This is a genomic window from Acidiphilium sp. 20-67-58 (genome assembly GCF_002255515.1).
Classification (GTDB): domain Bacteria; phylum Pseudomonadota; class Alphaproteobacteria; order Acetobacterales; family Acetobacteraceae; genus Acidiphilium.
Genome location: NZ_NCAS01000008.1, coordinates 1 through 56,201 on the forward strand (window position 1 = coordinate 1; position 56,201 = coordinate 56,201).

The following is a 56,201-nucleotide window of genomic DNA, read 5'->3' on the forward strand; positions in this document are numbered from 1 at the left end:
TGCGTGTCGTTCAGCCAGAAAAGTTCCGCCATGTTCCAAGTCCTCCGAACAGACTTGAATCAGACGCCCCGTAGTCATGGCAATAGGTACAGAACCTAGCCCTCCCGGCTCCGCCCGCCTTGAGCCGGATCAAACCGGACGTGCGGGGCGAGAGGCCAGCTGCGGGAGACGTGAATTGACAAGCTTCCGGCCCGGTTGGACAGTTCGCCGACACGGCGGACGAAGGGAAGCGCGTCATGCTCGAGCCAGCGACCAGTGTCGGAGAGGCGGCGGCGATGTCCGGCGCAAGGCGAATTCCGTGCGTCATTCCGGCCCCCTCTCGGGATCGTGCGCGGGATCGCGCTCGTGATTGCGGCGAGGGTCGGTCATGAGCCCCGCGGACGGCGTGTCGGGCGGCAAGGACGGTCTCGTGGGCGCGCGGCAGGGGCCTGGGCGCGAGGCGCTTCTCGGTGGCGTCGCCGCTGCCATCCGGCGCGGCCTGCACGGGCCGCAGGCGGAGGCGGCCTGCATCTTCCTCGATCATTACGCGGCGGGGATCGCGACGGCGGATCTCGCGGCGCGGCCGGCGGAGGAGGTTGCGGCGGCAGCGCTGTCGCTCTGGTCCTTTGCCCGGGAACGCCGGCCGGGCGAAAGCCGGCTGCGGGTCTTCAACCCGCGCGGCGGCGGCGAGGGCTGGGGCCATGCGAACGCCGTGCTGGAGCTGATCAACGACGACCGGCCGTTTCTCGTCGAATCCGCCCTTGCGGTGCTGCAACGTTTCGATCTGCCCGTGCATGCGCTGGTGCATCCGGTGCTCGCGGTCGAGCGCGACGAGGCCGGGGCGCTGCGGCGCATCGGTGCCGGCGCTGCGGAATCGATGATCCAGGTCGCGTTCGGCCCCGAGACCGATCCGGCCCGGCTCGAGACGATCGGCAGCGAGATCGGCCGCGCGATGGAGGATGCCGAAGCCGCCGTGGCCGATGCTGCCGTGATGAGCCAACAGCTCGCCGCGCAACTCGCCGAACTGGCCGAAGGGCCGGAGCGCGACCTGCTGGGCTGGATCGCCGATGACAATTTCATCCTGCTCGGCGTGCGGCAGATCGGCTTCGGGCCGGACCTCGCCCTCATCCCCGCCGCCGGGGGGCTTGGCGTGCTGCGCGGGCAAGAGGTCGCGCTGTTCGACATCCTGCGCGATGATGGGTCGTGGCAGGCGGTGGCGGAGGAGGCGCTCGACCGGTTTGGCCGCGTCGCCGTCGCCAAGGCCGACATCCGCAGCCGCGTGCAGAGGTCCCAGCTCTATGATGTCGTCGTGGTGAAGCGCTGCGACGCGCAGGGTCGGCCGGTCGGTCTCACCCTGTTCGCCGGCCTGTTCGCGCCCGATTCCTACAACCGCAACCCTCGCAGCATTCCGATGCTGCGCGAGAAGGTGGAGCGGATCATGCAGGATTCGGGCGTCGGCCTCTCCGGGCATGACGGCCGGACGCTGCGGCACATTCTCGACACCTGGCCGCGCGACGATCTCTTTCAGGGACCGCCGGAAGACATCCTCGCCGCGGCGATGCGGGTGATGGAGCTGCAGGTGCGGCCGGAACTCGCGCTGTTCCTCCGGCGCGATCCATTCGGGCGCCATGTCTCGGCCATCGTGTTCGTCCCGCGTGACCGGTTCGACACGGCGCTGCGCCTCGCCCTCGCGGAGATGATCAACCGCGCCGTGGGCGGCGAGCTCGCCGGCTATGCGACCGCGATGGGTGATGGGCCGCTGGCACGGGTGAACTTCATCATCGCCGCTGACCCGCAGCGGGCGCGGGCGCTGGATGTGGCCGCACTGGAGGCGGCGATGAAGGAGGCAGCCCGCAGCTTCCGCGAAAGGCTGGCCGATGCGCTGGCCGGCGAGCAGGGCGACATGACGGCGGCGGCGACGCTGGCCGGCTGGGGCGATGCCTTCCCGCCGGAATATGCCGCCTCGACCCCCGCCCATGTCGCCGTGCGGGATATCGAGGCCGCCGCCGCGGCGCGTGCGTCCGGCCGCTTTCGCCTCGCCCTCGCCAGGCCCTTCGGCATGGCGGAGGACCGCGTGGTGCTCAAGCTCTTCCGCGCCGGCGAGGCGGTGGCGCTGTCCGACATCGTGCCGCTGATCGAAAGCCTCGGCCTGCGGGTGATCGAGGAGGTGCCGTATCGCCTCGCGGCGCGTGACGGCGCGGTGATGCTCCAGCGCCTCACGCTGGAGACGGCGGATGGCGCCGTCTTCGACCTTGCCGGACGGGCTGGCGCGGTGCTGGACGCGATCGAGGCGGAAGCCGACCAGCGCGCCGAGGTCGACGGCTTCAACCGCCTGGTCCTCCGCGCCGGGCTCGACTGGCGCGAGGTCTGGCTGTTGCGCGCGATGTTCAAATGGTGCCGCCAGGTGCGGGCACCGTTCAGCCAGAACGCGGTGGAGGCGGCGCTCGCCGCCAACCCTGCGGCGACGCGGCTGCTGGTCGAGCTGTTCCATCTCCGCTTCGACCCCGAACGGGCCCGCGCGCAGGAGGCCGAGGCGGCGCTGGAGTCGCGCTGGAGCGACCTGCTCGATGCGGTCGCGAATCCCGAGGAGGACCGCATTCTCCGCCGCTACCGCCGGCTGCTGGACGCGGTGCTGCGGACCAATTTCCACGATGAAGCGACCCCCGTGATCGCCCTCAAGATCGACAGCGCGCGCGCCGGCGACATGCCGCTGCCACGGCCGATGTTCGAGATCTTCGTGCATGGCGCGCGGATGGAGGGGTGCCATCTCCGTGGCGGCATGATCGCGCGTGGCGGCATTCGCTGGTCCGACCGGCGGGACGATTTCCGCACCGAGATCCTGAGCCTGATGAAAGCGCAGATGGTCAAGAACGTCGTCATCGTGCCGGTCGGCGCCAAGGGCGGCTTCGTGCTCAAGCGCCCGCCGGCGCCGAGCGGCGATGCCAATGCCGATCGCGAGGCGTTCATGGCCGAGGGCATCGCCTGCTACCGGCTGCTGATCAACGCGATGCTCGACGTGACGGACAATCTCGAAGGCGGCGCCGTGACCACACCGCCGCGGATCGTCCGGCGCGATGGCGACGATCCCTATCTCGTCGTCGCCGCCGACAAGGGCACCGCGACCTTCAGCGACATTGCCAACGAGATCGCGGTCGCCCGCGGCTTCTGGCTGGGCGACGCCTTCGCCTCCGGCGGCTCGGTCGGCTACGACCACAAGGCGATGGGCATCACCGCGCGCGGCGCCTGGGTGAATATCGCCCGGCATTTTGACGAGCTCGGCCACGATATCCAGAGCGAGGATTTCACCTGCGCCGGCGTCGGCGACATGTCGGGCGACGTGTTCGGCAACGGGCTGCTGGTCAGCCCCCATACCAGGCTGCTGGCCGCTTTCGACCATCGCCACATCTTCCTCGACCCCGATCCCGACCCGGCGAAAAGTCACGCGGAACGGAGGCGGCTGTTCGGGCTGAAGCGTTCATCCTGGGCCGATTACGACGCGGCACTGATCAGCGCCGGCGGCGGGGTGTTTCCGCGCCACGCCAAGACCGTCGAGCTGAGCGCGCAGGCGGCGGCGATGCTCGGCCTCGATGCCGGCGCGCACGAGCCCGAGCGGGTCATGCGCGCGATCCTGACCATGCGGGTCGACCTGCTCTATTTCGGCGGGATCGGCACCTATGTGAAGGCGGGGACCGAAAGCCAGGCCGATGCCGGCGATCGTGCGAACGATGCGATCCGCGTCGATGGCCGGCAGATCCGCGCGCGGGTGATCGGCGAGGGGGCCAATCTCGGCGTCACCCAGGCGGGACGGATCGAGGCGGCGCAGGCCGGCGTGCGGCTGAACACCGACGCGCTCGACAATTCCGCCGGCGTCTCGACCTCCGACCATGAGGTCAACATCAAGATCCTGCTGGCGAGCGCGATGGAGGCGGGCCGGCTCACGGCGCATCAGAGGGTCGATCTGCTCGGCTCGATGACCGACGAGGTGGCCGCGCTCGTGTTGCGCGACAATCACCAGCAATCGCAGGCGATCTCGCTCGATGCACTCGGCGGTGCGGCCGATCTGCCGGCACAGAACGCGCTGATGAGCCAGTTGGAGGCGGCCGGGGTGCTCGACCGCGCGGTGGCCGGCCTGCCGGATGCGGTGGCGATGGCGGCGCGCGCGGCCGCCGGCCAGCCGCTGACCCGTCCCGAACTCTGCACGCTGATGGCGCATGCCAAGCTGCATGTCGGCGCCGCGATCGACGCCTCGACGCTGGTCGACGATCCAGCCCTCGGCCACCTGCTCGCCGGTTATTTTCCGCACACGCTGCGCGAGCGGTTTCGCACCGAGATCGACGGGCACCGGCTGCGCCGCGCGCTGATCGGCACGGCGGTGACCAACGAGCTGATCAACCGGATGGGGGCCGCGTCCTTCGGGCGAATCACCCTCGAATCCGGGCATGAGCCGCCTGCGATTGCGGAGGCAGCGCTGGTCGCCGCCGCCGCGTTCGACCTGCCGGACCGTTTCCGCGAGGTCGAGGCGCTGGGCATGGCGGTGCCGGCGGCGCAGCGCCTGGCGTTGCTCCTTGCGTTGCGTCGCCTGCAGGAAGCGGCAGCGCGCACCCTGCTGGCCGGGCCAAAGCTGCGCGCGATCGGCGAGGAGGTCGAGGCGCTGCGGTCCGGCCTTGCCGAACTCGCCGCCGCGTCCTGTGCGCGGCTCGCGGATTCGGACGACGTGCGCGCCCTTGTGGCACATGGCGTGCCGCAACCGCTCGCCGCCTTCGCCGTTGCCCTGCCGGAGCTGATGGTGGCGCCGATCGTGGTTCGCCTCGCGGCCCGGCACGGTCGCGCACCGCAGATGGTGCACATGATCTGGTCCGACGCGGGCGAGGTTTTCATGCTCAACCCGTTGCGCGCGGCGCTTGCCGGCGTTCCGGCCGGCAGCGGCTGGACGACACGGGCGGTCGGCGCGCTGGCGGACGAGCTGAACGAGATCCAGGGCGCGCTGGTCGAGGCCGCGCTGGAGGGCGGCGGCGATCCGGCGGCCCTGCGCTTCGCCCTCGGCAATGCCGCCGAAGGCGCCATCACGCTCGCGCACGAGGCCGCCCTGATGCCCGATCTCGCAGCGCTGCTGGTCGCCGCGCGCGGGCTGCGCCGGTTGTGCGGCTGAGGGTGGCGCCGCATGAAGTCCTGTCCGATCCTGATGGATGGGACAGGGCTCCATCACATCTGATCGGATGATGCTCTAACCCTTCGGGCTGTCCGCCTTGCCGATCAGGTAATTGGCGTAGCGCGCGCGCAGCTCCGTCTTGAGCAGCTTGCCGGTCGCGCCATGCGGCAGCTCGTCGACGAAGATCACGTCGTCAGGCACCGCCCAGCGGGCGACCTTGCCCTCATAGACTGCGAGCAGCTCCTCGCGGCTGGCCTGCGCCCCCGGCTTGAGCGAGACGATCACCACCGGCCGTTCATCCCATTTCGGGTGTTTCGCCGCGATCGCCGCCGCCTCGGCGACCGCCGGATGGCTGACCGCGATGTTCTCGATATCGATCGAGCTGATCCACTCGCCGCCGGACTTGATCAGATCCTTGCTGCGATCGGTCAGAATCACGAACCCGTCGGGATCGACCATGCCGACATCGCCGGTTGGAAACCAGCCATCCTCGGTCGTGCCCTTCGGCATCCGGTAATAGCCGGTGGTCACCCAGTGGCCGCGCAGCTCGATATCGCCGGCGGTCTCGCCGTCCCAGGGCACTTCCTCCGCACCGCGCCGCGCCCGCAGGTCGATCCCGAACAGCACCCGCCCCTGGCTCAGCCGCTGCCGCCGCGCGGTCGCGGCGTCAACGCCGGGCACCGGGGTCGCCACCGTGGCGATCGGGCTGCTCTCGGTCATCCCCCAGGCATGGACGATGGTCACGCCCAGCGCGTCATAAGCATCGAACAGCGCCTCCGGGCAGGCCGAGCCGCCGACGGCCATGCGTTCGAGTGTGGTGAAGCGCGCGCCGGTCTTCTGCGCATGGGCGAGCACGCCGAGCCAGACCGTCGGCACGCCGGAGGCATAGGTCACGCGTTCGGCCTCGATCAGCTCATAGAGGCTCTGCCCGTCCAGAAAGCGGCCGGGCATCACGAGAGTGGTGCCGGCGGCAGCGGCGGCGTAGGGCAGGGACCAGGCATTGACATGAAACATCGGCACCACCGGCATCAACCGGTCGCTCGCCTTGAGGCCGATCGCATCCGCCGCGTTTACCGCCATCGCCTTCAGCACGGTGGAGCGATGGGTATAGAGAACGCCCTTCGGCCGCCCCGTTGTGCCCGAGGTGTAGCACAGACCGCTGGCGGTCCGCTCGTCAAACCGGGGCCAGTCGTAGTCGTCGGTCTCGGCGCCGATCAGGCTTTCGTAATCGGTGATCGCAATCCCGGCGGGCAGGGCGATGCCGGGCAACTCCGCCGCGTCGCAGAGAAACACCACCTGGCGGAGCAGGCCCTGCGGCAGTTTGCCGGCGACCTGCTCGACGAGGGATGCGAAATCGGCCTCGGCAAACAGCACGCCATCCTCGGCGTGTTCGAGGATATAGGCGATATCGTCGGGTGCGAGGCGCGGATTGACGGTGTTGACCACGGCGCCCGAGCCGGAAATCGCGAAATAGAGCTCGACATGGCGGTGGTTGTTCCAGGCGAGGGTGGCGACGCGATCCCCCGGCCGCACACCGAGCCGGCCGAGCGCGCGGGCGAGCTGGCGGGCCCGCCGCGCCGTATCCACCCAGGTCTGGCGATGAATGCCGCCGGCGAGGCGGGAGACGATTTCTGCCCGCGGATGATGCCGTGCGGCGTGGACCAGAAAGTCCGAGATCATCAGTTCATGGTGCTGCATCAGACCCAGCATGGACGGCTCCCATTCTTTGGATTCTTTGTGCGCGAACCATGCGTCAAACCACCTTCGCGCGCAATCGCCGGGCGCGGCTGCCGGTCAGAACCGCTCGACCCACGGCCTGAGTTCGATCTCCCAGGTCCAGGCGCTGCGGGCCTGGTGCAGGACATGGAGATAGGTCTCGGCGATGGCCTCCGGGTCAAGCAGGCTGTCCGGCGCGTCCGCCGGCACCGGGCGGCTGGCGGAGCGGATGCCGCCATCGATGACGAAATGCGCGATATGGATGCCCTTCGGCGCGAGTTCCCGCGCCATGCTCTGGGCAAGGCCACGCAGGGCGAACTTGCCCATCGCGAAGGCCGAGGATTCGGCATAGCCCTTCACGCTGGCCGAGGCGCCGGTGAACAGGATGGCGCCGTGTCCAGTCCCAAGCATTCTCCGCGCCGCTTGCTGGCCGACGAGAAATCCCCCGAAAGCCGAAACCGCGAGGGCGCGCGCAACCGCCTCGGGATCGAGCGAGGCGACCGGGCCGCGCACCCGTCCCGAGGCGTTGTAGACCACCACATCCGGCGCGCCGCTGCTGGCATTTACCCGCTCGAACAACGCTGCGACCGAAGCCGCGTCGGCGGCATCGCAGGCGAAGGATTGCGCGCCGATGTCGGTGCAGAGTCCTGCTAGCTTGTCGGGATTGCGCGCGGCGAGTGCTACGCTCATCCCCTGGGCGGTGAAACGGCGGGCGAGGGCGGCGCTCAGCCCGCTGCCTGCGCCAACGATCAAGGCGCGGCGATAACGCGGCCCGGCCTGGTCTGTCATGTCATCCATCCTTTCGTGGTCAAACGACGCAGGCGGTGCCCGCACCGTCCATCGTGATGTTGACGCCCGTCACGTAGCTCGCGCGGGGCGAGGCGAGAAACAGCACCGTATTGGCGATCTCCTCCGGCGTTGCCATCCGGCCGAGCGGGATGCGGGCAATGCCGCGGGCCCGCGCCTCGTCGATGCTGATGCCGGCGAGCCGCGCATCCGAGGCAAGCCCCTCGGCGACGCGCCCGGTCTCGGTCAGGCCCGGATTGAGGCCGACGACCCGCACCCCCTGTTTCGCATAGGCGGTGGCGAGGCCTGCAGTCGCCAACATCAGCGCCGCGTTCGCCGCCCCGCCGGCCAGATGCACCGGCGAGGCGATCTTGCCGCCATTGCCGATCACATTGACGATCACCCCGCGCCCGCGCGCAGCCATCAGCTTGACCAGCGGATCTATCACGTTGATATAGCTGAAATATTTGGCATCCATCGCAGCCCGCCAATGGGCAGGCGTCAGCTCGTCGGGCGGGGTGCGCCGCGCCGCGCCGGCGCTGTTGACGAGAATGTCGATCGGGCCGAGTTCGGCCTCGGCCGCCGCCACCATGTCGCCCGCCTGGCCAGGATCGCTCAGATCGGTGGCGAAGGCCGCGCCCACCCGCAACGTCGCCTTCGCCGCATCGAGATTGGCTTGCTGGCGCGAGCAGATCGCGACCTCCGCCCCCTCGGCGATGAACGCCGCGGCGCAGGCGAAGCCGATTCCCTTCGAGCCGCCGGTCACCAGCACGCGTTTTCCGCTCAGGGCGAGGTCCATCGGTTTCTCCTTCGACAAATTGTTTCGTGACGGCACGGATATGACGGCGGATGTGGGGTTCCGGGGGCGGGATGCAATTGCGCGGGGCGCCCGAAGGCCGCATCATCCGGCCTGAGACACGACGGCACACGCGCCCGCCGGGCCATGCGGTCGCGCGGTGATGGAGGGGAATGATGGCGAAGGCGACGAACTGGATTGCAAGCTCGATCGTGGCACGGCGCGGCGTCGGCTGGGCCCGCAAGCCGCGGGTCCACAAGCTCACCGAGGAGATGCAGGGCCAGTATCACTACACGATCGGCCCCTATTCCGAACCGGTGCTGACAATCGAGCCGGGCGACCGCATCGTGGTCGAGACCCGCGACGCCTTCGAGGGCGCGATTCGCACCGAGCGCGACAAGCCGAGCCGTCGCCTGCGCATGCCCTTCGTCAATCCGCAGAACGGGCCGATCATGATCGAGGGCGCGGAACCCGGCGATGCGATCGCGGTCCATATCGAGCGGATGCGCCCGCGCGGCGAGGATCCGCACGGCACCTGCTGCATGATCCCGCAATTCGGCGCGCTCACCGGCACCGCGCTGACCGCGACGCTCAACCCGCCGCTGCCGGAAATCACCCGCAAGGTGCCGGTCAACGAGAAGGAAGTGCGCTGGAGCGCGCGCGTCGTGCTGCCTTATGCCCCGCATATCGGCACCCTCTCCACCTCGCCGGAGATCGACAGCATCAACTCGCTGACGCCCGGTGCGCATGGCGGCAACATGGACCTGCCGGACATGGGGCCGGGCAGCATCACCTACCTGCCGGTGCGCTCACCGGGCGCGCGGCTGTTCATCGGCGACGCCCATGCCTGCCAGGGCGATGGCGAAGTGTGCGGCACGGCGGTCGAATACGCTTCGGAAACCACCATCCGGGTCGACCTGATCAAGAACTGGGCGCTCGAATGGCCGCGGCTGGAGCGGGAAGATTTCATCATGGCGATCGGCTCGGCCCGGCCGCTGGAGGACGCGACGCGCATCGCCTATCGCGATCTCGTCCTCTGGCTCGAGGCGGAATACGGGTTCGACCGGTGGGACGCCTACATGATGCTGAGCCAGTGCGGCCGGGTGCGGCTCGGCAATTTCGTCGACCCGAACTACACGGTCGGCGCCGGTATCCTGAAGAAATACATCGATGGGGAGACAGGCTGACATGGATCTGGGACTTAAAGGCAAACGCGCCGTCATCACCGGCGGCACCAAGGGGATTGGTCGCTCGGTGGCCGAGCTGCTGGCGCAGGAAGGCACCGATGTCGCAATCTGCGCGCGCAACGCGCAGGAAGTCGAGAGCGCGGTGGCGGAGCTGCGCCGGGCGGGCGTGCGCGTCACCGGCCGCGCCGTGGACGTTTCGGACCATGCGGCGCTGGCGACCTGGATTGCCGATGTCGGCGCCGAGTTTGGCGGGATCGACATCGTCGTCGCCAATGTCTCGGCGCTGTCGATCGGGCAGGACGAGGCCTCCTGGCGGGCGGAATTCGAGACCGACATGATGGGCACGGTCACCGCGGTGAACGCGGCGATGCCGTTCCTTGAAAAATCCGGCGCGGCATCGATCGTCGTGATTTCCTCGGTGTCGGGCCGCGAGGTGGATTTCGCCGCCGGCCCCTATGGCGTGTTCAAGGCGGCACTGATCCACTACGCCAAGGGTCTGTCGTTCCAGCTGGCCGGCAAGGGCATCCGCGTCAACGCGCTCTCGCCGGGCAATACCTACTTTCCCGGCGGCGTATGGGAAAAGATCGAGCACGGCAATCCCGCGCTCTACAAGGAGGCGCTCGCCCTCAACCCGACCGGGCGCATGGGCCGGCCGGACGAGGTGGCGCGCGGCGTGGTGTTCCTTGCCAGCCCCGCGGCGAGCTTCGTCACCGGCACCAACCTCGTGGTCGACGGCGCGCTGACCCGCGGCGTGCAGTTCTGATCGCACGTTATCGATAACCAAGAAAAAACCCGCCCGGATCGTCTCCGGGCGGGTTTATCGTTTCAGCAACGGGCCAGAGTCAGTCGTAATATCCAGGCGCGTGCTTGAAGCTCGGCCAGGCGATCGGGTCGTGACCGGTCACCACCGTCGCACCGGTCTTCTCCGCGAGCGTGCGCAGCTTCTGCACCGAGCGCACGGTATCCACCGTGCTGGCAAGGAAGCCCGGCAGCGCCTTCTCATCCCAGTGATCGGTCGTATAGGCGGCATCCACCGTCAGCAGCATCGGTCCCGCCTTCGGCAGGGTGACGAGGAACGATTGATGCCCCGGCGCGTGGCCGGGGGTGAAGACGGTGCGGATCACCCCATCGCCATAGAGATCGTAGAAATCATCGGCGGTACCATTGAGGAACTGCCATTTCAGGCCGGGCTTGTCGAAATCCTTGCGGATATAGCCGCCGGCGGCGAACCAATCCGGCGTGTAGGCATATTCGTATTCCGTCCGCTGCACGAGATGGGTCGCGTTCGGAAACCGGCCGATCGCCCCGGTATGGTCGAGATGCAGGTGCGATTGCAGCACGTAGCGCACGCTGGCCGGATCGATGCCGAGCTTCTGCAACTGCGGCAGGCACGCCTCCTCGCGCGACATCACCGGCAGGTAGACATCGCAGACCGCCCCCCAATGCGCCCGCATGTCCTCGGCGACCTCGGCGGCATTGCCGCCATCGATCACGATATTGCCCTTTGGATGGGTGATCAGGAACCACGGCACCGGGATTTCGTAGGGATCGTTGCCCTGGTTCATCTTGATCGAGGCGGTCACGGTCTTCAGCGTGCCGCAGCTGAACATGTAGAGCCTGATGTCTGACATTTTCCTTGCCCTTTCGTTATTGACGTTTACCAGTTGCGCATCGACTGGCGGAGTATCGTCTCCAGAATGACGGCATCCACCGGCTTGGGTGACCCGGCGAGCAGGCGCTGCTGCTTCAGTGCGCCGTCGATGATCGCGGGAATATCGGCCTCGGTGTAGCCGAGTTCGGCGATGCCCGAGGGCGCGCCCACTTCCTTCATCAGCTCGATCAGTGCCGCGGGCAGCGAGTCCGGGCCGGGGTTTTCGATAGCGTGGCCGCGCAGCAGGCTGGCGGCGCGGATGTGCTTCTCGGGCGCCGCATCATAGGTGTAGCGGAAAGCAGCCGGCGAGGTGACGATCACCGAAAACCCGTGCGGCACGAAGGCGTGGTTCCGCGAATAGCCTGGCGCGTGATAGACGTGCTTGAGCCCCGCGATCGGATAGGCGCAGGCATGGGGGATATGCACGCCGGCGGTGCCGAAGCCGATGCCGGCCATGGTGGCGCCGAGCATCATCGTCCCGCGCGCCTCGTAATCCTCGCCATCGGCCACGGCGCGGGCGAGATATTTCCCGCCGAACTCGATTGCCTGCAGCGACCAGATATCGGCCACCGGGTTGGAGCCCTGATAGGGCGGGCGATCATCCGGCGAAGCTGGTTTCGGCCGCTGGTTGAACGGTTTCGAGATATAGCTCTCGACCGCGTGGCAGATGACATCGAGCCCGGCCGAGGCGGTGACGCCGGCGGGTGTCGTCCGCGCGAGGGAGGGGTCGACCATCGCGAGCGTCGGCCGCATGTAGCGGTGCGAGATGCCGCTCTTGACCTTGAGTTCGGGGATGTCGAGCACGGCGACTGTGGTCGCCTCCGACCCGGAGCCGGAGGTGGTGGGCAGCGCGATCAGCGGCCGCAGCGGTCCGGGCGGCTTCCGGCCGCCGCCGATCGGCGGGTTCACATAGTCGATCACCGCCCCGCCATGGGTGCTGATCAGATTGGCGACTTTCGCGGTATCGATCGTCGAGCCGCCGCCAAGGGCGATGAACCCGTCGCAGGGATGCGCCTCCGCGAAGGCGGCGGCGCGGGCGAAACTGTCGATCGTCGGCTCGACATGGATGTCCTCGAACCGGTCGAAGGTGATGCCGGCGGCAGCGAGGATTCCCTCGATCCGCTCGATCAGGCCGAACTGGTGCAGCATCGGGTCGGTGACGAGGATGACATGGCGAAGGCCAAGGCGCTTCGCCTCCCAGCCGAGCTCGTCAGCCGCGCCGATACCGTATTTCAACTGGGTGGCTTCGAGCGTGAAGACGCTTTCGAAGCCTTGCTCTGCCGTTTGGCTCATGAGTTCCTCCATTTCCGGCCGGGAGCAGGCCGGTGCGGGAGGGACTATGCCCTTTCCAGAGCGGCGCGCAATCGTCCGCCCGCCTTGCCGAGCCTCAGCCGTGCCTCGGTCGTGCCGATTCGCAACACCAGCATGACGATGGCTGTTTTTACTTCGTAACCGCTTGTTTCGAGTGCATCTTTCGCATCGGCCTCGGGCGCGCCGGCAATCGCGGCGACGATGCGGATGGCGCGGGCGCGCAGCTTCGCGTTGGTGGCGCGGAGATCGACCATATAGGGGCCGAACGTCTTGCCGAGACGCATCATCACCGTGGTAGAGAGCGCGTTGAGCGCGAGTTTCTGGCTGGTGCCGGCCGAAAGCCGGGTCGAGCCGGCGAGCACTTCGGCACCCGTCGCGATCACCACCGCGATGTCGGCCGAAGCGGCGAGCGGACCATCGGCATTGACGATCGCCCCGGTCAGCAGGCCGCGCGCGGCGGCGGCGCGCAGCGCGCCGAGGGTGAACGGCGTCCGCCCGGAGGCGGCGATGCCGACGAGACCATCCGCCGGGCCCGCCTTGTGCTCATCGAGCAAGGCGGCGGCGGCATCCTCATCGTCTTCGGCGCCCTCGACCGCGCCGGTTACCGCCGCGCCGCCGCCGGCGATCAGGGGAATGATCACCCCGTCCGGCAGCGAGAAGGTCGGCCCGCATTCCACCGCATCGAGCACCGCGAGGCGGCCGGAGGTTCCGGCACCGGCATAGAACAGCCGCCCACCGGCTTCGAGCCGCGCCGTCACGCCCTCCGCCAGGCGGGCGAGGGCGGGGATCGCGCGTTTCACCGCCGCCGCCGCTCCCTGTTCCTGATCCAGCAACGCGCCCATGATCGTGGCGCTGTCCGCGCGGTCGAGCTCGTCGATATCGCGGCGGATCGTCTCCGTCGCCGGCATGGCGGGGGCGTGGCGCGCCGGGACGGGCAGGGGATGCAGCGCCGTGCCGCCGATCCAGGCATTGCGGATCTCGAATCGATCGTCGAACCAGACGAGATCGGCCAGGCACCCGGCGGCGAGCCGTCCCCGATCGGTCAGGCCGAGGGCTGCGGCGGGGGCTTCGGTCACCGCGGACAGCGCGGAAGCAGGCGCGATGCCGGCGCCGATCAGGCGGCGCAGCCCTTCATCGAGCGTGATCGTCGCACCGGTGAGCGATCCGTCCGGCCGCCGTGCGGCGCCGTCCCGCGCCTGCGCGGAATCGCCGCCGAAGCGTGTCATGCTGCCCTCGGGCAGGCCGGCGAGGCTGACCGAATCGGTCACCGCCACTGCCCGCGCCCCTGCGGCGGCGAAGCCGAAGCGCAGCGCCAGCGCATCCGCATGCACGCCATCGGCAATGAAACACGCATGCACCCGCGGATCGGCGAGGGCGACGCCGATCAGCCCCGGATCGCGATGATGAAACGGCCGCATCGCGGTGAACACATGCGTCACCAGCCGGGCGCCGGCCTCGATCGCGGCCTGCGCGTCTGCCGCGTCGGCGTCGCTATGGCCCAGCGCGACCGCCACGCCGGCGCCCGTCAGCCGCCGCACTGCCGCAAGCCCGCCCGGCCGCTCCGGCGCGAGGGTGACGAGCTTCAGCGTGGCGGCGAGATCGGGGTCGGCCAGAAGCTCGTCCAGCGCTGCGCCGGTCGGATCGCGCAGCCACTCCGCGCGATGGGCGCCGCGCCGGTCTGGTGCGAGGAACGGGCCTTCGAGATGCAGGCCCGGCATCCGCGCGACCGTCTCGCCCGCCATCGCCGCCATCGCCGCGCGCAGGCGCCGCGCAGCACCGTGCAGGGCGGCGAACGGCGCAGTGATGACGGTTGGCGCAAAACTGGTGACGCCGCGGGCGGCGAGGGCCCGGCAGAGATGGCGGAACCCGTCGGTGTCCGCCTCGGCACAATCGATGCCGAAGGCGCCGTTATTGTGCAGGTCGATCAGGCCGGGGGCGAGGATGCCGCCTTCGAGCCGCAGATCCGGGTTCGCCGGATCGTAATCGAGCACTGCCGTGATCCGCCCGTTCTCGATCACGAGTGCGCCGGGGCCGGTGATCGCCCCGTCGCGGAACAGGCGGTCCGCCGCGATCAGCATCGGCTCAGCGGACGAGCATCGGCCCCAGAGGACGGCCGGCAAAGACATGCACGTGCAGATGCGGCACTTCCTGATGGCTGTCCGGCCCCATATTGGCGAGCAGCCGGTAGCCGGTCTCTTCCGCGCCGATCTGCCGCGCAACCTCGCCCACCGCGCGCACGAAGCCGGCGATCTCGGCATCGCTGGCGGCGGCCGAGAAATCGGCGAAGGAGACGTATTTCCCCTTCGGGATCACCAGCACATGCTGCGGCGCCTGGGGGTTGATGTCGTGAAAGGCGAGGGCGAATTCGGTCTCGAACACCTTGCGGCAGGGGATCTCGCCGCGCAGGATCCTGGCGAAGACGTTCTGCTCGTCATAGGGCGGTTTGCCGCTCACACCTGGTTTCATGGAATTTTCCTTGTTTCCGCGATCGACAGCAGCATCGGGCGGGACGCTTTTTCAGCGATCCCGGAAATGCCTTCCCGGCGCTGGAGTTCCAGCCAGACATCCTCCGGCCGCAGCCCCGCCGCCACCCACATCACCAGCAGGTGATACAGCACGTCCGCGCTCTCGGCGATCAGCGCCGCACGGTTGCCGGAGACGGCCTCGATCAGGCACTCGACCGATTCCTCGCCGAATTTCTGCGCCACCTTGTTGATCCCGCGCGACAGCAGCCGGGCCGAATGGCTGACCAGCGGATCGGCCGATTTGCGGGCGATAATCGTGGACCACAACCGGTCGAGAACCTGCGCGTTGGGGGCGGCTGGGTTCAGCGGCGGCACCGGCGGATGGGTCGCGACCGCGCGTGCCCCGGGCTTGGCCTTCGGCTTGGCCTTTGGCTTGGCCTTTGGCTTGGCGGCGGTCTTGCCGTCGGCCTTCTTCGCCTTGGTGTCGGGCAGGGTGGATTTCACGGGTTTCTTGGGCATGGGAACCTCTAGCGCGGGTCGACCGGGCGAACCGGCAGGCCGGCGGCGGCAAGAGCGGCCTTCACCTCGGCGATGGTGAACTGGCCGAAATGGAACACGCTGGCGGCGAGCAGGCCGGTCGCACCCGCCGCCGCACCCTCGACGAAATGCGCGAGCGTGCCGACGCCGCCCGAGGCGATCACGGGGATATTGACCCGCGTGGTCACGGCGCGCAGCAGGTCGAGATCGAAGCCGAGACCCGTGCCGTCGCGGTCCATCGAGGTCAGCAGGATCTCGCCCGCCCCGCGCGCGGCCATCTCGGCGCACCAGCCCACCGCGTCGATCCCGGTGCCGCGCCGCCCGCCATGGGTGAACACCTCCCAGCCCTCGCCGCCGCGCCGTGCATCGACCGCGACGACAACGCACTGGCTGCCGAATTTCCGCGCCGCCTCGTTGATGAAATCGGGGCGGGAAATGGCGGCCGAATTGATGCTGCACTTGTCCGCACCGGCCAGCAGCAGGCGGCGCATGTCATCCGTGCTGCGGATGCCGCCGCCGACGGTCAGCGGCAGGAACACTCTGGCTGCGGTGCGGCCGACCACGTCGATGATCGTGTCGCGGTTCTCGTGGCTCGCAGTGATGTCGAGAAAGGTGAGTTCGTCGGCGCCCGCGCGATCATAGACCACGGCCTGCTCCACCGGGTCGCCGGCATCGCGCAGCGAGACGAAGTTCACCCCCTTGACCACGCGCCCGTCCTTGACGTCGAGGCAGGGAATGACTCGCAGCTTCAGCATGCGGCGGCCTCCGCCAGCGCTTCCCGCGGGTCGATCCGGCCATCGTAGAGGGCGCGGCCGATGATCGTGCCGGCAAGGTTCGGCGTGCGTGCGGCGGCGGCGCGCAGGTTGCGGATATCCTCGATGCCGGCCACACCGCCCGAGGCGATCACCGGAATGGCGATGGCGGCGGCGAGGGCCTCGGTGGCGTCGAGATTGAGGCCCTGGAGCATCCCATCGCGCGCGATATCGGTGTGGATGATGGCGGCGATGCCGGCATCCTGCAGCCGCATCGCCATTTCGGTCGCCGGCAGTGCCGAGGTTTCGGCCCAGCCTTCGGTTGCGACCATGCCATCCCGTGCGTCGATGCCGACGACGATCCGCCCCGGAAAGGCGGCGGCCGCCTCGCGCACCAGGGCAGGGTTCTTTACCGCGGCACTGCCGAGAATGACGCGCGAGATGCCAAGCTCGATCCAGGCGGCGATGCCCGCCATGTCGCGAATGCCGCCGCCGAGTTGGACCGGCATCGACACCGCGGCGAGTATCGCGCGCACCGCCTCGCCATTCACCGGCCGGCCGGCGAAGGCACCGTTCAGGTCGACCACGTGCAGTGCCACGAATCCGGCAACCTCGAAGGCGCGGGCCTGAGCGGAAGGGGCCTCGGCATAGACCGTCGCCTGATCCATCTCGCCGCGGCGCAGCCGCACGCAGGCGCCATCCTTGAGGTCGATCGCCGGGTAGAGGGTCAAAGCCATGTCAGGACGCCTGCAACATCTTGTAGTAGAAATGCCCGCCGATCGTCTGCCCGTCAGTGCGGGCATAGGCTGGGTGGGTGCCCCAGCGGATGAAGCCGACCGCCTCGTAGAGCGCGATGGCGGCGGTCTGGGTCTCGCGGACATCGAGGTTGAGCACCTGATAGCCGAGGGCGCGTGCGCGGTCCTCGACCCGCTGGACGATCAGCCGGGCGAGGCCGTGGCCGCGCGCGTAGGGGGCGACGAAATTATGCGCGAGCGTCGCGCCGAAAGCCTGCGCCTCGTTGTTGCGCGGCGGGCGGACGAGCTGGGCGGCGCCATAGATCACGCCATCCATCCGGCCGACGAACAGCTCCCGCTCCGGCACCATCACCACCCCGCGGAAATATTGTTCGAGTGCCGCGCGACCCGGCGGGCGCAGCCAGCCGAACCCGCCGCCATCGATGATTGCCGCATCGGCCGCCTCGCACAAGGTCTGCATGTCGTCATCGGCGAGCGCGGTCAGGCGGTCCACCTGCATGCTTGAAGGTGGCGGCAGGTCGCAGAGGTCGGATCGGGTCATCATGGTGTCCAGCGCAGGAAATTCCCCAGGATCGTCAGGCCGACCTCCTGGCTTTTCTCAACGTGGAATTGTGTACCCGCCCGGTTCCCGGTTGCAACCATTGCCACGATTTCTTCACCGTACGAGGTGGTGGCGATCACCGCGCTGCGGTCGTCCGTGTGCAGGGCGTAGGAATGCACGAAATAGGCATGATCGCCCGGCACCAGCCCCTCCAGCAACGGATGCGCGCCTAGGGTGAAGGCCAGCTCGTTCCAGCCCATGTGGGGCAGCCTCAGGCCATCGGCGCGAATCTGTGCGATATCGCCGCTGATCCAGCCGAAGCCGGGCGTGATTTCGTGTTCGAGCCCGCGTTCGGCCATCAGCTGCATGCCGACACAGATGCCAAGGAACGGCGCCCCGGCCTCGACCCGGCGATGCATCGCGGCGGCGAGCCCGGGGCGGGCGGCGAGCCCGTGCGCGCAATCGGCGAAGGCGCCCTGTCCGGGCAATACGATGCGGTCGGCACCGGCGACGAATTCGGCATCGTCGGTGATCGAGACGGTCGCGTCGAGCCCGAGCCGGGAGGCGGCGAGCTCAAGCCCGCGCGCCGCCGAGGCGAGATTGCCGCTGCCGTAATCGATGACCGCAATCCTCACAGCACCCCCTTGGTCGAGGGAATTGCGCCGGCCGCGCGCGGATCAGGCTCGACCGCCATGCGCAGCGCCCGCGCCGCGGCCTTGAACGCGGCCTCGGCCACGTGATGCGCGTTGTGCCCGGCGCGGCGGGTCAGATGCAGCGCGAAGCCGGCATTGGCGGTCAGCGCCTGGAAGAATTCCTGCACGAGCTGGGTGTCCATGTCGCCGATCGTCTGCCGCTCGAACGGCACGTCGAACACCAGGAACCCGCGCCCGGAAAGATCGATCGCGGCCTCGCACAGCGCCTCGTCCATCGGAGTCGCGGCAAAGCCGAAGCGGGTGATGCCGCGCTTGTCGCCCAGCGCCTCGCGGAGCGCCTGGCCGAGCACGATGCCGACATCCTCGATCGTATGATGGGCATCGATATGCAGGTCGCCCTCGGCGCGGACGATCAGGTCGAGCATGGCGTGCCGGCCGAGCGCGGTCAGCATGTGATCGAAGAACCCGATTCCGGTGGCGATGTCGGTATTGCCGGCGCCATCGAGGTCGAGCATCAGCTCGATCGAGGTTTCGGATGTGGTGCGCGTGATGCTTGCGGTTCGGCTCATGGGGGCTGGCCTAGCCCAATTTCGCCGGCCCGCCAATCAGCCGGCCGGCGAAACTTCGCTCAGTGGTTGATCTGTTCGAGCGCGAGCCCCCTGGTCGAGGGGCCGAGCCCGATCATCGCGATGCCCACCAGCATGGCGATGCCGATGAATACCGCCACGCCCGGTACGCCATACCGGGCGAGCAGCACGCCGATCGCGAGGCCGGCGAAGGCTGCCGCCAGCCGGCTCCACGAATACACGAAACCGACCGCGCGGGCGCGGATCCGGGTGGGGTACAGCTCCGGCTGGTAGCCGTGATAGGCGAAGGACATCACGTTCGAGGCCAGCGTGAACAGCACGCCGAGGGCGATCAGCACCGGCGGCGCCGAGCTCTGCGCGAACAGGCCGATCACCACCGCCATGATGACGAGCGCGCCGATGATCTGCGTCTTGCGCTCGATCCGGTCGGCAAAGACGGTGCCGAGCAGCGGGCCGAACGGATTGGCGATGGCGATGATGAAGGCATATTCGAGGCTGTGGGTGACGGTGATGCCGCGATGGATCAGCAGCGTCGGCACCCAGGCGGCGAAGCCGTAGAAGCCGATCACCTGCGCCATGTTGAAGACCGACAGGATGATGGTCCGCCGCAGATATTCGGCACCGAAAATCTCCATGATCGACCCCGCGCCGCTCTCTTCCGGTGCGGCGGGCTGCGGCGGCGGCAGGGGCTGGCCGGTTTCGGCGGCCACCCGCCGCTCGAGATCGGCGACGATCGCCTCCGCCTCCGCCATCCGCCCGTGGCGGGCGAGCCAGCGCGGGCTCTCGGGAATGCCCCGCTGCAAGGCAAACACCACTACCGCGCCGACCGAGCCGATCAGGATCAACACCCGCCAGTAGTCCAGCCCGAACGGTTTGCTGCCCTTCATCGCATAGGCCAGGAACGCGATCAGCGGCACCACGAGGAAGGTGATGAACTGGTTGACCGCGAAAGCCTTGCCGCGCTCGCGGCGGGGAATGATCTCGGAGATGAAGGTATCGATGGTGACGAGCTCGACGCCGATGCCGATGCCGGCGATGAAGCGCCAGGCATCGAGCGCGAGGCCACTGGTCTGGAACGCCATGATCGCTGTGCAGACCATGTACCACAGCAGCGCGCCGGTGAAGACCGCGCGGCGGCCGAACCGGTCGGCGACCTGGCCGAACAGCAGCGCGCCGACCCAGAGTCCGGCGAAGGTGGCGAACACGAAGGTGCCGAAGCCGGCGACCTTCAGCACGCTGAGCCCGGAGAGGAAGCCGAGCGATTCGGGCTTGAACAGCCCCTCGCCGACCATGCCGGGCGCGACATAGCCGGTGAAGAACAGGTCATAGAACTCGAAAATGCCGCCCAGCGAGATCAGGACGATGATGGTCCAGACCGCGCGCGACGGCGGCAGGCGGTCGAGGCGGGCGGCGATCGTCGCCGCAGTCCGGCCCTGCATGTGATCCTCCCTGACATGTTTTTTATCGGTAAATGTGGATGTCTCACACTAAGCCGGGGTCCGGAAGCCTGGCAAGCCGGGTCCGATCAGCGCCGCTCAGTCCCGCTGTTCCCGTCGGTCCTGGTCGCGCACCAGCCAGTAGACGATGCCGAGCGACAGGAACGCGACCGAGAGTGCGAGGAGTTGCAGCGCGTTCTCATGCGCGAGATCCATGATGATCAGCTTGCGGACGATCGCGAGCATCCCGATCAGGATGACCACCCGCACGCGCACCGGCCCCTCGTCGCGCTCGCTGGTCACCAGGATCGAGCGCTTGAATTCCAGCGCGATGACGACGGTGAAGATCCCCCCGAACACCGACTGGAACACCGCCGCGTTGGTGGGATCGAAGGTGGTGGCGAGGATGTCGTGCGCGATGTTGACGATGAGATGCACGAGCGCTGCCGTCACCACGATCGCCATCAGCAGCGTCACCGCCTGGACGACGATGAACTCGAAATACTGGTAGGCCCTGCTGCCGAACCGGCGGTCCATCCCGTGGTCTCCCCGAAGCGCGGCGGCAGCATAGCGGCTTTCACCACCGCTTGCAGCATGAAACGAGGACCGGGGCGCGCGGCCTGCTACCTTCGGCGCCTTGCCCGGCCGTTCGCGCGGTGCCATCTGGAGAGGATGATGAACTCGCATGATCCGGTCGGCTGGCACGGCACGACCATTCTCTGTGTGCAGCGGGACGGGCAGGTGGCCATGGCCGGCGATGGTCAGGTCTCGCTCGGCAACACCGTGGTGAAGGGCAATGCGCGCAAGGTGCGGCGTATCGGCAACGGCAATGTCGTGGCCGGGTTCGCCGGCGCCACGGCCGACGCCTTCACCCTGCTCGAACGGCTGGAGGCGAAGCTGGAGCGCTTCCCCAACCAGCTCGAGCGCGCCTGCGTCGAACTCGCCAAGGACTGGCGGACCGATCGGTATCTCCGGCGGCTGGAGGCGATGATGGCGGTGGCTGACCGCACCCACGCCTTCACCCTGACCGGCAATGGCGACGTGCTGGAACCCGAGGACGGCATCATCGCCATCGGCTCCGGCGGCAATTACGCCCTCGCCGCGGCGCGCGCGCTGATCTCGGTGGACGGCATGACCGCCGAGGAGATCGCCCGGCGGGCGATGAAGATCGCCGGCGACATCTGCGTCTACACCAACCATCACGTAACGGTGGAAATCCTGTGATCGACAGCCCGACCTACACGCCGCGCGAAATCGTCTCCGAGCTCGACCGGTTCATCATCGGCCAGCAGGACGCGAAGCGCGCCGTCGCCATCGCCCTGCGCAACCGCTGGCGCCGCCAGCAGCTCCCCGAGGGGCTGCGCGAGGAGGTGGTGCCGAAGAACATCCTGATGATCGGCCCGACCGGCTGCGGCAAGACCGAGATCGCCCGCCGCCTCGCGAAGCTCGCCCAGGCGCCCTTCATCAAGGTCGAGGCGACGAAATTCACCGAGGTGGGCTATGTCGGCCGCGATGTCGAGGGCATCGTGCGCGACCTCGTCGAGGTGTCCCTCACCATGTTGCGCGAGATGAGCCGCAAGGGCGTGCAGGCCCGCGCCGAACTCGCCGCCGAGGACCGGCTGCTCACCGCGCTGGTGGGCGAAGGCGCCTCGTCGGAGACGCGCAATCGCTTCCGCCGCATGCTGCGCGACGGCGAGCTGGAGGACAAGGAAATCGACGTCGATGTCAGCGAGACGCCGCCCAACGTGATCGGCCAGATGGACATGCCGGGCATGCCGCCGGGCGGGGCGATCAACCTTGGCGACATGATGAAGTCGATGTTCGGCCGCCAGCACGGCCGCAAGCGCATGACCGTCGCCGCCGCCCGCGCCGCGCTGGAGCGCGAGGAGGCCGACCGCCTGCTCGACAACGAACAGCTCAACGCCGATGCCCGCCTGCATGCCGAGACCCACGGAATCGTGTTCCTCGACGAGATCGACAAGATCTGCGCGCGTACCGAGAGCGGCTTTCGCGGCGGCGACGTCTCGCGCGAGGGTGTGCAGCGCGACCTGCTGCCGCTGATCGAGGGCACCACGGTTTCGACCAAATACGGCCCTGTGAAGACCGATCACATTCTCTTTATCGCCTCCGGCGCCTTCCACGTCGCCAAGCCGTCGGACCTGCTGCCGGAACTGCAGGGGCGGCTGCCGATCCGCGTCGAGCTCGCCTCGCTCTCGCGCGAGGATTTCCGCCGCATCCTGACCGAGCCGGAACATTCCCTGCTCAAGCAGTATGTCGCCCTGCTCAAGACCGAGAATGTCGACCTGCACTTCACCGACGATGCGATCGAGGCGGTGGCAGCGCTCGCCGCCGACATCAACGACCGGGTTGAGAATATCGGCGCGCGGCGCCTGGCCACGGTGCTGGAGCGGCTGCTCGAGGAGATCAGCTTCGCCGCGACCGACCGCGCCGGCGAGACGGTGACGGTCGATGCAGCACTCGTCGAGGACAAGGTTGCCCCGCTCGCCGCCCGCGGCGATCTCGGCCGCTTCATCCTGTAACGGCGCGGCCCTCCGGCGGCGCCGGGGGCCATAGCATCATCCAATCAGATGGGGTCATCTGGTTGGATGTAGCGCCCTACTCGCTCAGCAGCCGGCGCCGCGATTCGAATTCGGCGGCGTCCATCTCGCCGCGGGCGAACCGCTCCTTTAGGATGTCGAGCGCCGTGCGCTGCGGCGGATGCGCTGTCCCGTGGCTGAACGTTCCGGCCGAGCGCAGCACCGCCACCGCGACCATGACGATCACGGCGAGCGCGAGGATCATGAAAAAAGGTCCGAGAAACATCGTCGTCCACCCGTCATCCCACCACATCATGCCTGGCCCGTAGCCGAACCCTCTCGGCCCCGGCCCGGCCTGCGCGAAGGCGAGGCCCGGCAGGGCGGCGAGCCCGGCGAGTGCCGCAATCCATTTCAGCCTGTTCATGATCGAGTCTCCTTCGTCCACAGGATCACTAGAGCACGTTCCGATCCATCAGGATCGGATGTCGTGCTCTATCTTGTTGATAACTAGAGCATCTTTATCCGATCAGATGAGTCCATCTGATCGGATGATGCTCTAGCGCAAGACTGCTCGATGGTGCCTGTCTGCGCCTTGATCCATGTGGATATCGCCCGGCGTTTCGCGCAACGCTGGCCGGTGCTGGCCGGGTCGGCCCGGAGGGTCAGCCCGCGCTGCGCGGATCGATGGGCATGACCGGCGCATCGTCCCGTGCGATCGCGGTGCCGGCGGCGAGCAGCACGTCCTCGCGGAAGGGGGCTGCGACGAGTTGCACGCCCAGCGGCGCGCGGCCGGCAAACCCGGTCGCGACATTCAGCCCCGGCAGGCCGACCAGGGGCAGCGCGATCTGCGTCGCCTGCGCGTCCCATACACGGCGGAACGAGTCCGGCCCGGCAAGGTCGAGCCCCTCGCGGAAGGGCAGTTCGCCGGAGGTGGGCATCATCAGCACGGGGAAGCGGGCGAGCAGCTGGCGCCAGGCGCGGGCGATGGTGGCGCGACGCTTCAGCGCCTGCGCGACCACGTCGCCCGGCCAGGATTTCGCCTGCGCGCGGAAGGACTCGATCACCGTCATCGCGCCCGGATCGCCCTCCTGCGCGACGGTCGCGGCCAGCGTGTCGAAACCATCGCCGAGCCAGAGCTGGATCTGCACCTCGACCGCCTCGCGCATGTGCGGCAGGTCGTCGATCGTCTCGACCGTCCAGCCCGCACTCTCCAGCGCGCGGCCCGCCGCGATCAGCGCCGCCTCGACCTCGGGGACCACCTTCATCCCGCCTGGGCGCAGGCAGAGTGCCGCCCGCCGCGGCAGATCCGGCCCGTCGAGCGGTGCGGGGCACCACCATGGGTCGCGCGGCCCGTCCGGATCGGCGTCGGGCTGCGCCATCGCCGCGAGGGCCAGCCGCAGATCCGCCATGCTGCGCCCGATCGGGCCCGAGACGGCGGTGATCTGCGCCCCGATGCCGCGCTCGGGCCCCGAGGCGTTGAACGCCGGGACACGGCCAATGCTCGGCCGCAATCCATGCAGGCCGCAGGCATAGGCGGGATAGCGGATCGAGCCGGCAATGTCGGTGCCGTGGGCGAAGGCGCCGATCCCGCTCGCGACCGCCGCCGCCGCCCCGCCGGACGAGCCGCCGGGCGTCAGCGCCGGGTCGTGCGGATTGCGCGTATCGCCGTGCAGCAGGTTGGTCGTGAACCAGCGCATCGAGAAGGCGGGGGTATTGGTGCGGCCGATGATGACCGCCCCCGCGCGTTCGAGATTGTCGACGACCGGGCTGCTGCGCTGCGCGACCAGGTCTTTCTGCAGACGGATTCCGTTGGTGGTGGCGAAGCCTTTCTGGTCGATATTCACCTTCACCGTGACGGGAACGCCGGCAAGCGGGCCGGGATCGTCGCCACGGGCGAGCGCCGCGTCGATCCCGGCCGCGGCGGCCAGCACCTGCTCCGGGCGATGGTCGATCACGGCGTTGATCGCCGGGTTCGCCGCGTCAAGCCGGGCGAGCGCGGCGGCGGCTGCCTCGCGCGCGGAAATCTCGCGCCTTCGGATGCGCGCGGCGAGGTCGGATGCGGTAAGGCGCCAGAGTTCGGTCATTTTTGCTCCTGTTGTCTCCGCCGGTTCAGCCCGGCTCCAATCCGCACCAGGCGGCGACGAACAGCGCGATCGCCTTCGTCACCCGCCGCACCGAGGCGAGGTCCACCGCCTCGTCGATCCCGTGTATCCCGCGCGAGACCGGGCCGTAGCACAGTGCCGGAATCCGATCGTAGAGCGCATGCACCCGCGCATCGAGATAGGCGCCGGTTATCATCGTGCCGAGCGGCGCGCCGGTCGCCATCGCGTGGGCGCCGGCCAGCGCCGCCTCCGCCGCCGATCCCGGCTCCAGCACGTAGCCCTCGGCGAAGAAGCCGTTGAAGCTGACGCGCGGCGGATTGGCGGCGAGCATCGGGTCGGTCGCGGCGAAGGCTGTGATCCGCGCCTCGATTTCGCGCGCGGCATCGCCCGCCCGCGTGCCCGGGTAGAGCGAGATCCGGCAGGAAAGCCGGCATCGGCTCGGCACCGAGGAGGCCCAGTCCCCACCTTCGATCCGGCCGAGATTGAGGTTGATCGGGTGCGGCTCGGCGGCGAAATGCGGATGCGCGTCCTTGCGCGCGTTCCACTCCGCCTCCAGCCCGCGCAGATCGGCGATGATGCGATACGCGGCATCGATCGCGTTCGCCCCCTCCGCCATGGCGCGGACATGCGCCGGCGCGCCGCGCACCTCGATCTCGAACCAGAGCACGCCGACATTCGCGCGTACCAGCCGCTCGTCCTGCGGTTCGGGAATCAGCGCGGCGTCGGCGCGATAGCCGCGCAGATGCGTCATCACCGCCCCATTGCCGGTCGATTCCTCCTCCACCACCGATTCGACATGCACGCTTCCGGCCGGCTGGACTCCAGCGCGGCGCAGCGCGTCGAGCGCGAAGATGTTGGCGGCGTGGCCGGCCTTCATGTCGGCAGCGCCCCGCCCGTGCATCCACCCCTCCGCGATCACCGGCTCGAAGGGCGGATGGCGCCACATATCCGCCGGCCCCGTCGGCACGACATCGACATGCGCCTGCAGGATCAGCGAGCGGCCGGTGTCGTGCCGCGGCCGGTGGGTGCCGATCACGATCGGCGCGTCGGAATGTTCGGCCGAAATCCGGCCCGCGCCTTCGTGTCGTGCCAGCGCGTCGCGGTCCATCGTGAAGCGGTCCATCGCATAACCGCGATCCCGCAGCGCGCGATGGACGAAATCCTGGATCGGCGCCTCGGCGCCGCGGGTGGAGGGAAAGCGCACCAGCGCCTGGGTGAAGGCGAGTTGCTCCTCGAACCCGGCATCCACGGCGTCCATCACCCTTGCCGCCAGATCCGGATCCAGTGTCATCGCGCCCCCCGTTCTTCTGGGCCCGATTTGAGGAGCCGGGGCTTCCCCTGTCAAGGAAGGGCGGGCAGGATCAGAACAGCCCGGCCCCGGACAGCCCGCCATAGACGCCAAGCCCCGCGGTCAGAACCGACATCGCGATCGCAAGTCCGGCATACCAGCCCCGCAGCCGCACCTGCGGCGGCAGCGCCTTGATGCCGAGCATCACCAGGAAGCCGAGCACCAGCGGCAGCAGCAGCGCGTTCATCACCTCGACGGCGATGTTCAGGATCACGAGATTCGGCACCACGCCAACCAGTACCGCGCCGAGGATCAGGCAGGCGGCATAGACCCCGTAGAACCACCTCGCGCGCAGCGGATGATCCTCCAGCGAGCGGCGATACCCGGCCACCTCGCCAAGCCCCCAGGCCAGCGCGAGCGAGGCGACGATGGCCGCGACCAGCCCGGCGCCAAGCACGCCGGCGCCGAACACGAGCTTGCCCATCGCCACGCCGAGATAGGGGGTGAGGGCGGCGGTGATGTCGCCCACGGTGTTCAGGCTCGCATTGGGGTTGTGTCGGCCGATCGTCGCGGCGGTCGAGATCAGTACTGCTGCCATGACGAGCTGGGTAACAATTGAGCCGATTGCGGTATCCCAGCGCGCATATTTGAAATCCGCCGGCGTCAGCCGCTTATCCGCCACCGCCGATTGCTGGTAGAAGATCATCCACGGCATGATCACGGCGCCGATATTGGCGGCGACGAGGTAGAGATAGCCCGGATTGCCGAGCGCCGGCTGGAAGGTCTGCGCCGCGATCTGCCCCGCATCCGGCCGCGAGACGAAGGCGATCACGAAAAACACCAGCTCGAACAGGCCGAGCCCGATCGCCACCCGCTCGACCCGGCGATAGGAGCCGGTGAACGCGACCACGAGCAGGAACACCACCGAGAGTGTCAGCGTCATCGCGCGGGGGATGCCATAAAGCTCGCCCACTCCCGCCACACCGGAGAATTCCGACAACAGCGCCCCGATCGTGGCGACCGCGAGGCCCGCGGCCGAAAGCCACGCCCAACCCTTGCCGAACGTGTCGCGGATCAGCTCGCCATGGCCCTTGCCGGTGAAGATGCCGAGCCGGACGGTAAGCTCCTGCACGACATACAGGATGGGGATCAGGATGAACTGCAGCAGCAGCAGCCGATATCCCCAAGCGACGCCGGATTGCGACGCCGTGATGATGCTGCCCACCTCGGTATCCGCGAGCATGACCACGATGCCGGGGCCGAGCACGGCGAGAAAGGGCAGGCGCGAACGGCGGGAACGCGGTGACACGGCGGTCTGCGACAAGAGCGGTCTCCGGGATAAATTGAGAATGAGAATTATTCTCAATTACTGGTCACGATGGATACAGGACCTCTCAGGTCCTGTCAACGAGCGGGCCGTTTCAGCGCTGCCGCCGACGCGCCGGTTGACTTCCGCTTGCCCGGAGAGGAAATCCGCGGCCATGATCCAGATCAAGCTGCACAACACGAAAACACGCCGGCGCGAGCCCTTCGCCCCCGCCGATCCCGCGCATGTGAAGCTCTATGTCTGTGGTCCCACGGTCTATGACCGCGCGCATCTCGGCAATGCGCGCACCGTGGTGGTGTTCGACACGCTGGTCCGGCTGCTGCGCCATCTGTTTCCGCGCGTGACCTATGTGCGGAACATCACCGACATCGACGACAAGATCAACGCCCGCGCCGCCGAGACCGGCGAGTCGATCGGCGAGATCACCGCGCGGACCACGCGCTGGTTCCACGAGGACATTGCCGCGCTCTATTGCGTCCCGCCCGACATCGAGCCGCGCGCCACCGGACATATCGGCGACATCATTGCCCTCATCGAGCGGCTGATCGCCCGCGGCCATGCCTATGCCGCCGAGGGCCATGTCCTGTTCGCCGTCGCGACCGATGCGCAATACGGCAAGTTCTCCGGCCGCTCGCCCGAGGAACTGCTCGCCGGCGCGCGGGTGGATGTCGCCACCTACAAGCGCGATCCGGGCGATTTCGTGCTCTGGAAACCCTCGCCGCCCGACCTGCCGGGCTGGGACAGCCCCTGGGGTCGCGGCCGGCCGGGCTGGCATATCGAATGCTCGGCGATGATCCACGCCACTCTCGGCGAGACCATCGATATCCATGGCGGCGGCGCCGACCTGATCTTTCCGCATCATGAGAACGAGATTGCCCAGTCCTGCTGCGCCTTTCCCGGCTCCGAACTCGCCCGTGTCTGGGTGCATGCCGGCATGTTGCAGGTGAACGGGCAGAAAATGTCGAAATCCCTCGGCAATTTCCGCACCGTGCAGGACGTGCTGGGCGAGGCCCCGGGCGAGGCCGTGCGCTTCCTGCTGCTCAAGACGCAGTATCGCGGCGTGCTCGACTTCTCCGCCGCCGCGCTGGCCGAGGCGAAGCGGGAGCTCGACCGGTTCTACCGCGCGCTGGAAAAACACGCCGACCCCGCGCCCGCCGCCACCCCGCCCGCCGCCTTCATCGAGGCGCTGGCGGATGACCTGAACACGCCCGGCGCCATCGCCGAACTCCACGCTCTGGCCGACGCGGCGATGCAGGGCGATGCCGCCAGCGCCGCCGGCCTGCGCGCCGCCGGCCAAATGATCGGGATTTTCAATCACGCCTCCGGCCATTGGTTCCGCGGCGATGCGACCGACGATGCGCGGATCGACGGGCTGATCGCCGAGCGTCTCGCTGCGCGCAGGAACAAGGATTTCGCTCGCGCCGATGCGATCCGCGCCGAACTCGCCGCCGCCGGCATCCTGCTCGAGGACGGTCCCGGCGGCACCACCTGGCGGCGCGCATGACCGGTCGCGACGAAGGTGCTGATCTCGCACCGATCGACCCGTCCCCGGTCATTATTCTGGTCCGCCCGCAGCTTGCCGAGAATATCGGCTCGGTCGCGCGGGCGATGGGCAATGGCGGGCTGTTCCATCTCCGCCTCGTCGCCCCGCGGGACGGCTGGCCGCAGGACCGGGCGATGCGCACCGCCTCCGGCGCCTACCGCATCCTCGAAGCCGCGACGGTGCATGACACGGTGGCCGATGCGGTGGCCGACCTTCACCGCGTCTTTGCCACCTGTCCGCGCCCGCGCCATATCGTCAAGCCGCTGCTTACCGCCCGTGGTGCCGCCGCCGAACTGCGCGAGATCGGCGCCCGCGACCTCAAATGCGGCATCCTGTTCGGCCCCGAGCGCGCCGGCCTCGACAATGACGACATCGCCTGCGCCGACAGCCTGATCCGCTACCCGCTCAACCCGCGCTTCATGTCCCTCAACCTGGCCCAGGCGGTGATGGTGATGGCCTATGAATGGTGGATTGCCGGCGAGGCCGCCCCGGTCCGCACGCTGCAGACCCACAAGACCCATGTCGCGACCAAGGGCGAGCTGGAAAATTTCCTCACCCACCTGATCGCCGAATGCGACGAGGCCGGCTTCCTGCGCAACGAGCAGAAGCGCCCCGGCATGGTGCGCAACATCCGCCATTTCTTCCAGCGCGGCGAGGTGACGGAACAGGAATTGCGCACGCTGCATGGCATCGTCACCGAACTCGCGCGCGGCCGTCGCGCGCGTTGAGTCGGCGTCGCGATTCTGTCATCATGAGATTGCCGCAGCGAGGCGGCGATCAGCGGAGTGGACAGCGTGATGGACCAGGTCGAACATGCAGCGCCGAACGCTTTTCTCAACGATGTGCGCGCCGTCTCGGCACGGATGCAGGGCGCGTTTCACGAGGAACAGGCGGTGGGTGCCGACCCCGCGCTGATCCTGCTGCAAAGCGCGCTTACGGCCGAAATTCTCTGCATCTGGCGCTACACCATGATGTCGGTCTCGCTTGCCGGGCTGAAACAGCCGCGCATCGGCGTCGAGTTCCAGGAACAGGCAAATGACGAGCGCCGCCACATGCTCGCCATCGCCCAGCGCATCCGCGAACTCGGCGGCACGCCTGATTTCTCCCCGCACGGACTCGAAACCCGTTTCGGCGAATTCGGCACCAGGGCGGATCTCGCCGGCCTCGTCGAACAGAACCTCGCCGCCGAGCGCGAGGTGATCGGCCTCTACCGCCGGATGATCGACCATTTCGAGCCGCACGACCCGGTCACTGCGCTGATGCTCACCAACATCCTCGAAGAGGAAAGCGAGCACGCGACCGACATGCAGGACCTGCTCTCGATCGAGATCGGCGGCCACGGCTGAAGCGCCGGCCGCGCCGCCGGTCCTTTGGCTGCCGGTCCTTTAGAGCATCATCCGATCAGATGGAATCATCTGATCGGATAAAGATGCTCGACTTATCAATATGCTAGAGCACTACATCCGATCCAATCGGATCGGAAAGGCCGATCAGCCCGCGCAGCAGGGCCGCCGGCGCAGGCGGACAGCCGGGAATCGTGAGCGTGACAGGCAGGACCGCTGCCGTGCCGCCCAGGCAATGCGGGCTTGCCGCGAACACCCCGCCATCGCGCCCGCAATCGCCCACGGCGACCACGAATTTCGGCGCCGGCATCGCCTCGTAGGCGAGCCGGGTCGCGGCACTCATGTTCCGCGTCATCGGGCCGGTCACCAGCAGCACATCCGCATGGCGCGGCGAGGCGACCAGTTTCAACCCGAACCGCTCCAGATCGTACAGCACATTGCCGAGGGCGATGATTTCCAGCTCGCAACCGTTGCACGATCCCGCATCCACCGCGCGGATCGCCAGCGACCGGCCGAGCCGCCGCAGCGCCGCCCGGTCGAGTTCCGCGACCAGCGCGGCGGTTTCGGCATCGCGCGGCGGGGCCGGTTCGGTCAGGGTACCGCGATGGAGGCTTTCGAAAAGCGTTCTGCGCATTACAGGTCGCACCCCGAATAGGCGGCGTTGAAGCTCTTGTTGCAGAGCGGGAAGTCGGCGACGATATTGCCCTCGATTACCGCCTCCAGCGCCGGCCATAGAAACCATGACGGATCGCGCAGGAACGCATCCGCCACCACCGCGCCGCGCAGCCGCACCGCGGCGAAGACATCGCCCCTGAACCCCTCCACCAGTGCGCAGCCGAACGCCTCAGCCTCGCTCTCCGGCAATGGCGCGCGAATGTCGCCGGCCGCCAGATCGCCCATCAGATCGCCGAGCAGATCGCCGATCAGGGCGACGCTGGCGCGGATCTCGGCACTCCGGATCCGCGCCCGCGCATCGACATCGCCAGACGCAAGCACGGGTATGTCAGGCATGCGGCGGTCATAGGGCGGGTAGGGCGCATTGCGCCGGGCGTCGAAATCCTGCCCCGCGGCGCGGCCGACATAGCCGCCGCAGCCGAGGCGGCGGGCAAGATCGGGGGCAAGCCGCCCGGCGCCGACCACCCGGTCCTGCAACGAGGCGGTCTTGCCATAGAGATCGACCAGTCGCTCGAACCGCGCGAGCCAGGACGGCAATTCGGCACGCAGGGAAGCGGCGGAAGCCGGCGCGAGATCGGCGGCAACCCCGCCGGGGACGATCCGGTCCATCATCAGCCGGTGGCCGAAACAGGCCTCGGCCTGGCGCAGGATCGTCTCGCGCAGCGCGCCGGCATGGGCGTTGATCAGCGGGAAACCGGCATCGTTGCAGATCGCCCCGAAATCGCCGGCATGATTGGCGAGGCGTTCGAGCTCCGCCATCACTCCGCGCAATGCCGACGCCCGCCTCGGCACGGCAAGCTCGCGCGCCGCTTCCACCGCGCGGGCAAACGCCCACGCATAGGCGACGGTCGAATCGCCCGAAACCCGCCCGGCGAGACGCGACGCCGCATCCGGTGTCGTCCCCCGCATCAGCCCGAGCGTGCCCTTGTGCGTGTAGCCGAGCCGCGCCTCCAGCCGCACGATCGTCTCGCCGTTCACCGTGAAGCGGAAATGGCCCGGCTCGATCGTCCCGGCATGGATCGGCCCTACCGGTATCCGGTGCAGCCCCTCGCCCTCGGCGGGCAGGAAGGCGAAATCCCGCTCATGGTCGAGCCAGGGGCGCGGATCGGGCAATCCCTCGGCGCGGAGCCCGCTCGCATCCTGCAAGGCCCGCTCCATCAGGATTGCTCCCGGATGATGCCGCCCGATCGACGGATAGGAGCCGTCCTCCGCACGCAGGGCGATCACCGCGAGATCGCCCCCGTCTGCCCGCCGCGTCGCCAGATGAACGCGCGTCCCGGCATCGTCCGGTGCTGCCCAGACCGCGACCAGCACGCGCTGCCCTGCGGCGAGAGCCGCATCCGCTCCCGCGGCGAGAGCCGCACCCGCCGCGCGCCATCCGGCGGCGTCGACCATCACCGGCGCGTCAGCCGAGCAGGGCGGCGGCATGGGCGAACCAATCATAGAGAAATCCCGGCAGCGCGATGCCGACGGCCAGCACGAGGCCGAGATGCAGCAGCAGCGGCATCGCCGCGGCGGAACTCTGTGCATTGCCCGGGCTCGGCGGGCCGAAGCACAGGCCTGTCATCCGCAGCAGCAGCGCGCCGAAGGCAAGCAGGATGCCGAGGCCGAGCAGCACCGCAAGCAGCGGGGCGCGGGCGAAGGTCGAGGTGATCAGCAGGAATTCCGAGGTGAAGATGCCGAAGGGCGGCAGGCCCGCAATCGCCGCGATGCCCGCCACGAGCGTCCAGCCGAGAAAGGGATGGCTCGCCGTCAGCCCGCTGACCTCGGCGATCTTCTGCGTCCCCTTGGCCTGCGCCACATGCCCGACCGCGAAGAAGATCGCCGACTTGGTCAGGCTGTGCATCGCCATCTGCAACAGCCCTGCGAGATTGCCGATCGGCCCGCCAATGCCGAAGGCGAAGGTGATGATGCCCATGTGCTCGATCGAGGAATAGGCGAACAGGCGTTTGATGTCCCGCCGCCGGTAGAGCATGATGGCCGCGAAGAACAGCGTGGCAAGGCCGAACCCCTCCATCAGGGCCCCGGCGGCGACGCTGGCATGGCTCGCCGCAAGCAGGATCTTGAAGCGCAGCAGCGCATAGAGCGCCACGTTCAGCAACAGCCCGGACAGCACGGCCGAAATCGGCGTTGGCCCCTCGGCATGGGCGTCCGGCAGCCAGGCGTGCATCGGCACCAGCCCGGATTTGGTGCCATAGCCGATCAGCAGGAACACGAACCCGACATCGAGCAGCGAGGGGTCGAGTGAGGCGGCATGCCGGAGCAGGCCGGTCCACTGCATTGCCCTCATCCCGCCGCCCAGCGTTGGCTGAGCGGCCAGATAGACCAGGATCGTGCCGAACAGCGCGAGTGCGATGCCGACACTGCCGAGGATGAGATATTTCCATGACGCCTCGATCGCCGCAGGGCTGCGGTAGAGTCCCACCATCATCACCGTCGACAGCGTGGCGAGTTCGACGCCAAACCACATCAGGCCGAGATTGTTGCTGACCAGCGCGAGATTCATCCCGAGCATCATCGCCTGGTACATTGCGTGATAGAGCCGCAGGTGATGCGGCGCGAGGCGGCCGGTGCCGATCTCGTGGCCGATATAGCTCGCGCTGAACAGGCTGGTGGTGAAGCCGACCAGCCCGTTCAGCAGCAGGAAGGCGATGTTCAGCCCATCCACCAGGAACAGCCCGTCCGGTGCCGGCCGGTGGACCAGCAGCACGGCGGCAGCGGCCACCGTCGCGCAACTCGCCATCGCGTTCAGCCGCGCCGCCAGCCGCCAGGAGGATACGGTGGCGAGCAGCAGCATGGCACCCGCCGGAATGGCGAGGGTGGCGATCACCGCGGCAAAGGCAGCGCCCGTCATTGCAACTCTCCCCGGAACGCGTCCAGCGCCGCGCTGTCCACCGTGTCGAACCGCTCGCGGATGCGGAAGAGAAACACGCCGATCACGATGAAGGCGATCAGGATCGAGAAGGCGACGCTGATCTCCACCACCAGCGGCATGCCTTGCGCCCCCGCGGCGGCGAGGATCAGCCCGTTCTCCAGCATCATGAACCCGGCGATCTGGCTCACCGCGTTGCGCCGCGTTACCATCATCAGCATCCCGATCAGGATGACCGACAGCGCAAGTGCGAGATCCTCCCGCGCCAGCGCATCCGCCGCGGCGGCGGTGCGCAGCATCACCAGCAGCGACAGCGCGACCAGCCCGATCCCCGCCAGCATCGTCAGACTGATCCCACCCACCGTCTCGACCTCGCGATGGATGTCGAGCCGCTCGATGATCCGGTGCAGCGCCAGCGGAATCGCCACCGCCTTGAACCCGATCGCGATCGCCGCGGTGATGTAGAGTTCAGGCGCCCCTTGCAGCCAGGCCTGCCAGCCGACCGCGACACCTAGCAGGGCCGCGTGCAGCGCCAGCACGTTGATCAGCGCCGGCAGGCGGTCCTGATACAGCATCATCAGGCTGACCAGCACCAGCCCGCCGGCGAGCACATGGGCAAGGCCGAAGGCGGTGGCGCCAGGGGTGAAGGGGGCCAGCATCAGCGTCACAGCGAGGCCGACATGAACAGCAGCAGCGTGCCGAGCAGGCCGAGCATCAGTGCGGCACCGACGAAATTCGGAATCCGGAAGACGCGCATCTTGGCGATCGTCGTCTCGAACCCGGCCAGCGCCACCGCGCCCGCGCCGAGCTTGCCGGCATAGCTCAGAAGCCCGAGCGCGAGGGAGGCGGGCCCCGCACCCGGCGGCGCGATGCCGAACGGCGCGAAGATGCAGGCGATCAGCGACATGTAGAGCAGCAGCCGCATCGCCCCGGCGAGTTCGATCAGCGCGAGGTGTCGGCCGGAATATTCCAGCACCATCGCCTCATGCACCATGGTCAGCTCGAGATGCGTCGCCGGATTGTCGACCGGGAAGCGCCCGGTCTCGGTCAGCCCCACCATCACCAGCGCGACCAGGCCGAGCGCGAGCGACAGCCTGAGCCCCTCGGCGCCGGAATGCATGTAGGTGGCGATCGTCGAAAGCTGGCTGGTGCCGGCGACGAGGGCGACGGTAAAAACGATCATCAGCATCGCCGGCTCGGCGAGCGAGGCGAGCATCGCCTCCCGGCTCGCACCGATGCCGCCGAAGGCGGTGCCGGAATCGAGTGCTGCCAGCATCTGGAAGAAGCGTGCGCTGCCGAGCAGGGCGACGATCACGATCAGGTCGCCCGACCAGGAGAATTGCAGATTGGTCGCGAATTCCGGCACCAGCGCCGCGGCGACCCAGGTGGCGGCGAAGATCGCGTAAGGGGAGGCGCGGAACAGCCACGAGGAGTCCTCCGGCACCACCGCCTCCTTCGCCACCAGCCGCGCGAGATCGCGATAGACCTGCAGCACCGGCGGCCCGGCGCGGCGCTGCAATCGCGCCTTGACCTTGCGCACGAAGCCGGTGAGCAGCGGCGCCGCCGCCAGCGCGATCGCCATTTCCAGCGCCTGCAGGGCGAGATGCACGATCAGGCCCATAGCGCCACCGTCGCGAGCAGGATCAGCAACGTGACGAACACCATCGCGAGATAGCGCCTTATGGTCAGGAATTGCAGCCGGTTGGCACGGTCGGCGGCGCGGCCGACCAGCGCGGCCAGACCCAGCGCGCCGCCATCCCATGCCGGATCGGTGATGCGGCTGGCGAAACGGGCCGGCGCGGTCGTCCCCGGCGGCGGCATCGTCACCTCGTCGCGGGCGCGGAACAGCGTCGTGGCAAACACGCGGCGGATCGGCTGGCTGAATCCCGCCGGCGAATATTGCGCCCCCGCGGGCAGCGCAGCACTACCCTCCGTCAGGAAGCCGCACCCCCAGGGCACCGCCCGGCGCAGGGCGCGCGAGCCGAAGCGGTGCAGCCCCAGCGCCGCAAGACCGCCGGTCACCGCGATGAACAGCGCGATCAGCAGCGGATCGTACGAACTCTGCCGCGCCGGCACCGGCAGCAGCGTCAGCGCGCTCCAGCCGGGCCGTGCGGGCAGCGATATCCCGGTCAGTTCCCGCGCCACCGGTGCCAGATGGCTGAGCACCAGCGTCGGCATCAGACCGAACAGCACGCAGAGCGACGCGAGCCCGATCATCGCGGCGCGCGACATCCCGTCGGCCTCATGCGCCGTGGCGGCGGCCGTGCTGCGCGGCCGGCCGAGATAGGCCATGCCGTAGAGTCGGACCAGGCAGGCGCTGGCGAAGGACGCTGCCAGCGCCAGCAGTGCGCCCGCCGCCGGCACCGCGAGCTTGAGCCCGAATTGCGGCAGCGACGGGCTGAGCAGCACCGCCTGCAACAGCAGCCATTCCGATGCGAACCCGTTCAGCGGCGGCAGGGCGGCGATCGCCATCGCCGCGACCAGCATCGGCACCGCGCTGACCTTCATCCGGTGGATCAGCCCGCCAAGTTCCGAGAGCCGCCGCGTGCCGGCGCCGTGCTGGATCGCGCCGGCGCCGAAGAACAGCGTGCTCTTGAACAGCATGTGGTTGAAGGCGTGGAACAGTGCGGCGGTGAGTGCGAGGCTCGCGGCCAGCGCCAGGCCATCGGCGCGGAAGGCGAGGGCGAGGCCCAGCCCCGCGAAGATCAGTCCGATATTCTCGATCGTGCTGTAGGCGAGCACGGTCTTCACATCGTCCTCCAGCAGCGCCTGCAAGACGCCCAGCACGGCGGAAACCGCCCCCGCGGCCAGCACCACCAGCCCCCACCACCAGGCGGCCGGCCCGGCGAGATCGAAGGCGATGCGGATGAAGGCATAGACCGCCACCTTCGTCATCACCCCGCTCATCAGCGCCGAGACATGGCTCGGTGCCGCGGGATGCGCGCGCGGCAGCCAGACATGCAGCGGCACCAGCCCCGCCTTGGAGCCCGCGCCAAGCAGCGCCAGCAGCATCACCGCCGCCCCCGCCCATCGCACCCTGTGCGCCGCGGCGATGGAGGCAAATCCGTACTCTCCGTGCGGTCCCGCGAGCAGGCCGAAGGCGAGCAGCAGCAGCAACGTCCCCGCGCTTGCCATCAGCAGATAGACAAACCCGGCCTGCCTCGTCTCCGCCCTTGTATGATCCGCCATCACCAGCGCCCAGGACGCGAGCGACATCAACTCCCAGAACAGCAGGAACCCGTAGGCGTCGGCGGCGATCACCACGAGGTTCATCGCCGCCAGAAACACCGGGTAGAAGGGCAGCACCCGCCAGGGTTCGGCCTCGTGCCGCCCGTAGCCGAGCGCATACAGGCTGGCGGCGGCGGCGCCGAGATCGACCAGCACGAGGAACGCGGCCGATAATGGATCGACGGCGAAGCGCATGCCGATCCCCGGCAGGCCGAGCGGCAGGGTGATGCCCCGCGCCTCGCCGCCAAGTGACGCGAGAGCCACCCCAAGCGCGATCAGGGACACGCCGAGCGACCCACCATAGACCACGATGCGCCCGGCATCGCGGCGGGAAAGTGCTGCGCCGGCCGCGCCGAGCGCGAGCCAGGCCAGGGCGCAGAGCAGCAGCGCCGCCGTCACGTCCCGCTCTTGAGGCGCACGCCGCGCCCGCCGGTGGCATCCGATACATCGCCCGGCCGGATCACCACGATCCCCGCCCGGTCCAGCGCGTCCAGCAGCTTCATCAGCGAATCGACATTGCCGCGGATTACCCCCTCGCTCGCCTCCATCCGCTGGATGGTCGGCAGCGACAGGCCGGACAATTCCGCCAGATCCCGCTGGTCGATGCCGAGCAGGGCGCGCGCCGCCTTCAGTTGACCGGAAGAAATCATGTATGAAACATCATCTCATGCGTTTGAGCCATCATAAATAATTGGCGGCTCATACCGGCATGCATTTTGGTCGCGGCAGGAATGCGCCCGGCACGCAGCCTCGCGCGCCGGGCGATGGGGTCAGGGGCCGATCAGGACACGATCCGGTCCGGGTCGCGCATCACCACGTAGATCGCCGGGATCACCAGCACCGTCAGCAGGGTGGACGAGGCGAGGCCGAACAGCAGGGAGATCGCCAGGCCCTGGAAGATCGGGTCGAGCAGGATCGTCGAGGCGCCGATCATCGCCGCGAGCGCCGTCAGCAGGATCGGCCGGAAGCGGATGGCGCCGGCCTCCAGCAGCACCTCGCGCAGCGTCAGCCCCGGCCGCGCGCCGTGGCGGATGAAGTCCACCAGCAGGATCGAGTTCCGCACGATGATGCCGGCCAGCGCGATGAAGCCGATCATCGAGGTCGCGGTGAACTGCGCGTGCAGCAGCCAGTGCCCGGGCATGATGCCGATCAGCGTCAGCGGCACCGGGGTGAGCACCAGCAGCGGGATCTTGAAGCTGCGGAACTGCGCGACCACCAGCACATAGATGCCGAGCAGCGCGACGAGGAACGCCGCCCCCATGTCGCGGAACGTGACATAGGTGATCTCCCATTCGCCATCCCACAGCAGGGTCGGGTGCGCCTCGCTCGTCGGTTGGCCGCGGAAGCTGATCGCAGGCTTCGGCAGACTGCCCCAGTCATGCTGGTTGATCAGCTTGTCCACCGCGAACATCGCATAGATCGGCGCCTCGAACTTTCCGTCCAGCTCGGCGGTGACCATGTCGGCGAAATGCCCGTCGCGCCGGTAGAGCACGCGCGAGCCCTCGCTGCGGGTCGCATGCACCACCTGCCCGAGTTCGACGACCGACTTGTCCGCCGGCACCGCATTGGCCGGTACCGGCGTATCCGCCAGTTGCTGGCTCCAGTCGAGCGCGCGGTTGGGCAGGCCGATCGCGATCTCGATCGGCAGCCGGTTCTCGCCGCGATAGGAATAGCCGACCTTCATGCCGCCGAAGAGATCCTGGATCGTGTCATAGACATCGGCCTGCCGCACGCCAAAATATTCCAGCCGGTCCTGGTCGATCGCGATATGCAGCTGTTTCTGCCGATGCCCCCAGGAATCGTCGACATCGACGATATAGGGCACCTTCCTGAACAGCGTCTTCACCTCCTCCGCCACTGCAAGCCGCGTCGCCTCGTTCGGACCGTAGATCTCGGCGAGCAGGGTTGCGAACACCGGCGGGCCGGGCGGTGCCTCGACCACTTTCAGCACCGCGCCCTTCGGCAGGACCAGGTGTTTCAGCAGGCGCCGGCGCAGTTCGCCCGCGATCTGGTGGCTCTGCTGCGACCGCTCGCCCTTGGGCGACAGCATCACATGCAGGTCGCCCTGCCAGGGCTGGTCGCGCAGGTAATAATGCCGCACCAGCCCGTTGAAATCGAAAGGCTGCGGCGTGCCGGCATAAACCTGCATGGATCGCACCTCGGGCATCGTGCCGGTGATCCGCGCCGCGGCAAACAGCGTCTGCTCGGTCTGCTGCACGGCGCTGCCGGCGGGCAGGTCGATCAGCACGTTCAGGCTCGACTTGTTGTCGAACGGCAGCAGCTTCACCGTCACCGCCTCGGTGTAGAACATCGCGCAGGCGGCGATGGTGGCGATGCCGACCAGGGCGAGAAACAGCCCGGCGCGGCGCCGCGTGCGCAGGATCGGTGCGGCAACGGCGCGGTAGAGCCGCCCCAGCCGGTCCGGATGCGCCGCCGCGGCACCCGCCTCATGGGCGAGGGCAGGGGTCGTCAGTTCGAGGAACTCGATCTCGCCGGCGCGGTCTTCTTCCGTGAAGCGGTCGCGCCCGGCCAGCCTGTACATCAGCCACGGCGCCACCACCATCGCGACGAAGAACGAGAACGCCATCGCCGCCGAGGCGTTCACCGGGATCGGCGCCATATACGGCCCCATCAGCCCGGAGACGAACAGCATCGGCAGCAATGCGGCGATCACCGTCAGCGTCGCGACCACGGTCGGGTTGCCGACCTCCGCCACCGCCTCGATCGCCGCCCGCCGGCGCGAGCGCGTATCCGGCATCGCCCAGTGCCGGGCGATGTTCTCCACCACCACGATCGCGTCGTCCACCAGGATGCCGATGGCGAAGATCAGCGCGAACAGGCTCACCCGGTTGATCGAGTAGCCCATCAGCTCCGAGGCGAACACGGTGGCGAGAATGGTCGTCGGGATCACCACCAGCGTCACCACCGCCTCGCGCCAGCCCACCGCGAAGGCAATCAGCACGACGATGGAAATCGTCGCCAGCCCGAGATGGAACAGCAGCTCGTTCGCCTTCTCGTTGGCGGTGCGCCCGTAATCCCGCGTCACCTGCACCGAGATGTCTGAGGGGATGAGCGATCCTTCCAGGCTCTTCACCCGCGTCAGCGCGGCATCGGCCACCACCACGGCGTTGCTGCCCGCGCGCTTGGCCAGCGCCACCGTCACCGCCGGCGCCGTGCGCCATGCCTTGCCTTCATGGGTGATGGCAAAGACATGGCTCTCCAGCGGCGCCGGCCCGACGACGACATGCGCGACATCCCGCAGATAGACCGGCCGCCCGTCCCGCGTGGTGATCAGCAGCAGACCGATATCCGGCACGCCGAACAGCGTCTGCCCCGCCGCGACGTCGCGCAGCCCGCCGCGGTCGAACACCCGCCCTGCGATGAAGCTGCGATTGGCATCGGCCACCCGTGAAGCGAGCTGCTGCAGCGTCACGCCGTAGAGCATCAGCTTGTCGGGTTCGGGTTCGACGCGGATCTGCATCGGGTCCGACCCGGCGATATAGCTGAGCCCGACATTCGGCACCTTGATCAGCTGGTCCTGCAGCTTGGTCGCGATCTGCGACAGCGCACCCTGGGTCCAGTGCGTCGCCGATCCCGGTTTCGGCGCGAGGGTAAGGGTGAGGATCGCGACATCGTCGATCCCGCGCCCGACCACTAGCGGCGGCGGAATGCCGATCGGGATGCGGTTCATGTTGGCGCGGATCTTGTCGTTCACCCGCACCACCGCCGCGTCCTCGTTGGTCCCCACCTCGAAGCGGGCGGTGACCAGCACCTGGTCGTCGCGGGTCTGGCTGTAGATGTGCTTCACACCGGGGATCGCCTTGAGGATCGTCTCGAGCGGCTTGGTCACGAGTTCCGCGGCATCGGCTGCCTTCAGCCCGTTCGCCTGCACCATCACGTCCACCATCGGGACATGGATCTGCGGATCCTCGTCGCGCGGAATGGTGGTGATGGCGACCAGCCCGGCGGCCAGCGCCGCGAGCAGGAACAGCGGCGTCAGCGGCGAGCGGATGAAGGCGCGGGCGAGCCGCCCGGAAATGCCGAGCCTCACGGCCGCACCAGCACGTCACCCGGCACGAGGCCGGCGAGGATCTGCAACCCGTCCGGCATCGCGCGGGTCGGCAGCGGCAGCCCCCGCTGCACCGGCGCGTCGATCACGCTGCCATCGCCCTGCCGCAGCCTCACATAATCCTGGCCGAAGCGGGTGAACACGAAGCCGGAGGGCACCACGATCGTTCGCCGCTCGCCGGCGGGGACAAAAACCCGCACGCGCGCGCCCACGAAATAGCTGCCGATCCCCTTTACCTCGGCATCGGCGCGCACATCGCCGCCGACGATCTGCGGATAGACCAGGGTGATGCGGCCGAACCGCGCGCCGGCAAGGCCGAATTCGCCGCCATCCAGCCGCACCATGTCGCCCACCTTCAGGTGCAGCGCGTGCCGCTCGGGAATTCGCAGGCGCAGAATGAAGTTCTGCTCGGCGACGGTTGCGACCGTGTCGCCCGGCAGCACCACCGTGCCATCGGTCACCGGCACGCTCAGCACCCGCCCGGCGATCGGCGCCAGCACCGCGCCCTCGTCCTGCTGCTGGGCCGCCACGGCGCGTTGCGCGATCCGCGCGCGGAGCGTGCTGGCGGCAACATCCACCGCCGTCCGCGCCTGGTCGAGCTGCTGGCGCGATACCGCGCCGCTATGCGCCAGCGCCGTGGTGCGCCGCAGGTCGGTCTGCGCCTGGACGAGGCTGGCCTGCAACCCTGCGATCTCGGCGTCCAGCGCCTTGATCTGCAATTCGAGCTTGCGGTCATGCACGGTGGCGATGACCTGCCCGGCCGTCACGCTGTCCCCGTCATGCACCGACAGGGCGGCGACGGTACCACCGATCCGGGTGCGCGCCGGCACCACGTTGCGGCTCTCGACGGTGGCGAACACCGCCTTCTGGTCCGCCACCATGCGGGCGGCGACGGTGAAGGTCGCGGGCGGTGACGCCGCCCCGGCCGGCGCCGCCCCGAACAGGAGCAGGAGCGGCAGCAGCAGGGCGGGGAGGGAGGGCGTGCGGGGCATGCTGGCGTTCCTTGTCCGGGACGGCGCGGTGGCGGCGGGAGGTCAGCGGCGGTCGATCACCTGGCCGGTGGCGGAATCGAGCGCGACATACGGCATCCCCGCCGCCTTCCACGCCATCATCCCGCCGGCGAGATGCGCATTCACCGCAATGCCGGCCTCGCGGCACTTCGCCGCCGCCATCGCCGAGCGTTTGCCCGAGCCGCACTGAAACACGATCGGCTTGCCGGGGTCTTGCGGCAGCATCGCCGGATCGAAGGTGGAGAGCGGAAACAGCATCGCGCCGTGAATCCGCTCCACCGCGAATTCCTGCGGCTCGCGCACATCGACCAGCAGGATGCGGCCGGCGCGCAGGTCGTCATGCACGGTGGCGGGGTCGAGGTCGCGCAGGGGTGAAGATGTGGTCATCTCGAAATCTCCGTTGTCGATGAAGGGTCGGGCACTGTGCAGGCAGCACCTTCCGGGCTGCAATAGATCCCGGCAAGTGCTGAAATCACCGTGCGCGCCGGCGCGCTGGCGATGGAATACCGGATGCTCTGCCCTTCGCGCCGCGCGGTCACCAGCCCGTCCTTGCGGAGCAGCGCGAGGTGCTGGGAGACCGCGCTGTCGCGGATTTGCAGGAACGCGACCAGCTCGCCCACCGACCGCTCGCCGTCGAGCAGCTGGCAGAGAACGAGCAGGCGGTGCCGGTTGGCCAGCGATTTCAGCAGATCGCTGGCCTCGTCGGCCGCCAGGTTCATAGCGTCGATATCCAGTTTCATACTTGCGTATATACGAATATATGAATATATTGTCAAACGTGGCGGCGCCGGAACGTCCGGCCGCATCGCGCCCTGGCAGTGTTCTCCCGGCTGCCGGCGCGGGCGTTGATCCAGGTCAAGCCGGCGTCGCCGCAAACCAATTAACATCGCCCCGGGCGCGGCGGAGCGCCGCCTTCGCCGGAGCGCTCAGAAAGGCAGGAAAGCATGGCAGAGATTGTGGTCCTCGGTGCGGGGCTCGGCGGCACGCTCGCCGCGTTCGAAACCGCGGCGCAGATCCGGCCGGAAGACCGGATCACGCTGATCGGCGAGCGGAACATGTTCCAGTTCACGCCGTCGAATCCCTGGGTCGCCGTCGGCTGGCGCGACCGCGCCGAGATCGAGGTCTCGCTCGACAAGGTGATGCGCCGCAAGAACATCACGCTGCGCACCGAGGGGGCTGCCCGCGTGCACCCGGCCGAGAACCGCGTCGAGCTCAATGGCGGCGAGAGCATCCCCTACGACTACCTCATCATCGCCACCGGCCCCGAACTCGCCTTCGACGAAATCCCCGGCTGCGGCCCCGCACAGAACACTGTTTCGATCTGCCAGACCGATCACGCCGCCGCCGCCTTCGAGGCGTTCGAGCGGTTCTGCGCCAACCCTGGGCCGGTTGTCGTCGGCGCGGTGCAGGGCGCGTCCTGCTTCGGCCCGGCCTACGAATTCGCCTTCATCCTCGATCGCGAGCTGCGCAAGCGCCGCCTGCGCAGCAAGGTGCCGATGACCTTCGTCACCTCCGAGCCCTATATCGGCCATCTCGGGCTCGATGGCGTGGGCGACACCAAGTCGCTCATGGAGAGCGAGCTGCGCCACCGCCACATCAAATGGATCACCAACGCGAAGATCGCCGCGGTGGATGCCGACAAGGTCGTGGCCGAGGAAGTCGGCAATGACGGGCAAACGATCGCAACCCACGAACTGCCAAGCCGCTTCACCATGTTCCTGCCCGCCTTCCGTGGCGTGCCGGCGCTGCGCGGCATCGAGGGGCTGGTCAATCCGCGCGGCTTCGTGCTGATCGACGAGCATCAGCGCAACCCGGCCTATCCGAACGTCTTCAGCGTCGGCGTCTGCGTCGCGATCCCGCCGGTCGGCAAGACTCCGGTGCCGGTCGGCGTGCCGAAAACAGGGTTCATGATCGAATCGATGGTCACCGCCACCGCCCACAATATCGGCGCGCTGCTGCGTGGCGAGGAGCCGCACGCGCGGGCGACATGGAACGCCGTCTGCCTCGCCGATTTCGGCGATGGCGGCGTGGCCTTCGTCGCCCAGCCGCAGATTCCGCCGCGCGACGTCAACTGGGCCTCGACCGGCGCCTGGGTGCACCTGGCGAAGATCGGCTTCGAGAAATATTTTCTCCGCAAGATCCGCGCCGGCGAGAGCGAACCCTTCTACGAGCGCTTCCTGATGAAGCAGCTCAACATCCACAAGCTGCATCACAATGACCGCAAGACAGCGAAAGGCGCGGGCCATGGCTGACGCAACCCATATCGTCTGTCCGCAATGCGGGGCGGTGAACCGCATCCCGCCGGCGCGCCCGGCCGGCGCCGCGCAATGCGGCGCCTGCCACCGCAAGCTGTTCGATGGTCATCCTGTCGCGGTCGACCAGGCTGGCTTCGAGCGCCATGCCGAGCGGGACGGCATTCCCCTCCTGCTCGATATCTGGGCCCCCTGGTGCGGACCATGCCGGATCATGGCGCCGCAATTCGAACAGGCGGCGGCGATCCTCGAACCGGAGGTCCGGCTGCTCAAGCTCAATGCCGACGAGGCGCCGGAGATTTCCGCCCGCCTCGGCGTGCGCGGCATCCCGGCGTTGTTCCTGCTCAGGGGCGGCCGGGTGATCGGCCAGAGTGCCGGGGCGATGAGCGCGCAGGCCATCGTCGATTTCGCGCGTCGCCACCTCGCGGCGGCGGCGTGATGTTCGGAGCATCATCGGATCAGACGGAGTTATCTGACCGAATAAAAGTGCTTTGTTTATCAATATAATAGAACATTTTCTGACCCGGCAGGATCGGAAGGTGTTCCAGGCAAGGGACATGCCGTCATGAATGTGGACAAGACCGTTCTCAGCTTCGCGGGCTTCATGGTCCTGCTCAGCCTCGCACTGGGCTGGCTGGTCAGCCCGTGGTTCTACGTCCTCACCGCGCTGGTGGGGCTCAACCTGTTCCAGGCCGGCATCACCGGCTTCTGCCCCGCCGCCATGCTGCTGCGGCGGCTCGGGGTGAAGCCGGGCTGCGCCTTCCGCTGAGCCTGCCCCGGCCGCTCAGCGATAGCGGCCGTGGCGTTGCAGCATCTCGATCTGGTATCCATCCGGATCGGCAACGAAAAAGAACCGCGCGAGCAGGATGCCGTCGCGCTTGAACTCGACGATCTTGCGCGGCGCCCAGCCCGCTGCCTCGAAGCGCGCGTGCGCGGCGTCCAGATCGTCGACGCAGAAGGCGATGTGGCCATAGCCGTCGCCGAGCGCATAGGGTTCGGTGCGACCCTTGTTGATCGTCAGTTCGAGTTCGAAATCATTTTCCGCGTTGCGCATGTAGACCAGCGTGAACGTGTCGAAATCGAACCGGTCGGCGATCGCAAGGCCGAACGCCTGCTCGTAGAACGCCACCGACCTCGCCTCGTCGAGCACGCGGATCATGCTGTGGATTGCCTTGGCCATGCCAGTTCTCCTGTTCGGCGCCGGGGCGGTCGGCGCGGTTTCCAATGGTGCTGTATAGGCCGACGCCGGCCGAGCAGACATCCCCAAGCCGGCGGTGCCGGGCGGGCCGGCAGGTGCTGGCCGGAAGCAGAACAGTGGCGGGGCGCAACCGCTCCGTTTCAGAACACCGCGTTATCGAAGCGGCTCCGAAATCTGCCGCTCCCGGCGTCTGGCATGGCTTTTGCTGTTCAACATCTGAAACGGGGAAATCGTCCGGCGCGGGCGCCGGGTCGCAAGGCGCCTTCGGGGAGGAACAATGTGCAATCTGTTGCAGGGGCAGAACCCGGGGCATTTCGCCCAGACCAGCCGTTCGATCCGGCTGGCCGGCCGCTCGACCAGCGTGCGGCTCGAAGGCGTGTTCTGGACCGCGCTGGGCGAGATTGCCGCGGCCGAGGGCGTTTCCGTCCCCCGCCTCATCGCCTTGCTGCATGACGAGGGGGTGGACCGGCTGGGCGATATCGGCAATCTCGCCTCCCTGCTGCGCGCGGCCTGCATCCTCTACCGCCGGCGCGGCGCCTGAACGACGTCAGGACGGCGCCGCCCCGCTGCCGATCCGGTTCTCCGCGATCCAGCGCGCCGCCAGAACCAGCGTGCCCATGGTGAATTCCCGCCCGTGCCGCGCCACCATCTCCTCCGCAAGCTGGGCCACGCGCTGGAAGAACGCGTCCTTGCTGCGTTCCTCGTCGGTCATCTGCACCTGCATGTCGATCTTCCTCTCTGTGCCTGTGGTCACTTGAACATCCGCTCCGGAAACGTGACGATACTCACCATGCCGTCCGCCCCGGCGGCGGCCAGATGGTGCCCGTCCTCCGACCAGCCGAGCGCCGTCACCGCACAGCCCTCGGGGCGGACGAGCAGTTCGTCCCGCCCGCCGATCTGCACGAGTAGGATCTGCCCGTTGGCATAGCCTGCGGCGACGAGCGGCCGCTTCGGATAGGCGGCAACGCTCTCCACTGCCACCAGCCCGGCCCGGCCGCTTACCAGTGCGCCTGTCATGTCGCCATCGAGCGGTGGCGTCGCCATCGACCAGGCGGCGACGCGATACGCGCCGGATGCGACGATCGACGCGGCGGGGACGCTCCACGCGGCATCGCGTGTTGCCATCGGAAAACCGGTGACGGTGCCGCTGCGCCCGCGCGCGTGATCGACCATCAGGAAGCCGCCCGCCTCCAGCGTGCAGGCAAGCCAGGCCCCGTCGTCCCGCCACGCGAGCGACAGCGGGCACGACAGCAGGCCAAACACCATCGGCGCCCTGCCGCTCCCATCGAGTGCGACGATGCTCAGGCTTTCCGCCCGCGCGATCGCGAGCTGCCGGCCCGAGGGCGAGAGCCGGATGGCGACGACCTCGCCCTCCCCATCATCGGCGAGTGGATCGGAGAGTGCGCCCGCCCCCTGGCACAGCCGCACCGCATCGTCGCCGGCGATGGCGGTGAGAGCCGCCGCCCGCGCGTGATCGAGGGCCATGACCGGCGTGTCGATCCGCGCGCGCATGCCGCGCACCGCGCCATCCGGCCCGAGCGTCAGCACGCCGCCATCCCCGGCGCCGACCAAGAAACCGCCATCCTCGCCGGCGACGATGGGCGGGATGTCCTGATGCACTGAATCGGATATGGCGGGCAGCGGCGCCGGGCGGCTGCGCGGGCGGATCGTTGCCTGGCCGACATCGCCGCTGACCCGGATGCGCGTCTCCGGCGGCTCGGGATCCTCGGTCGGCGCCACAATCACCGTGCCGTCGGCGCAGCCGAAGGCGATCGCCTTGCCATCGGCGCTGAAACACGGCGGGCCCGCCGGCGCCGCGGCTTGCCATGTGCGGCCCAGCAGGTCGAACAGCGTGAGGTGTTTCGTCGCGGTCTGGTTCATCGCCAATCTCCCCGGTTCAGTTGCCCGCGAGTGCTGCAAGGCGTCGGTCGATCTCGGCCATCTCTGCCTCCACTGTCCCGATCCGCGCCGCGCAGTCGGCCTCCGCCGCGCGCAACGCGGCGGCCTTGTCAGTTGCCGCGCGCAACGCGGCGGCCTTGTCAGTTGCCGCGCGCAACGCGGCGGCCTTGTCTGTTGTCGCGCGCAGCGCGGCGGCGTCCCGCATCTCGCCATCGCCGGCCTCGTCCTCGAGCCGCTGCACGTCGATCTCGATGCCGGCCAGCTGTTGCAGGGTGCGCAGTGCCTCGGCGTTCAGCGCGGACATGGCACCCACAAGCGCCAGCCTCCGCTCGAGCAGAATGTGTCGCTCGGCATCGGTGCTGCTCATGGCGCCTCGCCCCGCGCCGCATCCGGTGCGGCGAAATCCGTGAGCTGACGGGGCAGGTCGGGGAGCTGCGCGCGGAACCGCGTCTCCGCCATCTCGATATGGTTGCGCAACTGGTCCCAGATATCGATCCGCAGCAACGACGAGGCATCGCCGATCAGATGCTCGATCTCGCCGATCCCGAACTGGCGTGACAGGGCGACGCCGGAAAACACGAACTCGCGCAACAGCGCGGCATGCCGCTCGACGAATAGCCGGATCATCGGGTGCGTGGCCTGGTTCACCCCGGCGGCAGCGAGCGAGGCAGCGATGAAGCGTTCGAAATGCGTCTGCATCCGGTGCTGGCTTTCGCCGAGAAAGGTCATGGTGAACACGAGGTCGCGCGACATCAGCCGGATCAGCTGCTCGGTCACGTCGCCGCCTGAAGCCGGCGATGTCGGATACTGGTCTGGTCGCTGTTTGTCGGGCATCTGCGCCTCCTTGCCGCGATCGCCGCGCGGGCGCGCGAAAACCGTCGCATGGCAAGAATTAGCCGCCCGGGCGGGCGAAAGTCAATTTGATTAACTCAAGTCAATCTTAGCAATATTTGAAACGAAACAAGTATTACACTTGTCATTTACAGATGTAAATTTCCTTTACATGGTGCGCTGCAATATCGAGGTTGCTGGCAGGCTTTCGCGCCCCGTGATCCGTTGGCACGGGATTTGCTGTGATGTCCGCAGAAGAAAACCATCGCGCCCCGCGCGGTGCCAGAAGAACGAAGGAACGGAGGAAACCGGATCGGCTTTGCGCGGCACTTCACCGTCACCGATCAGGATCGTTCGAAGACCTTTGCCGGGATCCGGCAGGCAGGCGGCCGCAACTCCGGCACCCGCCGCCCGGAAACTCGCACGGCGGCATTGCGCCGCTTTCCGCCCGGGTCACGGGACCCGCGGCGCAAACAAGGTGGAGGTTTTAAGACATGACGTCCCTGACGCTCAACAAGATCACCTCGCAGCGCGGCATATCCGTCGGTGAGGCGACCAGGAAGATTTCCGATCTCGGGTGGAATCCGACCTATGTCCAGGAGGCGATGACCTACCCGACCGACTACAAGATCACCAAGGCACCGCGCGATCCGATGAAGCAGGTGCTGCGCTCCTACTTCCCGATGCAGGAAGAGAAGGACAACCGCGTCTACGGCGCGCTCGATGCGGCACTGCGCGGCGACATGTTCCGCAATGTCGAGCCGCGCTGGGTCGAATGGATGAAGCTGTTCCTCGCGATCATCCCCTTCCCGGAAATCTCCGCGGCGCGCTCGATGGCGATGGTCGCGCGCCTCGCGCCGGGCGAGGATCTGCGTACCGGGTTCACGATGCAGATGGTCGACGAGTTCCGTCACTCGACCATCCAGATGAACCTCAAGAAATGGTACATGGAAAACTACATCGACCCGGCGGGCTTCGACATTACCGAGGAAGCCTTCGGCAAATGCTACGCGACCACGATCGGCCGCCAGTTCGGCGAGGGCTTCATCACCGGCGACACGATGACCGCCGCCTGCATGTATCTCACCGTGGTCGCTGAGACCGCGTTCACCAACACGCTGTTCGTCGCCATGCCCTCCGAGGCCGCCCGCAATGGCGACTACGCGCTGCCGACCGTCTTCCTCTCGGTGCAGTCCGACGAGAGCCGGCATATCGGCAACGGGCACTCGATGCTGATGGCAGCCCTCAAGGAGCCGGAGAACCACCTCCTGCTCGAGCGCGACCTGCGCTACGCCTTCTGGCAGAACCACGCGATCGTCGATGCCGCAATCGGTACTTTCATCGAATATGGCACCACCAATCGCGACAAGTCGAAGGAATCCTACGCGGAGATGTGGCACCGCTGGATCTTCGAGGATTACTACCGCACCTACATGCTGCCGCTCGAGAAATACGGCATCAAGGTGCATCACGACGACGTCCAGGCCGCCTGGAAGCGCCTGACCGAGAAGCTGTACGTCCACCACGTCGCCCAGTTCTTCGCCGTTGGCTGGCCGGTGAATTTCTGGCGCATCGAGGCCCAGCGCGAGGCCGACTTCGAGTGGTTCGAGCAGAAATATCCTGGCTGGTACGCGAAGTTCGGCGATTTCTGGAAGTGGTACGACAAGCTCAGCCATCGCGGCGAGAAGGTCATCACCTTCAACGAGGACGTCGGCTACGTCTATCCGCATCGCTGCTGGAGCTGCCTCGTCCCCTGCCTGATCCGCGAGGACATTGTGGTCGACGAGATCGACGGCAAGCTGCACACCTTCGCCCACGAGCTCGATCGCTGGACCGCCGTCGAGGCCTTCGCCGACGAGTATCAGGGCCGCCCGACGCCCGCGATGGGTCGCTTCAGCGGCAAGCGCGAGTGGGAGACGGTCTATCATGGCTGGGATCTCGCGGATGCGATCAAGGATCTGAACTTCGTCCGCTCCGACGGCAAGACCCTGGTGCCTCAGCCGCACCTGCGCTTCGACGATAGCGAACTGTGGACGCTCGATGACGTGCGCGGCCACACCCTCCTCTCGCCGCTCACCCTGCTGCGGGAGATGAGCCCGGAGGATCGCGCGAAGCATATCGCCGAATATCGCGCGGGCTTCACGATCACGCCGTTCAACTGACACGGCGGACTGCGCGGGAGCCGCTCGCCCCGGCTCCCGCATCCTTCTCAACGCGATATCTCCGTCACCCCCGCGGGCGCGTGACGGACTTTCGGGAGATCGGCCAGATGGGTGGCACGCATACGGTCAGGCTCGAGCCGGTCGGGGTCGAGTTCGAGGTCGAGGATGGCGAGACGGTGCTCAACGCCGCCTTCCGCCAGGGCATCGCCCTGCCGCATGGCTGCAAGGAGGGCCAGTGCTCGGCCTGCAAGTGCATCCTGACGGACGGCGAGGTCGACATGCTGAAATACTCGACCTTCGCGCTGAACGACATGGAACGCGACAGCGGCCATATCCTGCTCTGCCGCGCGATCGCCTATTCGGACATGGAGGTCGAACTCCTCAACTACGACGAGGAGGTGCTGGCGCGGGCGATCGCGGTCCGCACCTTCCGCGGCCGCATCGGCGGGATTACGCGGCTGACGCACGACATTCGCGGAATCACCATCGATCTCGACACCCCGATCAAGTTCTGGGCCGGACAATATGTCGACATCACCGTCACCACGGAAAAAGGGGAGACGATTACGCGCTCGTTTTCCATGGCAAATACGCCGGACCAAGCCCAAAGCCTCTCCTTCATCATCAAAAAATACCCCGAAGGAAAATTCTCCGGCGAGCTCGACAGCGGCGGAATCAGGATCGGCGCCGACATCTCCCTCACCGGACCCTACGGCACCTGCTTCCGGCGGGAGGGACGAACCGGACCGCTGATCCTCGTCGGCGCCGGCTCCGGCATGTCGCCGATCTGGTCGATCCTGAACGACCATCTCGCCAGCGGCGAAAGCCGGCCGGTCTATTTCTTCTACGGCGCGCGCACGCAGGAGGATCTGTTCCTTCTCGATCGCATCGCGCAACTCACCGAACGCCATCCGGAGCTCGAATTCATCCCCGTTCTCTCGCACGCCAGCTTCGATGCCGGCTGGGCGGGCGAACGCGGCTTCGTGCATGAATGCGTCGATGCCCGGCTGAAGGCGCTCGGTATCGATGGCGAGGGCGACGTCTATGCCTGCGGGCCACCACCCATGATCGATGCGCTGCAGCCGGTGCTGTTCATGAACGGCTTCGAAAGCGATCGCGTCTTCTTTGACAGGTTCACCACATCCTCGAGCGTTCCCGTGCCCGCCGGTCACTGATCGCGCGCCGCACGGACCAATCGAAACCAGGGAGAGACACCATGCCAGCCTTGTCGAGTTCAGTCGGATCGGGTGCCGCGGGAGCGGCGATCTTCGCGGATTCCGACAGCCGCCGCTACCGCTATTTCGAGCCGCGCGGCAAGCGTGCCACCCATTACGAAGACGTCACGGTCGATGTTCAGCCCGATCCCGAGCGCTACCTGATCCAGAACTGGATCATCTCCTTCGCCAACGGCAAGGGCGCTTATGTGAAGGACGCCACGGCGCTGAAAAGCAGCAACTGGCATGCTTTCCGCGCGCCGGACCAGGAATGGGAACGCACGCACTACCAGCGCCAGTCCCGCATCGAGACGATGGTACAGAGCGTCATTGCCAATGCTCGTCGCGCCGGCGCGCCGGCCAGTTTCGACAAGGCCTGGCAGCGCATCCTGCAAGCCCATCTCGGCGCATGGAAACACGCCGAATTCGGCCTCGGCACCTCGCTGATGCAGGCGCAGCGCTACGGCTACACCCAGATGATCAACAACGCGACGCTGACCAACTCCTCCTACAAGATGCGCCTCGCGCAGGACATCACGCTCTACCTCGCCGAAATCGGCATGGACATTCCCGGCTGGAACGACGAGCTTGGCAAGATCGCCTGGCTTGAGGACCCGATCTGGCAGGGTACGCGCGAGGCGGTCGAGACGATCATGGGCTCGAGCGATTATCTCGAGCAGTATTTCGCGATCAACATCATCTTCGAACCCCTGGTGGGCGAGCTGTTCCGCTCCGGCTTCCTGATGCAGGTCGCCGCCGCCAACAACGATTTTGTCACACCTCCGGTGATCTCCGCCGCCGAGGCCGATTACGAGCGCAACCTCGCGAACACGATCGACCTCATCTACCTCCTCGCCAACGACGAGAAACATGGCGGCGAGAACCGGGCCATCCTCCATGGCTGGCTCGAAAAGCACCGCGCCCTCGCCGACAAGGCGGCCTTCGGCCTGCAACCGATCTGGTCGATGCCCCATTCCAAACCCGTCTCGTTCCAGGATGTCAGGGCGCAATCGCAGGAGCGCATCGGCAAGATCCTCGGCGAACTCGGCCTCGCCTGACGCCCCGCACAGGAGATAACATCATGTCAACAGCAGCACGCGACGCGACCCATTCGACCATCTTCAAGCAGATGAAGGACATCACCTTCGAGCAGACCATCTCGGATCAGTGCGGTGTCACCATGAACGATTCGGTCGAGGCCCGCGCAATCGCCGAATTCATGAGCGACAAGCCCGGCGTCACCGTCACCTACCAGCCCGCGCTGATCCGCATCGACGGTCACGGCAAGCTGATCTTCAAGATGGACGAGATCGGCGAGTATCTCGGCCGTGACATGACGGCCGAGATCTTCGAGGTGAACACCTCGACGCATTACGGCCGCATGGTCCGCGTCGACGACAACACCGTGATCCTGTTCGGCAATATGGACGACGTCTTCGAATACATCTGAACCGCGGCACGCCGGCGCGCCCGCGCACCCCGCGCGGCGCGCCGCCCAGCAAGCAATCAACACGTGGAGGAAAACAATGTTCGTAACGCCCGAGGGCAAGGAAATCTTTATCGTCGACGGCCACACCCATTTCTGGGACGGCAGCCCGGCGAACCAGAGCAACATTCACGGCAAGCAATTCATCGAGTGCTTTTTCGCTTATCACAACGCGCTCAGCCCGGCCGACAAATTGTGGCCGAAGGAGAAATTCGAGAAATACAGCGCCGATGATCTCTATCGCGACCTTTTCATCGACGGCCCCGACGATGTCGCGATCGTGCAGTCGACCTACCTCAAGGATTTCTACAAGACCGGTTTCAATACGATCGAACGCAATGCGGACGTCGCCGCCCGCTATCCCGAGCGCTTCATCGTCAATGGCGCGTTCGACCCGCGGGATGGCGAGAAGGCGCTCGAATATATTCATTACATGAAAGAAACATATAATATCCAGGGTGTGAAACTCTACACCGCCGAATGGAATGGTGCCTCCCGCGGTTGGCGGCTGAACGATCCCGAGGCCTACAAATGTTTCGAGCTGTGCGAGAAACTCGGCATCAGGAACATGCACGTCCACAAGGGCCCGACCATCATCCCGCTGAGCAAGGACGCCTTCGACGTCCATGACGTCGATTACGCCGCGACCGACTTCCCCAATCTCAACTGGGTCGTCGAGCATTGCGGCCAGCCCCGGATCGACGATTTCTGCTGGATCGCGGTGCAGGAGCCCAATGTTTATGGCGGGCTCGCCGTCGTTCTCCCCTTCATCCACTCCCGGCCGCGCTACTTCGCCGAAATCATGGGCGAGTTGCTGTTTTGGCTCGGCGAGGACCGCATCCTGTTCGGCTCCGACTACGCGATCTGGACGCCGCGCTGGCTGGTCGAGAAATTCTGGAACTTCGAGCTGCCGGAGGATGTGAAGCAGGAGCGCGGTGTCGATCTCACCCCCGCGATCAAGGAAAAGATCCTCGGGCTGAATGCCGCGAAGCTCTACGGCATCGACATCGCGGCGAAGAAGGCAGCGCTTGCGGCAGCGCCGCTCGCGGTCGCCGCGGAATAGGCTAGAGCACTTTCCGATCCTTTTGGATCGGATGTCGTGCTCTATCATACGAACAAGCCGAGCGTCTTAATCCGATCAGATGACTCCATCTGATCGGATGATGCTCCAGTCCACGCAGCACGCCGGCCGTCCGGCCGAAGGGAGACAAAATGGCTAAGCTGCTTCTGCATAATTCTGAAGCTCGGCGTGCGCTGGCCCGCGGTGTGGGCCGGCTGGCGGCGGCCGTCGAGCCCACGCTCGGACCCAAGGGAATGAATGCGATGATCGACCGGCCGATCGGCACGCCGATGGTCACGCGCGATGGCGTCAGCATCGCCGTGGAGATCGAGCTGCCGAACCGGTTCGAGAACATGGGCGCGCAGGTTGTCCGCGAGGTCTCGATGCAGACCAACGAACTCGCGGGCGATGGCACCACCACCGCGATCGTGCTGGCCAATGCGCTCGTCCAGGCCGGCGTCGAGGCCAGCGAGCGCGGCGCTCGCGCGGTCGATCTCATCCGCGGGATCGATCTCGCGGTCGAGCGTGTGGCCTCCTCCCTCAAGGCGGCCGCCCGGCCTGCGTCCGGCAACGGCATGCTCGCCGCGGTGGCCAACATCGCCGCGACCGAGCCGCATCTCGGCGCGCTGGTGGCCGAGGCCTTCGCGCGCGTCGGCGCCGAGGGCGTCATCACCACCGATTTCAGCGTGACGATGGCCACCACGCTCGAGGTCGTCGAAGGCATGTCCTTCGATCGCGGCTATATCTCGCATCACATGGTGACCGATCAGGAGAAGATGGAAGCCGTGCTCGAACGGCCGCTGATCCTGATGACCGATCTCAAGATCCGCGATCCCCATGCGCTCGATGCGGCGCGTGCGCTTGCCGCCGGGGTTGGCCGCCCGCTGCTGGTGATCGCCGAGGAGGTGGCGCCGGAGGTCGTCGTCAGCCTGCTCGGGCGCGACGGACCCGGCCGTTACCTTGTCGTCCATCCGCCCGAATACGGCAACTGGCGCAAGGCGATGATGGAGGATATCGCCATGATCACCGGCGGCCGCGTCATCGCCCGCGATCTCGGCGGCCGGGTCGAGGATGTCACCGAAGCCGATCTCGGCGCTGCCGAGCGGGTGCGTACCAGTGCGACCCACACCGCGATCATCGGCGGCGCCGGCGATACGGCCGCGATCGCTGCGCGCCGGGCGCAGGTCCAGCGGATGCACGATGCCGCGCCTCCCAACATCGAGCAGGACAAATTGCGCGAGCGCCTCGCGAAACTTTCAGGCGGCACCGCGATCCTCTATGCGGGCGGGGCGACGCCGGTCGAGCAGAAGCGCACGATCCAGCTGATCGAGGATTCGCTCGCCGCCGTGCGTGCTGCGAGCGAGGAGGGTGTGGTTGCCGGCGGTGGCACCGCGCTAGCGCAGATCGGGCCGGTCCTCGACGAGGTTCTGGCCGGCGCCAGCGGCGATGTCGCGGAAGGGGTGAAGCTCGTCCGCTCCATCCTTACCCGCCCGCTCTGGCGCATCGTGACCAATGCCGGTGGCGATCCGGATCATGTCATCGCCCAGGTCTCGGCGGTGAATGGCGGCTTCGGCTACAATGCAGCCATCGGCACGTTCCAGAACATGTACGATGCCGGGATCATCGATCCCGTCCGCGTCACCTGCACGGCGCTGCGCAATGCCGCCTCGGTCGCCAAGCTGATCCTGACCACGGAAACCCTGGTGGGCGATCTGGGGGAGGATGAGGAAGACCCGACCGCGCTGCCCGCTCGCGGCGGTGGTGCCGAGCGTCTCGGCCGCGCCTGACGCCGGGGCCGCTGGAC

Annotated in this window: 53 protein-coding genes; 18 read left to right on the forward strand and 35 right to left on the reverse strand. The window is 67.7% G+C overall.

The window, feature by feature from the left end:
- The first annotated feature begins 367 nt into the window (after positions 1–367).
- Positions 368–5,128 (forward strand): NAD-glutamate dehydrogenase domain-containing protein, encoded by a 4,761-nt coding sequence (locus tag B7Z76_RS04245; protein WP_291342358.1) that lies wholly within the window; start codon positions 368–370, stop codon positions 5,126–5,128.
- A 75-nt stretch (positions 5,129–5,203) separates the two neighbouring features.
- On the opposite strand, the gene B7Z76_RS04250 is transcribed toward B7Z76_RS04245, so the two are convergent.
- The 3 genes from B7Z76_RS04250 to B7Z76_RS04260 all read right to left on the reverse strand — a co-directional run bounded on the left by B7Z76_RS04250 (position 5,204) and on the right by B7Z76_RS04260 (position 8,429).
- Complete coding sequence (locus B7Z76_RS04250; protein ID WP_291342360.1) at positions 5,204–6,838, reverse strand: long-chain-fatty-acid--CoA ligase; 1,635 nt, start codon at positions 6,836–6,838, stop codon at positions 5,204–5,206.
- A gap of 84 nt (positions 6,839–6,922) precedes the next feature.
- Complete coding sequence (locus B7Z76_RS04255) at positions 6,923–7,633, reverse strand: SDR family NAD(P)-dependent oxidoreductase (protein WP_291342362.1); 711 nt, start codon at positions 7,631–7,633, stop codon at positions 6,923–6,925.
- A gap of 19 nt (positions 7,634–7,652) precedes the next feature.
- Complete coding sequence (locus tag B7Z76_RS04260) at positions 7,653–8,429, reverse strand: SDR family oxidoreductase (protein WP_174502574.1); 777 nt, start codon at positions 8,427–8,429, stop codon at positions 7,653–7,655.
- Between the two features lie 173 nt (positions 8,430–8,602).
- On the opposite strand from B7Z76_RS04260, the gene B7Z76_RS04265 reads away from it, so the two are divergent.
- Together B7Z76_RS04265 and B7Z76_RS04270 are read left to right on the forward strand one after the other, a co-directional pair.
- On the forward strand, positions 8,603–9,613 hold the full coding sequence (locus tag B7Z76_RS04265; RefSeq protein ID WP_174502573.1) for an acetamidase/formamidase family protein: 1,011 nt from the start codon (positions 8,603–8,605) through the stop codon (positions 9,611–9,613).
- 1 nt (position 9,614) lies between these two features.
- Positions 9,615–10,376 (forward strand): SDR family NAD(P)-dependent oxidoreductase, encoded by a 762-nt coding sequence (locus B7Z76_RS04270; RefSeq protein ID WP_174502572.1) that lies wholly within the window; start codon positions 9,615–9,617, stop codon positions 10,374–10,376.
- 79 nt (positions 10,377–10,455) lie between these two features.
- Here the strand turns inward: B7Z76_RS04270 and attM are convergent, their stop codons facing one another.
- The 12 genes from attM to B7Z76_RS04330 form a co-directional block, all read right to left on the reverse strand.
- Positions 10,456–11,244 (reverse strand): N-acyl homoserine lactonase AttM, encoded by a 789-nt coding sequence (gene attM / locus B7Z76_RS04275; protein WP_291342365.1) that lies wholly within the window; start codon positions 11,242–11,244, stop codon positions 10,456–10,458.
- A 26-nt stretch (positions 11,245–11,270) separates the two neighbouring features.
- Positions 11,271–12,557: a hydroxyacid-oxoacid transhydrogenase gene (locus B7Z76_RS04280; RefSeq protein ID WP_236656225.1), complete on the reverse strand. Its 1,287-nt coding sequence runs from the start codon at positions 12,555–12,557 to the stop codon at positions 11,271–11,273.
- A 44-nt stretch (positions 12,558–12,601) separates the two neighbouring features.
- On the reverse strand, positions 12,602–14,653 hold the full coding sequence (gene nagA / locus B7Z76_RS04285; protein WP_291342367.1) for an N-acetylglucosamine-6-phosphate deacetylase: 2,052 nt from the start codon (positions 14,651–14,653) through the stop codon (positions 12,602–12,604).
- Between the two features lie 4 nt (positions 14,654–14,657).
- Positions 14,658–15,041, reverse strand: coding sequence for an HIT domain-containing protein (locus tag B7Z76_RS04290; RefSeq protein WP_291342369.1), 384 nt, complete (start codon positions 15,039–15,041; stop codon positions 14,658–14,660).
- Entirely contained in the window at positions 15,038–15,559 is a 522-nt protein-coding gene (locus B7Z76_RS04295) for a phosphoribosyl-ATP diphosphatase (protein WP_291342371.1), read from the reverse strand. Before B7Z76_RS04295 ends, B7Z76_RS04290 begins: the two co-directional genes overlap by 4 nt.
- Before the next feature lie 8 nt (positions 15,560–15,567).
- Positions 15,568–16,332: an imidazole glycerol phosphate synthase subunit HisF gene (gene hisF, locus B7Z76_RS04300; RefSeq protein WP_174502566.1), complete on the reverse strand. Its 765-nt coding sequence runs from the start codon at positions 16,330–16,332 to the stop codon at positions 15,568–15,570.
- Entirely contained in the window at positions 16,326–17,066 is a 741-nt protein-coding gene (gene hisA, locus B7Z76_RS04305; RefSeq protein ID WP_291342373.1) for a 1-(5-phosphoribosyl)-5-[(5-phosphoribosylamino)methylideneamino]imidazole-4-carboxamide isomerase, read from the reverse strand. Before hisA ends, hisF begins: the two co-directional genes overlap by 7 nt.
- A 1-nt stretch (position 17,067) precedes the next feature.
- Positions 17,068–17,628 (reverse strand): GNAT family N-acetyltransferase, encoded by a 561-nt coding sequence (locus B7Z76_RS04310; protein ID WP_174502564.1) that lies wholly within the window; start codon positions 17,626–17,628, stop codon positions 17,068–17,070.
- Positions 17,625–18,260, reverse strand: coding sequence for an imidazole glycerol phosphate synthase subunit HisH (gene hisH, locus B7Z76_RS04315; protein ID WP_291342375.1), 636 nt, complete (start codon positions 18,258–18,260; stop codon positions 17,625–17,627). Before hisH ends, B7Z76_RS04310 begins: the two co-directional genes overlap by 4 nt.
- Complete coding sequence (gene hisB / locus B7Z76_RS04320) at positions 18,257–18,847, reverse strand: imidazoleglycerol-phosphate dehydratase HisB (protein ID WP_174502562.1); 591 nt, start codon at positions 18,845–18,847, stop codon at positions 18,257–18,259. Before hisB ends, hisH begins: the two co-directional genes overlap by 4 nt.
- A 59-nt stretch (positions 18,848–18,906) precedes the next feature.
- Positions 18,907–20,304 (reverse strand): MFS transporter, encoded by a 1,398-nt coding sequence (locus B7Z76_RS04325; protein WP_174502561.1) that lies wholly within the window; start codon positions 20,302–20,304, stop codon positions 18,907–18,909.
- A 96-nt stretch (positions 20,305–20,400) separates the two neighbouring features.
- Positions 20,401–20,838 (reverse strand): phosphate-starvation-inducible PsiE family protein, encoded by a 438-nt coding sequence (locus tag B7Z76_RS04330; RefSeq protein WP_174502560.1) that lies wholly within the window; start codon positions 20,836–20,838, stop codon positions 20,401–20,403.
- Between the two features lie 135 nt (positions 20,839–20,973).
- Here B7Z76_RS04330 and hslV point away from each other — a divergent pair, with 135 nt between their 5' ends.
- Positions 20,974–21,525 (forward strand): ATP-dependent protease subunit HslV, encoded by a 552-nt coding sequence (hslV, locus tag B7Z76_RS04335; protein WP_408736364.1) that lies wholly within the window; start codon positions 20,974–20,976, stop codon positions 21,523–21,525.
- The gene (gene hslU, locus B7Z76_RS04340; RefSeq protein ID WP_174504749.1) at positions 21,525–22,841 is read left to right on the forward strand and encodes an ATP-dependent protease ATPase subunit HslU; all 1,317 of its coding nucleotides are present in this window, start codon (positions 21,525–21,527) and stop codon (positions 22,839–22,841) included. The genes hslV and hslU overlap by 1 nt, the downstream gene beginning before the upstream one ends.
- A 76-nt stretch (positions 22,842–22,917) precedes the next feature.
- Here the strand turns inward: hslU and B7Z76_RS04345 are convergent, their stop codons facing one another.
- The 4 genes from B7Z76_RS04345 to B7Z76_RS04360 all read right to left on the reverse strand — a co-directional run bounded on the left by B7Z76_RS04345 (position 22,918) and on the right by B7Z76_RS04360 (position 27,537).
- Positions 22,918–23,262, reverse strand: coding sequence for an SHOCT domain-containing protein (locus tag B7Z76_RS04345; RefSeq protein ID WP_291342378.1), 345 nt, complete (start codon positions 23,260–23,262; stop codon positions 22,918–22,920).
- A 238-nt stretch (positions 23,263–23,500) separates the two neighbouring features.
- The gene (locus tag B7Z76_RS04350) at positions 23,501–24,922 is read right to left on the reverse strand and encodes an amidase family protein (RefSeq protein WP_291342380.1); all 1,422 of its coding nucleotides are present in this window, start codon (positions 24,920–24,922) and stop codon (positions 23,501–23,503) included.
- A 25-nt stretch (positions 24,923–24,947) separates the two neighbouring features.
- A complete protein-coding gene (locus B7Z76_RS04355; RefSeq protein WP_291342382.1) occupies positions 24,948–26,231 on the reverse strand; it encodes an ArgE/DapE family deacylase in 1,284 nt (427 codons plus the stop codon).
- Positions 26,232–26,301: 70 nt separating this feature from the next.
- The gene (locus B7Z76_RS04360; protein WP_291342384.1) at positions 26,302–27,537 is read right to left on the reverse strand and encodes an NRAMP family divalent metal transporter; all 1,236 of its coding nucleotides are present in this window, start codon (positions 27,535–27,537) and stop codon (positions 26,302–26,304) included.
- 172 nt (positions 27,538–27,709) lie between these two features.
- On the opposite strand from B7Z76_RS04360, the gene cysS reads away from it, so the two are divergent.
- The 3 genes from cysS to B7Z76_RS04375 all read left to right on the forward strand — a co-directional run bounded on the left by cysS (position 27,710) and on the right by B7Z76_RS04375 (position 30,444).
- Entirely contained in the window at positions 27,710–29,059 is a 1,350-nt protein-coding gene (cysS, locus tag B7Z76_RS04365) for a cysteine--tRNA ligase (RefSeq protein WP_174502554.1), read from the forward strand.
- The gene (locus B7Z76_RS04370) at positions 29,056–29,826 is read left to right on the forward strand and encodes an RNA methyltransferase (RefSeq protein WP_174502553.1); all 771 of its coding nucleotides are present in this window, start codon (positions 29,056–29,058) and stop codon (positions 29,824–29,826) included. The genes cysS and B7Z76_RS04370 overlap by 4 nt, the downstream gene beginning before the upstream one ends.
- Before the next feature lie 69 nt (positions 29,827–29,895).
- A complete protein-coding gene (locus B7Z76_RS04375; RefSeq protein ID WP_236656224.1) occupies positions 29,896–30,444 on the forward strand; it encodes a bacterioferritin in 549 nt (182 codons plus the stop codon).
- A 103-nt stretch (positions 30,445–30,547) separates the two neighbouring features.
- Here the strand turns inward: B7Z76_RS04375 and B7Z76_RS04380 are convergent, their stop codons facing one another.
- The 11 genes from B7Z76_RS04380 to B7Z76_RS04430 all read right to left on the reverse strand — a co-directional run bounded on the left by B7Z76_RS04380 (position 30,548) and on the right by B7Z76_RS04430 (position 43,014).
- A complete protein-coding gene (locus B7Z76_RS04380; RefSeq protein ID WP_291342387.1) occupies positions 30,548–31,075 on the reverse strand; it encodes an NADH-quinone oxidoreductase subunit B family protein in 528 nt (175 codons plus the stop codon).
- On the reverse strand, positions 31,075–32,559 hold the full coding sequence (locus B7Z76_RS04385) for an NADH-quinone oxidoreductase subunit C (protein ID WP_174502550.1): 1,485 nt from the start codon (positions 32,557–32,559) through the stop codon (positions 31,075–31,077). The genes B7Z76_RS04380 and B7Z76_RS04385 overlap by 1 nt, the downstream gene beginning before the upstream one ends.
- Positions 32,522–33,970 carry a hydrogenase 4 subunit F gene (locus B7Z76_RS04390; protein ID WP_174502549.1) on the reverse strand — a complete coding sequence of 483 codons (1,449 nt, stop codon included), beginning with the start codon at positions 33,968–33,970 and terminating at the stop codon, positions 32,522–32,524. The genes B7Z76_RS04385 and B7Z76_RS04390 overlap by 38 nt, the downstream gene beginning before the upstream one ends.
- Positions 33,967–34,647, reverse strand: a complete 681-nt coding sequence (locus B7Z76_RS04395; RefSeq protein ID WP_174504748.1) for a hydrogenase-4 component E — start codon at positions 34,645–34,647, stop codon at positions 33,967–33,969. The genes B7Z76_RS04390 and B7Z76_RS04395 overlap by 4 nt, the downstream gene beginning before the upstream one ends.
- A 5-nt stretch (positions 34,648–34,652) precedes the next feature.
- Positions 34,653–35,609 (reverse strand): respiratory chain complex I subunit 1 family protein, encoded by a 957-nt coding sequence (locus B7Z76_RS04400; protein ID WP_291342389.1) that lies wholly within the window; start codon positions 35,607–35,609, stop codon positions 34,653–34,655.
- Entirely contained in the window at positions 35,600–37,615 is a 2,016-nt protein-coding gene (gene hyfB, locus B7Z76_RS04405) for a hydrogenase 4 subunit B (RefSeq protein ID WP_291342391.1), read from the reverse strand. The genes B7Z76_RS04400 and hyfB overlap by 10 nt, the downstream gene beginning before the upstream one ends.
- Positions 37,612–37,866: a helix-turn-helix domain-containing protein gene (locus tag B7Z76_RS04410; protein ID WP_174502546.1), complete on the reverse strand. Its 255-nt coding sequence runs from the start codon at positions 37,864–37,866 to the stop codon at positions 37,612–37,614. Before B7Z76_RS04410 ends, hyfB begins: the two co-directional genes overlap by 4 nt.
- Before the next feature lie 131 nt (positions 37,867–37,997).
- On the reverse strand, positions 37,998–41,267 hold the full coding sequence (locus tag B7Z76_RS04415) for an efflux RND transporter permease subunit (protein ID WP_291342393.1): 3,270 nt from the start codon (positions 41,265–41,267) through the stop codon (positions 37,998–38,000).
- Entirely contained in the window at positions 41,264–42,277 is a 1,014-nt protein-coding gene (locus B7Z76_RS04420; protein WP_291342395.1) for an efflux RND transporter periplasmic adaptor subunit, read from the reverse strand. The genes B7Z76_RS04415 and B7Z76_RS04420 overlap by 4 nt, the downstream gene beginning before the upstream one ends.
- Before the next feature lie 42 nt (positions 42,278–42,319).
- Entirely contained in the window at positions 42,320–42,682 is a 363-nt protein-coding gene (locus B7Z76_RS04425) for a rhodanese-like domain-containing protein (RefSeq protein WP_174502543.1), read from the reverse strand.
- On the reverse strand, positions 42,679–43,014 hold the full coding sequence (locus B7Z76_RS04430) for a helix-turn-helix transcriptional regulator (RefSeq protein WP_291342397.1): 336 nt from the start codon (positions 43,012–43,014) through the stop codon (positions 42,679–42,681). Before B7Z76_RS04430 ends, B7Z76_RS04425 begins: the two co-directional genes overlap by 4 nt.
- Before the next feature lie 225 nt (positions 43,015–43,239).
- On the opposite strand from B7Z76_RS04430, the gene B7Z76_RS04435 reads away from it, so the two are divergent.
- The 3 genes from B7Z76_RS04435 (at position 43,240) to B7Z76_RS04445 (ending at position 45,316) form a co-directional block, all read left to right on the forward strand.
- A complete protein-coding gene (locus B7Z76_RS04435; protein ID WP_291342399.1) occupies positions 43,240–44,547 on the forward strand; it encodes an NAD(P)/FAD-dependent oxidoreductase in 1,308 nt (435 codons plus the stop codon).
- Positions 44,540–44,986, forward strand: a complete 447-nt coding sequence (locus B7Z76_RS04440; protein WP_174502540.1) for a thioredoxin domain-containing protein — start codon at positions 44,540–44,542, stop codon at positions 44,984–44,986. The genes B7Z76_RS04435 and B7Z76_RS04440 overlap by 8 nt, the downstream gene beginning before the upstream one ends.
- Positions 44,987–45,112: 126 nt before the next feature.
- On the forward strand, positions 45,113–45,316 hold the full coding sequence (locus B7Z76_RS04445) for a DUF2892 domain-containing protein (RefSeq protein WP_174502539.1): 204 nt from the start codon (positions 45,113–45,115) through the stop codon (positions 45,314–45,316).
- A 15-nt stretch (positions 45,317–45,331) separates the two neighbouring features.
- Here the strand turns inward: B7Z76_RS04445 and B7Z76_RS04450 are convergent, their stop codons facing one another.
- Positions 45,332–45,727: a VOC family protein gene (locus B7Z76_RS04450; RefSeq protein WP_174502538.1), complete on the reverse strand. Its 396-nt coding sequence runs from the start codon at positions 45,725–45,727 to the stop codon at positions 45,332–45,334.
- Between the two features lie 295 nt (positions 45,728–46,022).
- Between B7Z76_RS04450 and B7Z76_RS04455 the strand changes: the two genes are divergently transcribed.
- Complete coding sequence (locus B7Z76_RS04455; protein WP_174502537.1) at positions 46,023–46,286, forward strand: ribbon-helix-helix domain-containing protein; 264 nt, start codon at positions 46,023–46,025, stop codon at positions 46,284–46,286.
- A gap of 6 nt (positions 46,287–46,292) precedes the next feature.
- Here B7Z76_RS04455 and B7Z76_RS04460 read toward each other — a convergent pair whose 3' ends face one another.
- Genes B7Z76_RS04460 through B7Z76_RS04475 form a run of 4 tightly spaced genes read right to left on the reverse strand, consistent with a single transcriptional unit; the run spans position 46,293 to position 48,478 of the window.
- Complete coding sequence (locus tag B7Z76_RS04460; RefSeq protein ID WP_291342402.1) at positions 46,293–46,499, reverse strand: hypothetical protein; 207 nt, start codon at positions 46,497–46,499, stop codon at positions 46,293–46,295.
- On the reverse strand, positions 46,496–47,626 hold the full coding sequence (locus B7Z76_RS04465; protein WP_291342404.1) for a WD40 repeat domain-containing protein: 1,131 nt from the start codon (positions 47,624–47,626) through the stop codon (positions 46,496–46,498). Before B7Z76_RS04465 ends, B7Z76_RS04460 begins: the two co-directional genes overlap by 4 nt.
- A 16-nt stretch (positions 47,627–47,642) precedes the next feature.
- Positions 47,643–48,011: a hypothetical protein gene (locus B7Z76_RS04470; protein ID WP_291342406.1), complete on the reverse strand. Its 369-nt coding sequence runs from the start codon at positions 48,009–48,011 to the stop codon at positions 47,643–47,645.
- A complete protein-coding gene (locus B7Z76_RS04475) occupies positions 48,008–48,478 on the reverse strand; it encodes a hypothetical protein (RefSeq protein ID WP_291342408.1) in 471 nt (156 codons plus the stop codon). The genes B7Z76_RS04470 and B7Z76_RS04475 overlap by 4 nt, the downstream gene beginning before the upstream one ends.
- 491 nt (positions 48,479–48,969) lie before the next feature.
- On the opposite strand from B7Z76_RS04475, the gene B7Z76_RS04480 reads away from it, so the two are divergent.
- From B7Z76_RS04480 to B7Z76_RS04505, 6 genes are all read left to right on the forward strand, one after another.
- Complete coding sequence (locus B7Z76_RS04480; RefSeq protein ID WP_174502533.1) at positions 48,970–50,637, forward strand: aromatic/alkene/methane monooxygenase hydroxylase/oxygenase subunit alpha; 1,668 nt, start codon at positions 48,970–48,972, stop codon at positions 50,635–50,637.
- Positions 50,638–50,717: 80 nt separating this feature from the next.
- Positions 50,718–51,812, forward strand: coding sequence for an NADH:ubiquinone reductase (Na(+)-transporting) subunit F (locus B7Z76_RS04485; RefSeq protein ID WP_291342410.1), 1,095 nt, complete (start codon positions 50,718–50,720; stop codon positions 51,810–51,812).
- Positions 51,813–51,853: 41 nt separating this feature from the next.
- The gene (locus B7Z76_RS04490; protein ID WP_291342412.1) at positions 51,854–52,909 is read left to right on the forward strand and encodes an aromatic/alkene monooxygenase hydroxylase subunit beta; all 1,056 of its coding nucleotides are present in this window, start codon (positions 51,854–51,856) and stop codon (positions 52,907–52,909) included.
- Positions 52,910–52,932: 23 nt separating this feature from the next.
- Positions 52,933–53,301, forward strand: coding sequence for an MmoB/DmpM family protein (locus B7Z76_RS04495; protein ID WP_174502530.1), 369 nt, complete (start codon positions 52,933–52,935; stop codon positions 53,299–53,301).
- 76 nt (positions 53,302–53,377) lie between these two features.
- On the forward strand, positions 53,378–54,400 hold the full coding sequence (locus tag B7Z76_RS04500) for an amidohydrolase family protein (protein ID WP_174502529.1): 1,023 nt from the start codon (positions 53,378–53,380) through the stop codon (positions 54,398–54,400).
- 149 nt (positions 54,401–54,549) lie between these two features.
- The gene (locus B7Z76_RS04505; protein ID WP_291342415.1) at positions 54,550–56,184 is read left to right on the forward strand and encodes a molecular chaperone GroEL; all 1,635 of its coding nucleotides are present in this window, start codon (positions 54,550–54,552) and stop codon (positions 56,182–56,184) included.
- The last annotated feature ends 17 nt before the right edge of the window (positions 56,185–56,201 follow it).

Excerpts from the sequence above, each read along its gene's own strand:
- B7Z76_RS04495 (WP_174502530.1), top strand. The coding sequence starts at position 52,933 with ATGTCAACAGCAGCACGCGACGCGACCCATTCGACCATCTTCAAGCAG.
- B7Z76_RS04250 (WP_291342360.1), bottom strand. The coding sequence starts at position 6,838 with ATGCTGGGTCTGATGCAGCACCATGAACTGATGATCTCGGACTTTCTG.
- B7Z76_RS04270 (WP_174502572.1), top strand. The coding sequence starts at position 9,615 with ATGGATCTGGGACTTAAAGGCAAACGCGCCGTCATCACCGGCGGCACC.
- B7Z76_RS04455 (WP_174502537.1), top strand. The coding sequence starts at position 46,023 with ATGTGCAATCTGTTGCAGGGGCAGAACCCGGGGCATTTCGCCCAGACC.
- B7Z76_RS04265 (WP_174502573.1), top strand. The coding sequence starts at position 8,603 with ATGGCGAAGGCGACGAACTGGATTGCAAGCTCGATCGTGGCACGGCGC.
- B7Z76_RS04450 (WP_174502538.1), bottom strand. The coding sequence starts at position 45,727 with ATGGCCAAGGCAATCCACAGCATGATCCGCGTGCTCGACGAGGCGAGG.
- B7Z76_RS04420 (WP_291342395.1), bottom strand. The coding sequence starts at position 42,277 with ATGCCCCGCACGCCCTCCCTCCCCGCCCTGCTGCTGCCGCTCCTGCTC.
- B7Z76_RS04295 (WP_291342371.1), bottom strand. The coding sequence starts at position 15,559 with ATGCCCAAGAAACCCGTGAAATCCACCCTGCCCGACACCAAGGCGAAG.
- B7Z76_RS04355 (WP_291342382.1), bottom strand. The coding sequence starts at position 26,231 with ATGACACTGGATCCGGATCTGGCGGCAAGGGTGATGGACGCCGTGGAT.
- cysS (WP_174502554.1), top strand. The coding sequence starts at position 27,710 with ATGATCCAGATCAAGCTGCACAACACGAAAACACGCCGGCGCGAGCCC.
- B7Z76_RS04465 (WP_291342404.1), bottom strand. The coding sequence starts at position 47,626 with ATGAACCAGACCGCGACGAAACACCTCACGCTGTTCGACCTGCTGGGC.
- B7Z76_RS04390 (WP_174502549.1), bottom strand. The coding sequence starts at position 33,970 with ATGACGGGCGCTGCCTTTGCCGCGGTGATCGCCACCCTCGCCATTCCG.
- B7Z76_RS04440 (WP_174502540.1), top strand. The coding sequence starts at position 44,540 with ATGGCTGACGCAACCCATATCGTCTGTCCGCAATGCGGGGCGGTGAAC.
- hslV (WP_408736364.1), top strand. The coding sequence starts at position 20,974 with ATGATGAACTCGCATGATCCGGTCGGCTGGCACGGCACGACCATTCTC.
- B7Z76_RS04425 (WP_174502543.1), bottom strand. The coding sequence starts at position 42,682 with ATGACCACATCTTCACCCCTGCGCGACCTCGACCCCGCCACCGTGCAT.
- B7Z76_RS04375 (WP_236656224.1), top strand. The coding sequence starts at position 29,896 with ATGGACCAGGTCGAACATGCAGCGCCGAACGCTTTTCTCAACGATGTG.
- B7Z76_RS04350 (WP_291342380.1), bottom strand. The coding sequence starts at position 24,922 with ATGACCGAACTCTGGCGCCTTACCGCATCCGACCTCGCCGCGCGCATC.
- B7Z76_RS04400 (WP_291342389.1), bottom strand. The coding sequence starts at position 35,609 with ATGGGCCTGATCGTGCATCTCGCCCTGCAGGCGCTGGAAATGGCGATC.
- attM (WP_291342365.1), bottom strand. The coding sequence starts at position 11,244 with ATGTCAGACATCAGGCTCTACATGTTCAGCTGCGGCACGCTGAAGACC.
- B7Z76_RS04505 (WP_291342415.1), top strand. The coding sequence starts at position 54,550 with ATGGCTAAGCTGCTTCTGCATAATTCTGAAGCTCGGCGTGCGCTGGCC.
- hisA (WP_291342373.1), bottom strand. The coding sequence starts at position 17,066 with ATGGCTTTGACCCTCTACCCGGCGATCGACCTCAAGGATGGCGCCTGC.
- B7Z76_RS04280 (WP_236656225.1), bottom strand. The coding sequence starts at position 12,557 with ATGAGCCAAACGGCAGAGCAAGGCTTCGAAAGCGTCTTCACGCTCGAA.
- B7Z76_RS04430 (WP_291342397.1), bottom strand. The coding sequence starts at position 43,014 with ATGAACCTGGCGGCCGACGAGGCCAGCGATCTGCTGAAATCGCTGGCC.
- B7Z76_RS04435 (WP_291342399.1), top strand. The coding sequence starts at position 43,240 with ATGGCAGAGATTGTGGTCCTCGGTGCGGGGCTCGGCGGCACGCTCGCC.
- B7Z76_RS04310 (WP_174502564.1), bottom strand. The coding sequence starts at position 17,628 with ATGATGACCCGATCCGACCTCTGCGACCTGCCGCCACCTTCAAGCATG.
- B7Z76_RS04470 (WP_291342406.1), bottom strand. The coding sequence starts at position 48,011 with ATGAGCAGCACCGATGCCGAGCGACACATTCTGCTCGAGCGGAGGCTG.
- B7Z76_RS04325 (WP_174502561.1), bottom strand. The coding sequence starts at position 20,304 with ATGCAGGGCCGGACTGCGGCGACGATCGCCGCCCGCCTCGACCGCCTG.
- B7Z76_RS04445 (WP_174502539.1), top strand. The coding sequence starts at position 45,113 with ATGAATGTGGACAAGACCGTTCTCAGCTTCGCGGGCTTCATGGTCCTG.
- B7Z76_RS04330 (WP_174502560.1), bottom strand. The coding sequence starts at position 20,838 with ATGGACCGCCGGTTCGGCAGCAGGGCCTACCAGTATTTCGAGTTCATC.
- B7Z76_RS04475 (WP_291342408.1), bottom strand. The coding sequence starts at position 48,478 with ATGCCCGACAAACAGCGACCAGACCAGTATCCGACATCGCCGGCTTCA.
- B7Z76_RS04385 (WP_174502550.1), bottom strand. The coding sequence starts at position 32,559 with ATGATTGGTTCGCCCATGCCGCCGCCCTGCTCGGCTGACGCGCCGGTG.
- B7Z76_RS04410 (WP_174502546.1), bottom strand. The coding sequence starts at position 37,866 with ATGATTTCTTCCGGTCAACTGAAGGCGGCGCGCGCCCTGCTCGGCATC.
- B7Z76_RS04345 (WP_291342378.1), bottom strand. The coding sequence starts at position 23,262 with ATGAACAGGCTGAAATGGATTGCGGCACTCGCCGGGCTCGCCGCCCTG.
- B7Z76_RS04245 (WP_291342358.1), top strand. The coding sequence starts at position 368 with ATGAGCCCCGCGGACGGCGTGTCGGGCGGCAAGGACGGTCTCGTGGGC.
- B7Z76_RS04260 (WP_174502574.1), bottom strand. The coding sequence starts at position 8,429 with ATGGACCTCGCCCTGAGCGGAAAACGCGTGCTGGTGACCGGCGGCTCG.
- B7Z76_RS04290 (WP_291342369.1), bottom strand. The coding sequence starts at position 15,041 with ATGAAACCAGGTGTGAGCGGCAAACCGCCCTATGACGAGCAGAACGTC.
- B7Z76_RS04500 (WP_174502529.1), top strand. The coding sequence starts at position 53,378 with ATGTTCGTAACGCCCGAGGGCAAGGAAATCTTTATCGTCGACGGCCAC.
- B7Z76_RS04370 (WP_174502553.1), top strand. The coding sequence starts at position 29,056 with ATGACCGGTCGCGACGAAGGTGCTGATCTCGCACCGATCGACCCGTCC.
- B7Z76_RS04380 (WP_291342387.1), bottom strand. The coding sequence starts at position 31,075 with ATGCGCAGAACGCTTTTCGAAAGCCTCCATCGCGGTACCCTGACCGAA.
- hisF (WP_174502566.1), bottom strand. The coding sequence starts at position 16,332 with ATGCTGAAGCTGCGAGTCATTCCCTGCCTCGACGTCAAGGACGGGCGC.
- hisB (WP_174502562.1), bottom strand. The coding sequence starts at position 18,847 with ATGAGCCGAACCGCAAGCATCACGCGCACCACATCCGAAACCTCGATC.
- B7Z76_RS04490 (WP_291342412.1), top strand. The coding sequence starts at position 51,854 with ATGCCAGCCTTGTCGAGTTCAGTCGGATCGGGTGCCGCGGGAGCGGCG.
- B7Z76_RS04480 (WP_174502533.1), top strand. The coding sequence starts at position 48,970 with ATGACGTCCCTGACGCTCAACAAGATCACCTCGCAGCGCGGCATATCC.
- B7Z76_RS04395 (WP_174504748.1), bottom strand. The coding sequence starts at position 34,647 with ATGCTGGCCCCCTTCACCCCTGGCGCCACCGCCTTCGGCCTTGCCCAT.
- nagA (WP_291342367.1), bottom strand. The coding sequence starts at position 14,653 with ATGCTGATCGCGGCGGACCGCCTGTTCCGCGACGGGGCGATCACCGGC.
- B7Z76_RS04255 (WP_291342362.1), bottom strand. The coding sequence starts at position 7,633 with ATGACAGACCAGGCCGGGCCGCGTTATCGCCGCGCCTTGATCGTTGGC.